Origin of the sequence: Vibrio sp. TRT 17S01 (genome assembly GCF_050113695.1) — a bacterium.
Lineage (GTDB): Bacteria > Pseudomonadota > Gammaproteobacteria > Enterobacterales > Vibrionaceae > Vibrio.
Genome location: NZ_JBNJOG010000014.1, coordinates 57,672 through 104,587 on the forward strand (window position 1 = coordinate 57,672; position 46,916 = coordinate 104,587).

At 45.1% G+C, this 46,916-nt stretch carries 44 protein-coding genes and 2 riboswitches (1 of these 46 only partly in view); of the genes, 10 read left to right on the forward strand and 34 right to left on the reverse strand.

All coding sequences use genetic code 11. The features are described 5' to 3' along the window. Window positions 1–765, forward strand: partial view of an HTH-type transcriptional activator IlvY gene (gene ilvY, locus ACQEXS_RS18125; RefSeq protein ID WP_367987629.1) — the 3' portion only. 126 nt of this gene lie to the left of the window's left edge; 765 of the gene's 891 nt are visible here — the last part of the coding sequence; its start codon lies beyond the left edge, outside the window; the stop codon is at window positions 763–765. A 61-nt stretch (window positions 766–826) separates the two neighbouring features. On the opposite strand, the gene hemN is transcribed toward ilvY, so the two are convergent. The 5 genes from hemN to ACQEXS_RS18150 form a co-directional block, all read right to left on the reverse strand. Beyond that, on the reverse strand, window positions 827–2,215 hold the full coding sequence (gene hemN, locus ACQEXS_RS18130) for an oxygen-independent coproporphyrinogen III oxidase (RefSeq protein WP_367987630.1): 1,389 nt from the start codon (window positions 2,213–2,215) through the stop codon (window positions 827–829). A gap of 161 nt (window positions 2,216–2,376) precedes the next feature. Next, a complete protein-coding gene (locus ACQEXS_RS18135; RefSeq protein WP_367987631.1) occupies window positions 2,377–2,865 on the reverse strand; it encodes a DUF2489 domain-containing protein in 489 nt (162 codons plus the stop codon). A 9-nt stretch (window positions 2,866–2,874) separates the two neighbouring features. Beyond that, on the reverse strand, window positions 2,875–3,429 hold the full coding sequence (gene yihI, locus ACQEXS_RS18140; protein WP_427014757.1) for a Der GTPase-activating protein YihI: 555 nt from the start codon (window positions 3,427–3,429) through the stop codon (window positions 2,875–2,877). Continuing rightward, entirely contained in the window at window positions 3,429–4,067 is a 639-nt protein-coding gene (locus ACQEXS_RS18145; protein ID WP_427014758.1) for a class I SAM-dependent methyltransferase, read from the reverse strand. The genes yihI and ACQEXS_RS18145 overlap by 1 nt, the downstream gene beginning before the upstream one ends. Before the next feature lie 832 nt (window positions 4,068–4,899). Then, window positions 4,900–5,517, reverse strand: a complete 618-nt coding sequence (locus ACQEXS_RS18150) for a c-type cytochrome (RefSeq protein WP_367987634.1) — start codon at window positions 5,515–5,517, stop codon at window positions 4,900–4,902. Between the two features lie 148 nt (window positions 5,518–5,665). Between ACQEXS_RS18150 and yihA the strand changes: the two genes are divergently transcribed. After that, window positions 5,666–6,331 (forward strand): ribosome biogenesis GTP-binding protein YihA/YsxC, encoded by a 666-nt coding sequence (yihA, locus tag ACQEXS_RS18155; protein WP_427014759.1) that lies wholly within the window; start codon window positions 5,666–5,668, stop codon window positions 6,329–6,331. Between the two features lie 721 nt (window positions 6,332–7,052). On the opposite strand, the gene polA is transcribed toward yihA, so the two are convergent. From polA to hemB, 3 genes are all read right to left on the reverse strand, one after another. Then, complete coding sequence (gene polA, locus ACQEXS_RS18160; protein ID WP_427014760.1) at window positions 7,053–9,848, reverse strand: DNA polymerase I; 2,796 nt, start codon at window positions 9,846–9,848, stop codon at window positions 7,053–7,055. Between the two features lie 680 nt (window positions 9,849–10,528). Beyond that, the gene (locus ACQEXS_RS18165; protein WP_367987638.1) at window positions 10,529–10,963 is read right to left on the reverse strand and encodes a GNAT family N-acetyltransferase; all 435 of its coding nucleotides are present in this window, start codon (window positions 10,961–10,963) and stop codon (window positions 10,529–10,531) included. Between the two features lie 62 nt (window positions 10,964–11,025). Then, on the reverse strand, window positions 11,026–12,072 hold the full coding sequence (hemB, locus tag ACQEXS_RS18170) for a porphobilinogen synthase (RefSeq protein ID WP_367987639.1): 1,047 nt from the start codon (window positions 12,070–12,072) through the stop codon (window positions 11,026–11,028). Window positions 12,073–12,221: 149 nt separating this feature from the next. Here hemB and ACQEXS_RS18175 point away from each other — a divergent pair, with 149 nt between their 5' ends. After that, the gene (locus ACQEXS_RS18175; protein WP_427014761.1) at window positions 12,222–12,983 is read left to right on the forward strand and encodes a TatD family hydrolase; all 762 of its coding nucleotides are present in this window, start codon (window positions 12,222–12,224) and stop codon (window positions 12,981–12,983) included. 54 nt (window positions 12,984–13,037) lie between these two features. Here ACQEXS_RS18175 and tatC read toward each other — a convergent pair whose 3' ends face one another. The 7 genes from tatC to rmuC form a co-directional block, all read right to left on the reverse strand. After that, on the reverse strand, window positions 13,038–13,787 hold the full coding sequence (tatC, locus tag ACQEXS_RS18180) for a twin-arginine translocase subunit TatC (RefSeq protein ID WP_367987641.1): 750 nt from the start codon (window positions 13,785–13,787) through the stop codon (window positions 13,038–13,040). 66 nt (window positions 13,788–13,853) lie between these two features. Then, window positions 13,854–14,252, reverse strand: a complete 399-nt coding sequence (gene tatB / locus ACQEXS_RS18185) for a Sec-independent protein translocase protein TatB (RefSeq protein ID WP_367987642.1) — start codon at window positions 14,250–14,252, stop codon at window positions 13,854–13,856. 3 nt (window positions 14,253–14,255) lie between these two features. Beyond that, window positions 14,256–14,501, reverse strand: a complete 246-nt coding sequence (gene tatA, locus ACQEXS_RS18190) for a Sec-independent protein translocase subunit TatA (protein WP_367987643.1) — start codon at window positions 14,499–14,501, stop codon at window positions 14,256–14,258. Between the two features lie 49 nt (window positions 14,502–14,550). After that, a complete protein-coding gene (gene ubiB / locus ACQEXS_RS18195; RefSeq protein ID WP_427014762.1) occupies window positions 14,551–16,188 on the reverse strand; it encodes a ubiquinone biosynthesis regulatory protein kinase UbiB in 1,638 nt (545 codons plus the stop codon). Continuing rightward, the gene (locus ACQEXS_RS18200) at window positions 16,185–16,790 is read right to left on the reverse strand and encodes a ubiquinone biosynthesis accessory factor UbiJ (RefSeq protein ID WP_427014763.1); all 606 of its coding nucleotides are present in this window, start codon (window positions 16,788–16,790) and stop codon (window positions 16,185–16,187) included. The genes ubiB and ACQEXS_RS18200 overlap by 4 nt, the downstream gene beginning before the upstream one ends. 9 nt (window positions 16,791–16,799) lie before the next feature. Beyond that, the gene (ubiE, locus tag ACQEXS_RS18205; protein ID WP_427014764.1) at window positions 16,800–17,582 is read right to left on the reverse strand and encodes a bifunctional demethylmenaquinone methyltransferase/2-methoxy-6-polyprenyl-1,4-benzoquinol methylase UbiE; all 783 of its coding nucleotides are present in this window, start codon (window positions 17,580–17,582) and stop codon (window positions 16,800–16,802) included. 222 nt (window positions 17,583–17,804) lie between these two features. Continuing rightward, a complete protein-coding gene (rmuC, locus tag ACQEXS_RS18210) occupies window positions 17,805–19,319 on the reverse strand; it encodes a DNA recombination protein RmuC (RefSeq protein ID WP_427011929.1) in 1,515 nt (504 codons plus the stop codon). A gap of 176 nt (window positions 19,320–19,495) precedes the next feature. On the opposite strand from rmuC, the gene ACQEXS_RS18215 reads away from it, so the two are divergent. Then, window positions 19,496–20,401, forward strand: coding sequence for a DMT family transporter (locus ACQEXS_RS18215; protein WP_427014765.1), 906 nt, complete (start codon window positions 19,496–19,498; stop codon window positions 20,399–20,401). A gap of 5 nt (window positions 20,402–20,406) precedes the next feature. Here ACQEXS_RS18215 and ACQEXS_RS18220 read toward each other — a convergent pair whose 3' ends face one another. Together ACQEXS_RS18220 and ACQEXS_RS18225 are read right to left on the reverse strand one after the other, a co-directional pair. Continuing rightward, a complete protein-coding gene (locus ACQEXS_RS18220) occupies window positions 20,407–21,231 on the reverse strand; it encodes an HDOD domain-containing protein (RefSeq protein ID WP_367987649.1) in 825 nt (274 codons plus the stop codon). Window positions 21,232–21,318: 87 nt separating this feature from the next. Then, on the reverse strand, window positions 21,319–22,149 hold the full coding sequence (locus ACQEXS_RS18225; protein ID WP_427014766.1) for a cupin domain-containing protein: 831 nt from the start codon (window positions 22,147–22,149) through the stop codon (window positions 21,319–21,321). A gap of 111 nt (window positions 22,150–22,260) precedes the next feature. Between ACQEXS_RS18225 and ACQEXS_RS18230 the strand changes: the two genes are divergently transcribed. Further along, window positions 22,261–22,737, forward strand: a complete 477-nt coding sequence (locus ACQEXS_RS18230; RefSeq protein WP_367987651.1) for a YHS domain-containing (seleno)protein — start codon at window positions 22,261–22,263, stop codon at window positions 22,735–22,737. 55 nt (window positions 22,738–22,792) lie between these two features. Here the strand turns inward: ACQEXS_RS18230 and ACQEXS_RS18235 are convergent, their stop codons facing one another. From ACQEXS_RS18235 to ftnA, 3 genes are all read right to left on the reverse strand, one after another. After that, window positions 22,793–23,986: an NAD(P)/FAD-dependent oxidoreductase gene (locus ACQEXS_RS18235; protein WP_427014767.1), complete on the reverse strand. Its 1,194-nt coding sequence runs from the start codon at window positions 23,984–23,986 to the stop codon at window positions 22,793–22,795. Between the two features lie 105 nt (window positions 23,987–24,091). Beyond that, entirely contained in the window at window positions 24,092–24,415 is a 324-nt protein-coding gene (gene uspB / locus ACQEXS_RS18240; RefSeq protein WP_367987653.1) for a universal stress protein UspB, read from the reverse strand. Between the two features lie 73 nt (window positions 24,416–24,488). Continuing rightward, on the reverse strand, window positions 24,489–25,016 hold the full coding sequence (ftnA, locus tag ACQEXS_RS18245; RefSeq protein ID WP_367987654.1) for a non-heme ferritin: 528 nt from the start codon (window positions 25,014–25,016) through the stop codon (window positions 24,489–24,491). Between the two features lie 156 nt (window positions 25,017–25,172). On the opposite strand from ftnA, the gene ACQEXS_RS18250 reads away from it, so the two are divergent. Next, window positions 25,173–25,598: a universal stress protein gene (locus ACQEXS_RS18250; RefSeq protein ID WP_367987655.1), complete on the forward strand. Its 426-nt coding sequence runs from the start codon at window positions 25,173–25,175 to the stop codon at window positions 25,596–25,598. Window positions 25,599–25,654: 56 nt separating this feature from the next. After that, the gene (locus ACQEXS_RS18255) at window positions 25,655–26,536 is read left to right on the forward strand and encodes a carboxylate/amino acid/amine transporter (protein ID WP_427014768.1); all 882 of its coding nucleotides are present in this window, start codon (window positions 25,655–25,657) and stop codon (window positions 26,534–26,536) included. A gap of 43 nt (window positions 26,537–26,579) precedes the next feature. On the opposite strand, the gene ACQEXS_RS18260 is transcribed toward ACQEXS_RS18255, so the two are convergent. From ACQEXS_RS18260 to ACQEXS_RS18270, 3 genes are all read right to left on the reverse strand, one after another. Then, on the reverse strand, window positions 26,580–27,038 hold the full coding sequence (locus ACQEXS_RS18260; protein WP_427014769.1) for a hypothetical protein: 459 nt from the start codon (window positions 27,036–27,038) through the stop codon (window positions 26,580–26,582). A 213-nt stretch (window positions 27,039–27,251) separates the two neighbouring features. Next, a complete protein-coding gene (locus tag ACQEXS_RS18265) occupies window positions 27,252–28,034 on the reverse strand; it encodes a class I SAM-dependent methyltransferase (RefSeq protein WP_427014770.1) in 783 nt (260 codons plus the stop codon). A gap of 63 nt (window positions 28,035–28,097) precedes the next feature. After that, on the reverse strand, window positions 28,098–31,238 hold the full coding sequence (locus tag ACQEXS_RS18270; RefSeq protein WP_427014771.1) for an EAL domain-containing protein: 3,141 nt from the start codon (window positions 31,236–31,238) through the stop codon (window positions 28,098–28,100). A gap of 100 nt (window positions 31,239–31,338) precedes the next feature. Here ACQEXS_RS18270 and asnC point away from each other — a divergent pair, with 100 nt between their 5' ends. Next, window positions 31,339–31,803, forward strand: a complete 465-nt coding sequence (gene asnC, locus ACQEXS_RS18275; RefSeq protein ID WP_367987660.1) for a transcriptional regulator AsnC — start codon at window positions 31,339–31,341, stop codon at window positions 31,801–31,803. A gap of 44 nt (window positions 31,804–31,847) precedes the next feature. On the opposite strand, the gene ACQEXS_RS18280 is transcribed toward asnC, so the two are convergent. The 4 genes from ACQEXS_RS18280 to ACQEXS_RS18295 form a co-directional block, all read right to left on the reverse strand. Next, window positions 31,848–32,132 (reverse strand): hypothetical protein, encoded by a 285-nt coding sequence (locus ACQEXS_RS18280; RefSeq protein WP_367989225.1) that lies wholly within the window; start codon window positions 32,130–32,132, stop codon window positions 31,848–31,850. Window positions 32,133–32,210: 78 nt separating this feature from the next. Then, a complete protein-coding gene (locus ACQEXS_RS18285) occupies window positions 32,211–33,410 on the reverse strand; it encodes a multidrug effflux MFS transporter (protein WP_427014772.1) in 1,200 nt (399 codons plus the stop codon). A 186-nt stretch (window positions 33,411–33,596) separates the two neighbouring features. Further along, window positions 33,597–34,757, reverse strand: a complete 1,161-nt coding sequence (locus ACQEXS_RS18290) for an iron-containing alcohol dehydrogenase (protein ID WP_427014773.1) — start codon at window positions 34,755–34,757, stop codon at window positions 33,597–33,599. A gap of 66 nt (window positions 34,758–34,823) precedes the next feature. Next, window positions 34,824–35,300, reverse strand: coding sequence for a hypothetical protein (locus ACQEXS_RS18295; protein ID WP_427014774.1), 477 nt, complete (start codon window positions 35,298–35,300; stop codon window positions 34,824–34,826). A 167-nt stretch (window positions 35,301–35,467) separates the two neighbouring features. Between ACQEXS_RS18295 and ACQEXS_RS18300 the strand changes: the two genes are divergently transcribed. Both ACQEXS_RS18300 and ACQEXS_RS18305 read left to right on the forward strand, forming a co-directional pair. Beyond that, the gene (locus ACQEXS_RS18300; RefSeq protein ID WP_427014775.1) at window positions 35,468–36,418 is read left to right on the forward strand and encodes a LysR family transcriptional regulator; all 951 of its coding nucleotides are present in this window, start codon (window positions 35,468–35,470) and stop codon (window positions 36,416–36,418) included. 89 nt (window positions 36,419–36,507) lie between these two features. Beyond that, on the forward strand, window positions 36,508–38,298 hold the full coding sequence (locus ACQEXS_RS18305; RefSeq protein ID WP_427014776.1) for an aminopeptidase P family protein: 1,791 nt from the start codon (window positions 36,508–36,510) through the stop codon (window positions 38,296–38,298). Between the two features lie 163 nt (window positions 38,299–38,461). Here the strand turns inward: ACQEXS_RS18305 and thiH are convergent, their stop codons facing one another. From thiH to ACQEXS_RS18340, 7 genes are all read right to left on the reverse strand, one after another. Next, window positions 38,462–39,589: a 2-iminoacetate synthase ThiH gene (gene thiH / locus ACQEXS_RS18310; RefSeq protein WP_427014777.1), complete on the reverse strand. Its 1,128-nt coding sequence runs from the start codon at window positions 39,587–39,589 to the stop codon at window positions 38,462–38,464. 34 nt (window positions 39,590–39,623) lie between these two features. Next, window positions 39,624–40,391 (reverse strand): thiazole synthase, encoded by a 768-nt coding sequence (locus ACQEXS_RS18315; protein ID WP_255985487.1) that lies wholly within the window; start codon window positions 40,389–40,391, stop codon window positions 39,624–39,626. A gap of 5 nt (window positions 40,392–40,396) precedes the next feature. After that, the gene (gene thiS, locus ACQEXS_RS18320; RefSeq protein ID WP_005378804.1) at window positions 40,397–40,651 is read right to left on the reverse strand and encodes a sulfur carrier protein ThiS; all 255 of its coding nucleotides are present in this window, start codon (window positions 40,649–40,651) and stop codon (window positions 40,397–40,399) included. Window positions 40,652–40,689: 38 nt separating this feature from the next. After that, window positions 40,690–41,463 carry a HesA/MoeB/ThiF family protein gene (locus ACQEXS_RS18325; protein ID WP_427014778.1) on the reverse strand — a complete coding sequence of 258 codons (774 nt, stop codon included), beginning with the start codon at window positions 41,461–41,463 and terminating at the stop codon, window positions 40,690–40,692. Continuing rightward, the gene (locus ACQEXS_RS18330) at window positions 41,450–42,865 is read right to left on the reverse strand and encodes a thiamine phosphate synthase (RefSeq protein ID WP_427014779.1); all 1,416 of its coding nucleotides are present in this window, start codon (window positions 42,863–42,865) and stop codon (window positions 41,450–41,452) included. The genes ACQEXS_RS18325 and ACQEXS_RS18330 overlap by 14 nt, the downstream gene beginning before the upstream one ends. Beyond that, a complete protein-coding gene (thiC, locus tag ACQEXS_RS18335; RefSeq protein WP_427014780.1) occupies window positions 42,865–44,805 on the reverse strand; it encodes a phosphomethylpyrimidine synthase ThiC in 1,941 nt (646 codons plus the stop codon). Before thiC ends, ACQEXS_RS18330 begins: the two co-directional genes overlap by 1 nt. Window positions 44,806–44,937: 132 nt before the next feature. Next, window positions 44,938–45,036, reverse strand: a riboswitch (TPP riboswitch). A gap of 90 nt (window positions 45,037–45,126) precedes the next feature. Beyond that, window positions 45,127–46,497 (reverse strand): voltage-gated chloride channel family protein, encoded by a 1,371-nt coding sequence (locus tag ACQEXS_RS18340; protein ID WP_427014781.1) that lies wholly within the window; start codon window positions 46,495–46,497, stop codon window positions 45,127–45,129. A gap of 83 nt (window positions 46,498–46,580) precedes the next feature. After that, window positions 46,581–46,644: riboswitch (Fluoride riboswitch) on the reverse strand. Window positions 46,645–46,916: the final 272 nt, after the last annotated feature.

Consider the following 46,916-nt stretch of genomic DNA (forward strand, 5'->3'; position numbering starts at 1 on the left):
ACCCATCAGGTTTTATTTTTACGTGATAACCGCAGCGTAGAGCTAACCCCTGCGGCCAAAAAACTGCTGCCAGTGGCGATGAAAATCCTTGGTGAGTGGCAAAACTACAATGCGCTACTTCAAGGTCATGAGCAGGAATTAAAAGGTGAGATCCGATTGTTTTGCTCTGTCACGGCCAGTTATAGCCACCTGCCTGAGCTGCTCTCTGAATTTCGACTTCAGCATCCTTATATTGAGTTTAAGCTGTCAACGGGAGACCCCGCACAAGCCATAGAAAAAGTGCTGTCCGACCAAGCAGACATCGCCATCTCAGCCCTGCCCGATCAGCTGCCCGCTCGAATTGAATTTGAAACCATCAGTGAAATCCCACTTTCGGTCATCGCCCCCAGTGGTATCAGCAACTTTGCCGAACAACTGCATGCAGAGCAACCTAACTGGAGTACCATTCCTTTTATCGTCCCTGAAGCAGGTACGGCAAGAGAACGCGCCAATACCTGGTTTAAAACCATGAAAATCAAACCCAATATATACGCACAAGTCTCTGGTCATGAGGCGATCGTCAGTATGGTAGCTCTTGGCTGCGGAGTCGGTATTGCGCCAGATGTGGTGATCAATAACAGTCCAGTCAGAGATAAAATTGAACGACTCAAAGTTGCCTCCATTGAACCATTTAAGCTGGGGGTATGCTGCAAACGCTCACAACTGGATAACCCACTCATTCGAGCGCTATGGCAAGTTGCCCAAAGTAAGTTTATCGCGCCATAAGTGACCCAAAATATAAAAAAAGCCACGCGATGCGTGGCTTTTTTAAGTTGGAAAATTGGGCCTAAATCACTCGAGAAAATTGTTGCTGGCGTGCTTTGTCTCGCAGGTACTTATCAAAGCACATACAGATATTGCGGATCAGCAAGCGCCCGCGCAGAGTGACACGAATTTCACTCTCATCCACTTCAACCAGTTGGTCATTGATAAAAGTTTGCAGTAATTCCAAGTCTTGCTTGAAGTAGTGGTTAAACTCGACCTTAAATTCGCGTTCAATCTGAGTTTTATCCAGTTTAAAATTACAAATCAACTGCTTGATCACTTCACGTCGAAGTAAGTCATCACTATCGAGTGATACCCCTTTCCATAAAGCGTGACGTTGCTCATTCACCTGAGCATAGTACTTTTTCAACTCTTTTTGGTTTTGTGCATAAGCATCACCAATCATCGAAATCGCCGACACACCGAATCCAACCAAGTCACATTCACCTTGCGTCGTATAACCTTGGAAATTTCGGTGCAAAATGCCACTGCGCTGAGCAATGGCAAGCTCATCATCTGGCTGAGCAAAATGGTCCATACCGATGAACTGGTAGCCCGCATCCGTCAATGTCGCAATGGTGTATTGTAGGATCGCCATTTTCTCTTCAGCGATAGGCAAATCTTCGTCTTTAATCTTACGCTGCGCTGCAAAAAGCTGAGGCATATGCGCGTAGTTAAAGACAGATAAGCGACCCGGTTGCATCTTCAAAACCTGATCTAAGGTTTCAGCAAATGAAGCTTTGGTTTGTTTTGGCAAGCCGTAAATCAAATCAAGGTTAGTCGAGCGGAACCCCAGCTCTTTAGCACGAGCAACCATCGCAATAATGAAATCTTCATCTTGCTCACGGTTGACCAACTGCTGCACTTCTTTATTAAAATCCTGAACACCAATACTCAGACGGTTAAAGCCCTCACCACGCAGGTGATCCAGCATGTCCAGTTCGATTTCACGTGGGTCCACTTCAATGCTGATCTCAGCGGTCTCTTCAAAAAAGAATTCGCCACGCAGTATCGCCATAATGCGGCTGATCTGCTCTTCAGATAAGAAGGTCGGCGTGCCACCACCAAAATGCAGTTGGGTCACACGACGCCCTTGCAGCAAAGCGGCTCGTGTGCGGATTTCTTGTTCCAGAACATCAAGGTACTCGTCGGCTTTATGCGCATGACGGGTAATGACTTTATTACAACCACAGTAGTAACAAAGCTTATGACAGAACGGGATATGAATATAAAGAGACAGTGGGCGCTCTGGATATGACGTACAAGCCATATCGTAATCGGCAACCGTGAACGCTTCATGGAACTCCACCGCTGTCGGGTATGAGGTGTAGCGAGGACCAGAGTAGTTGTACTTATCAAGCATGGCTTGATCCCATACGATTTGCTGACTAGCGACGACTTGCTGCGACATGGTACTTTTCCGTTTACGACTGATTAAGTTCAATACTAATTATGAACGGCTATTTTGCCACACCGTGTCTGTACACGTCGGCATGGAAAAAGCTTTTTAAGTATAAATGTTCAGAACTGATAACTCGATCACTGGCATCAAATACCAATGATCAAGCTGAGTTAAAGCATTTGGATGTTGATCTGATTGTTCAGAGGCTGAACTTGCTGCTTTAATTGCTGAAGTTCTTCAATGATGGCCTCTTGCAGACGAGACTCTGCTTTATGACGAGTTAAGTTTTGTTGCATGCGCTCTTTCTTGGCTAATGCTTGGCGCTCATCGCCTCGCTCCATATCTTTTACGATATGGTACAGCTCAGAAATAGCCGGATATTGCTTATCAAAATCAACGCGCTCTTCACCTTGAACATAATCCATGATGCAGTAAACACGAATGCTGATTTCTGATAAGTCACATTGCCCTTGAATACCGGCCAGACACAACACCTGAACATTCTCAAAAATGTTGGCATTGCGCTTGTCGATTGCCAGCTTTTGGTGCTGCAACTGCAATTCCTTTTGCTTCTTAAGCTGGAGCAGAAGGTAACCTGCATACGATGCCAAGCCAATAATGATGGCTCCACCAGCAATGGCTAATAAGGTTACATTCATAGCGGCTCGTTACCCTTTAAAATCGTTCAGATCGAGATCTTCAAACTGGGAAAGAAGATCATCATCAGAGGCTACTTTTTTGGCCTTAGCTTTTGGCGCCTCAACCACGTCATCCTCTTCCAGTTCTTCTTCTGGCTCTTCATAGATACCCAACTGTTTCATCAACACTTCAATGCGATTGAGTTTCTCATCGACGTATTTTTGTAAGCCAGAACCTAAGCTTTCACCGTTATCTAAGCGATCAAGCAACACGTTCAACTGAGCGTCATTTTCCAGCATTTCCAGCTCTTTCTCAGCCGATACACGGCGCTCAGCTTTGCTTGGTTTTTTCACTGTCTCAACGATCAGTGGAATTTTCTTTTTGCTGCCCAAGCGCGGATCGCGCTTTTGCTTTGCTTGCAATTCTTTTTGCGCTTTAGCTTCCGAGTTACGGGTACCCGTTTTCAAACCTTTACGCTTTTTATCTTTCTTACGTAAACGACCTTCCACATCAGATTGGGTGCGGTTACGTACAACAATCAGGTCACCATTGCCACCTGATCGGTTTTTCTTTGAACGACTCATTACTGGGCCTTCCTCAGTAAAATTACATCTTTACCAATAAATTCAAGCTCGAGCTGATCCCGCTCTGCCAGATATTCAAATGTAGCGCGGCTAAAAAAGACCACGTGAGTTAAGTCATTTTTGTAATGCCAACGAGCAAATGCCTCTACATCTATGACCATTTTGGTCATCAGACCAATCCAGCCACCTGGCTTAACTAAATTTAACCATTGCTGCCACACGATATCAGGTTGATAGAGATGTTCTATCACCTCGGTAGCAGTCATAAAGTCATACGTTGTTTCTAACACACTGGTATCAGGGTGGTAGTAAATATCGTACAACGCGACGTTGTGTCCCTGCTCTTGCAACATCAAAGAGAGTGTTGGCCCAGGACCACAACCAAAATCTAACCCATGAGAGTTGGCTGCAATGCGCTGAATCAGCGGATCAGCAATCCGGGACAGAAAACGGCGATAGCCTTGGTCACTGGGATCATTTTCATGCAGATCATAGTGCGCTTTTTCCGCCTTTGCATCTAACCGTTGATTTGGATTGACGAACACCAGTTCACAACGCTGACACTGAAGATACTCACGATGTTTATCTTCAAAATAGAATTGCGACTCCTGCGCTCGACATAAAGGGCATGTATGCATACAGACATCCTCAAACAGGGATGCGAAACATACCAGAAACTGACCTTAGAGTGGAGCACTATTGTGCAATTAATCATCGATTCATGAAAAAATTCGTAAACCGGAAGGAATTTCGTGGAGAAGATAGCAAGGAGACAGTAATTGATGGCAGCAGAGCACTGGTTCTAGAGGGATGAACCAATAAAAAAAGCGATGGGAAATCCCCATCGCTTTCTAAATGCCTTTATCAGGCGAAACTGTGTTGTACACACATGTGTACCCCAATAATCCTTTTGTTTTTCGAGCTTTCCCTGCCAAAAAGGTGTCGTTTTCCATCGTCCTGATGAATTTTGGCTTTCCTAATGACGTCCTGTTTACTGGGCTAATCCTTAGCCTGCTCCATTACGCTGTCTAAACCATCAGACAATGTGACCATCCGTATCGGGTTCGCATCCTGCTAACCAAACGTCCATGCGTTCCACACTCAAGCATCCTTTGCTTGCATCCTTGGAAGCCACCTTGGCCTGCTATTCCTTGTTCAGCTCCTTGCCGATGTGTTCACTTTACCGCTTCAGCACTGACAAACAACCTATCGAGCAAATAATTTGTGTTTATTTTATCAACAGCAAACGCATTTCCATTCATTTCAAATAGTTACTTCTTTCTGTACGGAAAGTTTATTGCGAACGAATGGGCGATCTCTTACAAAGTGAATAGACAGTTAGACCCATTCAATGAATTTTTAAGTGTGACTTTGACCGCAAAGTACCATTAGGTTTTGCTTAAAAAGAAAAAGCCTCGGTGAAATACCGAGGCTTTTTCAATACAACATTGCTCGAACGAATAAGAAAACTTAGTGCAGGCCACCAACGTATTTCGACAGTGTTTCAATATCGTCGTCGGTCAGTTTCTTCGCGATATCACGCATCATTGCATTCATATCATTGTTACGAGAACCATCACGGAATTTGAGTAGCTGAGCTTTGATGTAGTCAGCATGCTGACCAGAAATTTTCGGGAAACCTGAGAGCTCAGTACCATCACCACGTGGGCCATGACACGCGATACATGCTGTCAGACCACGTTCCATATCACCAGCGCTGTACAGCACTTTACCTCGTTCAACCACATTTTCAGGTGTGGTGTTATGCGCAAGAGGCAAAGATGCGTAATACGCTGCCAGATCCGCCATGTCCTCTTCTGACAGTGGCATAGCCATACCACTCATCACAGGATCATAACGACCTTGTTTACCGCCACTGGTCATCCCTAATTTCAGGTCTTTCAGCTGCTTCTCAATATATTTAGCATGCTGACCAGCTAAACTAGGATACATAGCGAGTTGACTGTTGCCGTCAGCACCATGGCAGGCAACACACGTTTGGGATTTTGCTTTACCAGCTTCAATACTGCCTTGGGCCCATACAGAGCAGCTGGCTAATAGTGTAAAGATTAGCGCTAATTTCTTCATGACATTCCATTATAATTATCAAGCTTCCGGTACCACTCTGCGTTGCCACTCATGGTACAATAGGCGACCTTATGCCGAGCACGGTTATTTTACACAATTTCACAAAAAAGTAATCAATCGACTACACAAAGTCGAGATGGAGTTAACAGTGAGCGTAAAAATTCATTATCAAAACACTCATTTCATCACTAGTGCACCTGACATTCGTCACTTGCCAGAGGATGAAGGTATCGAAGTTGCGTTCGCGGGACGCTCCAATGCGGGTAAGTCTAGCTCTCTTAACCGACTGACGAACCAAAAGAACTTAGCTAAGACATCCAAGACACCCGGCCGAACTCAGCTTATTAACCTGTTTAAAGTGACAGAAGGCTGCCATATCGTCGATCTTCCTGGATATGGCTTCGCGCAAGTACCACTAGAAATGAAGAAAAAGTGGCAAAAATCTCTCGGTGAATACCTGCAAAAGCGCCAATGCCTAAAGGGGTTGGTGGTCCTAATGGATATTCGTCATCCAATGAAGGATCTCGACCAGCAGCTGATTTACTGGGCCGTCGATAGTGGTATTCCCGTTCAGGTCTTGCTCACCAAAGCAGATAAGCTAAAAAGTGGTGCTCGCAAAGCTCAAGTGTTAAAAATTCGTGAATCAGCACTCGCTTTTGGTGGCGATGTTAATGTTGCTGCTTTCTCGTCTTTGAAAGGGCTTGGTGTTGATGTACTGCGCAACAAACTCGACGAATGGTTCGCTCCAGCACTTGCGATGACACTTACGGAAGAAATCGTTGAAGAGCAACACGCTGACGACGAACAAGAGTAAACATCCTGTAATAAATCATCAGCCCTGCCCCAGTGCAGGGCTTTTTTGTCTCTCACATATAAAAATCCCCACCTTTCTAGGCGGGGAAACGGGAGAGAAATAGGAGGTAATTATTATTATGTCGATAAGCATTCACCAATGCGCTTTTGTTTGCAACCAGAGCCACACCATAATACAACCTATCAAGCAGATATAGATAACCTTAAATTTCAATAACTTAAATTACATCAATGGATAAATTCGTCGTTACTTCACTTCTTGAAATAACAAAAGTGTGAATGATAGAGAATTACAAAATTGGTTTTGCTTACAATTAGATATCGCTAGCTAAAAGCGGTCACCGTGATGGAATAAGCGTGAAGAAATAGTGAAAACAGATAAACAAAAGAAGCAGTGAAAAAGTTAGGCAATACATAAAGTTAAACTTTTCTTTCGCCCAATAAAAAACGCCCCAGTCAAATACTGACTGGGGCGGCTGAATCAGCCTAATCCAATAACGTGAAACAAAAGGTCTGAAAGATAGAACATCTTACCTCTGTACCCTACGTCGATTAATGTACAACAATTGGTCAGAAATGGAAACTGTTTTTGTAATTTTTTTTCAGGTATGTTTCATTAAGCTACATAAAATATTTGTTTTCGCTATCTTTTTTAAGAACAAAAAAAAGCCAGCGTTTGTGCGCTGGCTCATGAAAATCAGTCATTATTGAGTAAAAAGTGTCTAATGAGCCTGATCCCAGTTTTCTCCATGCCCTGCTTCAGCGATCAAAGGCACATCTAACTGCGCTGCAGACTCCATCAATTCTTGTACTTTTGTTTCAATTTCGGCTAAAGCTGACTCTTGAACTTCAAATACCAGTTCATCGTGTACTTGCATCAGTAATTTAACGCGGCCGTCGCCTTCTTTTTGAATCCATTCATCAACAAGCAACATCGCTTTCTTAATAATGTCGGCCGCCGTTCCCTGCATGGGTGCGTTGATAGCCGCACGCTCTGCCGCTTTACGACGCATGCCATTACGTGATTTGATTTCAGGAAGGTGTAAACGACGACCAAAAATCGTTTCAACGTACCCTTGCTCAGCTGCCGCACTGCGGGTGTCTTCCATGTACTGCATGACACCAGGATAACGTTCAAAGTACTTGTTCATGTAGTCTTGTGCTTCACCACGTGGAATGCCCAATTGTTTGGCTAAGCCAAACGCACTCATGCCGTAAATCAGACCAAAGTTCACCGCTTTCGCACGACGTCGCTGCTCAGCACTCACCTGTTCGATGCTAACACCCATGATTTCAGCCGCTGTTGCAGCATGGATATCTTTACCTTGTTGGAAAGCTTCTAATAGCGCTTTATCCCCAGACAAGTGCGCCATAATACGCAGTTCAATCTGAGAGTAATCGACAGCCATAATTTTATAGCCATGCGGAGCAATAAATGCCTGACGAATACGGCGGCCTTCTTCATTACGAATTGGAATATTTTGTAAGTTTGGATCAGTAGAAGACAAACGACCTGTTGCAGTGACTGCTTGGTGGTAAGAGGTATGTACTCGACCCGTTTCTGGGTTGATCATTTTAGGCAGCTTATCAGTATAGGTTGATTTCAGCTTTGCCAAGCCACGGTATTCCAGAATGCGTTTCGGTAGCGGGTAATCCAATGCCAGCTCTTGCAGCACTTCTTCATTGGTCGAAGGAGTACCTGAAGGGGTTTTCTTGATCACTGGCAGTCCCATTTTTTCAAATAGGAGCGCTTGCAGCTGCTTTGGTGAATTCATATTGAACTCTTGCTCAGCGATCTCAAACGCTTCTTTCTCGAGCTCATCGAGTCGTTGGGCGATCTCTTGCGACTGCGCCGCCAGCTTCATGTCATCAATCAACACCCCAGTACGCTCAATGCGTGACAGCACTGGCACTAATGGAACTTCGATATCTTGATAGATCGCCTTAAGCTTTTCATCTTGTTCTAAGTTAGCAAACAAACGGTGATGCAGGCGCAATGTCACATCGGCATCTTCCGCCGCATATGGCGATGCTTCATCCAGCTCAATTTGGTTAAAGATCAGTTGGTTCTTACCTTTACCGGCGATCTGCTCAAAAGAGATGCAGCTGTGTTGCAAGAAACGCAGTGCCAAGCTGTCCATGTCGTGCTTGCCACCAACACTGTTATAGACGTAAGAAGCCAGCATGGTGTCATGCTTAATACCCTTCATTTCAATGCCGTAACGCGCTAACACACTGGCATCGTATTTGAGGTTTTGACCGACTTTAGCCTGAGCATCATCTTCAAGAATCGGCTTGAGTTGCTCAAGCACCCAGTCACGGTCAAGTTGTTCTGGAGCATCTAAGTAGTCGTGCGCCACTGGCACATAAGCTGCCACACCTTCTTCTGTTGCAAATGACAAGCCCACTAAATTGGCAACCATATAATCAAGACTGTCAGTTTCTGTATCAAAGGCGAAGACTTCTGCGGTTTTTAGCTTCTCTAGCCACGCGTTAAAGCTCGCTTCATCCAGAATAGTTTCATACTTACTGCGATCGATAGTCACTGCTGAAGTGTCCATATCTGCGCCACTTGATGCTTTCGCAGCACCCGTTGCAGCGCCCGATTTTTCATCCGCCTCTACTACGCCGTTACCGCCATCTAATAGCTCATTGAGCCATGACTTGAACACTAACTGACCGTAAAGTTTAATCAGTTCGTCTTTGTTTGGTTCCGCTTTTAGTAGGGATTCTGGTGTTTCTTCGAGTTCAACATCAAGCTTAATGGTCGCCAGTTCATAGGACAGCTGTGCATTTTCTTTATGTTCGATCAGCTTCTTCGCCATGGTTTTCGAACCACGGAAACCAAGCGGTGCAATATCATCGAGGTTGTCATACAGCTTATCCAGACCACCAATCCCTTGTAATAAAGCGGTTGCGGTCTTGTCACCAACGCCAGGGACACCAGGGATGTTATCCACTTTATCGCCCATCAGTGCCAAGTAATCGATGATCAGTTCTGGTGGGATACCAAACTTTTCAATCACCCCTTCACGATCCAACACCACATTGGTCATGGTGTTGATCAGTGTGACATTTTCGTCCACCAGCTGAGCCATATCTTTATCACCCGTACTGATAAGAACAGGTATGCCTGCTTGTGACGCTTGATGTGCAAGTGTCCCGATCACATCATCGGCTTCAACGCCTGCAATGGAAATCAAAGGTAGCCCCATTGCACGGATAACGTTGTGTAATGGTTCAATCTGGCAACGCAGATCGTCTGGCATCGGTGGACGATTGGCTTTGTATTCCGGATACATATCATCACGGAACGTCTTTCCTTTGGCATCAAACACGACAGCAATACGGTCAGACGAAAACTGACGCATCATGCTACGCAGCATGTTTACCACACCATAGACAGCGTTGGTCGGAATGTCGCCGTTACTCATGGTGCCTGGGTAAGCGTGAAATGCACGATAAAGGTAAGACGATCCATCAATCAGGATCAGAGGATTATCTGGAATGCGAGCCATAGTCTTTCATTGTCCAAAGCAAATGCAAAAATAGGTGCTTAGCATGCCACGTCTAGCAAAGTGATGCCATGTTAATGCGTGAATACACCCACACAGTTGCAATATCGTGTCTATACTATTTAAGTTTTGACTCATTCCTCCTGATTCATATGCCTTCCACAGCCGCCTAGTCGTCTGTGGATAACTCTGTTTATAGTTTTTATCCACTGGTTATACAAAAGGTAGAAAACCATTAAATATTGGACATAAGCACTTGATTAAAAAGAGGATAAACAAAGATCGATCATTGATGGCGAGATCTTTTAACGATCTTCTATTGTGGAAAAGACTATTGGTGTCCTTTTGTGCAACCGGGTGTTTGCGCAAACGATCAGGCATAAAAAAAGCGACATCGAATGATGTCGCCTAGCAAAAAGGGGTCAAAGCTAATTCTGGTGAATATTCTGCTTTGCCATAAAGCTATAAATTACACTGGAAGCAATGTGAGCAATGTCGTGTCAAAAAGAATTCGTGCAAGTTCTTCGAGTAATGTTTCATGACCTGTCAACACTGAAGTTAAGCGGTTAATCAACGTCCCTGTGAACTTTACTCATTCCCTAAGACGAGATTAATAGTAATCATTCTCATTTAGCTCGTCAACACCTAAATGAGAAAAAATCTCATTTATTTTTTTCATCAGCTTAAAGTTGCTTCACAAAATGAATGCGAGATTCTAGCAATGGTTCCTTTTCTTCAAATTTTTCAATAAGATAAGAGTTTCTCAACAATAATCTAAGCATTGCTGGAAATTGATTGCGCGATTTCACTTTTACGGCTTGATAGCCTTGCTTACGCAAGCTACTTTCTTGTTCATCCAGCAGCAACTGCGCAATGCCTTTATTTCTTGCAGCCGGAGCAACGCCACCAAACCAGCTGTAGAACGTCTCTTCATCCAATTGGTAGCCGATCTTAAAACCCAGTAGCTGCCCCTGCTCTTCTGCTACCAAAACAAGGTGTGTCTTGCCATCAAGACGCGCTTGCAAGCTTGCTACGGTTTCTTTCCTTACAAACTCATCCACTTGTTCAACTACAGCAACACACTCTTCCAGCGTACCGATACGACAGGTAATACTCATCACTCTCTACCTCAAATAAAAAGGCCAGCGCGATGCTAGCCTTTATACGTAGTCTTTACACTTTAAGCATCATCATTTAAGAATTGAGCTGCTTGCGCATTTTCTTCTGCTAACCACTCAGCCACATCTTTAGCAAAGTAGGTCAGAATGCCATCTGCCCCTGCGCGTTTGAAACACAGTAAGGACTCCAACACCGTTGCACGCTCTTGTAACCAGCCATTCGCAAAGGCAGCCTTATGCATCGCATATTCACCTGACACCTGATAAGCAAAAGTTGGTACTTGAAGTTCAGATTTTACACGGCGAACGACGTCAAGGTATGGCATGCCCGGTTTGACCATCACCATATCTGCGCCTTCATTCACGTCCATTGCCACTTCATGTATGGCTTCATCGCTATTGGCCGGATCCATCTGATAGTTCTTTTTGTTGCCGCCTTTTAGGTTTGAAGCAGATCCGACAGCATCACGGAATGGGCCGTAGTAGCATGAAGCATACTTGGCTGAATACGCCATGATTTGTGTATTAATGTGCCCTGCTTCTTCCAGCGCTTGGCGAATGGCACCAATTCGGCCATCCATCATGTCGGATGGTGCCACTACATCTGCGCCCGCTTCAGCATGAGAAAGCGCCTGTTTGATCAACACTTCAGTGGTTTCATCATTCAGTACGTAACCTTCGTCATCGATGATGCCGTCTTGGCCATGTGTGGTAAACGGGTCAAGAGCAACATCGGTGATCACACCCATTTGTGGCACATGCTCTTTCAATGCTCGAACGGCACGTTGCACCAAACCTTCTGGGTTATACGCTTCTGCAGCACAAAGGCTTTTTGCGTCTTGGTTCACCACAGGGAACAGAGCAATCGCAGGCACACCTAAGTTGGCTAGGTACTGCGCTTCTTCCAACATCAGATCAATAGACAGACGTTCAATACCCGGCATTGACTCCACCTGCTCACGACGGTCCTTACCCATTAAAATAAACATCGGGTAAATCAAGTCATTCACTGAAAGCTGGTTTTCTGCCATCAGACGGCGACTAAAATCATGTTTGCGCAGACGACGCATACGGCGACCTGGGAATTGGCCTTGAATGGAAACTGACACTCTATTCTCCTTCATCTGGTGAAAGTGCTGGCGAAATCATATCACTCTCGTTTCGAGACGCTAGCGGCAATCGAACAAAATCCAAAAAATGACCTCATGCTCACACTGCCGTATACTCATGTTCCAACACACGTTAGCAAGGAACCACCATGATCGATACCCACGCCCATATATACGCCACAGAGTTTGATAACGATCGCGACGACGTCGTGCAACGTGCGCTAGAACAAGGTGTGGATACCATTCTGTTACCAAACATCGATCTGGACTCCATTGAACCTATGCTCACGACTGAGGCGCGTTATCCAACAATATGCCGCTCTATGATGGGCTTGCACCCTTGCTACGTCGATGCCAACGTAAAACAAACCTTAGCGACTATTCATAGCTGGTTTGAGAAACACAATTTCATCGCAGTCGGAGAAATTGGCATTGATTTGTATTGGGATAAGACATTTCGCGCTGAACAGGAGATGGCGTTTGTCACTCAGCTTAATTGGGCAAAAGAAATGAAGCTCCCTGTGGTGATCCACACGCGGGATTCAATTAAAGAAACCCTGGCTTTACTCAAGCAAGAGCAGGACGGTTCACTCGCCGGGGTATTTCACTGCTTCGGCGGCAGCATTGAAGAAGCAAAAGCAATTAATGACTTAGGTTTTCACTTAGGGCTTGGCGGAGTGTCCACTTTTAAAAATGGCGGTATGGACAAAGTGATCCCACACCTGGATATGGACTATGTCATCTTAGAAACGGATTGCCCTTATCTTGCGCCAGTGCCCCATCGAGGCAAACGCAACGAGCCAGCTTACACCCAATTAGTGGCACAGCGCGTTGCTGAACTGCGTGATCTCACAACGTCAGAAGTGGATAACCTCACGACCAATAACGCGAAACGCTTATTCCAGCTCTAACTAACAGACACAAAAAAAGGTTGGCTCAAGCCAACCTTTTTTAATCCATTTTTATTACTCTTCCGCTTCGGTTTCTTCTTCCTCTTTGCGAACATAGAAACGCGCAAAGAACAGACCAACCTCAAACAGCAAACACATTGGTATGGCGAGTAAGGTTTGGGAAATCATATCCGGAGGCGTGAGTAACATGCCGACAATAAACGCAATCACCACAATATAAGGGCGCTTTTCTCGCAGGCTTTGCGGATCTGTTGCTCCTGTCCAACACAACAAAATGATCGCCACCGGCACTTCAAATGCGATACCAAATGCAAGGAACAGAGCCAACACAAAATCGAGATAGCTCGAAATGTCCGTTGCGAATTCCACACCACCTAGTGAAATCGCGGTAAAGAAACCAAATACCAGCGGAAACACCACGAAATAAGCAAAGGCGACACCACAGTAAAACAGCAGCGAACTGGAAAACATCAATGGCATGATCAGCTTGCGCTCGTGCTTATACAGCCCCGGAGCCACAAATGCCCACACCTGATATAGGATCATCGGAACGGCGACAAACACCGACGCAATCAGAGTTAGTTTTAACGGGGTAAAGAAAGGCGATGCGACATCTGTCGCGATCATGGTTGCCCCTTCTGGCAACCTCTCTACTAGTGGTTTCGAGACAAACTCATAGATGTCGTTGGAAAAATAAATCAAACCAACAAACACCACAAGCACCGCTAGTAGCGCTTTTAACAGTCGATTACGTAATTCTAATAAATGACTGATTAAAGGTTGTGTCTGCTCTACAGAAGACATATCAAACCTCGTAATGCATAGATCAACAGGAGCCGCATGTTAATGCAGCTCCTATACAGGGAGAGACTATTCGGCTTTCTTATCTGCCACAGACTCAGAAGGTTGCGCTGTCGAGATAGACTCAACGTTATCTTGCTTTGGCTCAACCGGCTTAGGCGTCTCTTCAGGCTTACTTTCGTAAGGACGCTGTACATCCTGAGCTGCCTGCTTAAGCTGTTCAACGGAAGACTTCAACTCTGGAGACAGATCTTCCATCCCCATTTTTTCCGCCTTGCGCAGATTTTCCTGTAGTTCCTGAACCTTAAGCTCATGTGAAATTTCATCTTTCACATTATTTGCCATGCTTTTAGCTGCACTGACAAATCGAGACACGCTGCGAATTGCATGAGGCAAACGCTCCGGCCCAAGAACCACCAGCCCAACGACAGATATTAATACCAGTTCCCAAAAACCGATATCAAACACGTGTTACGCCTGCTCTTTGTCTTTCTTAGTTTCAGCAGTCGCTTCTGTTTTCTGCTGCTCTAGATTTTTTGGTTCGAAATCTGCATCTTTTTCATCTTTCTTTGACGCATCTTCATCGTTCATCGCTTTCTTGAAGCCTTTGACTGCACTACCTAGATCGCCACCAATGTTGCGAAGTTTCTTTGTACCAAACAGCAGAACGACAATGACAGCAATGATCAAAAGTTGCCAAATACTAATACCACCCATTCTTTTTACCTCGGGTCTTATTAAACAAATTATCTAAAGAGTTTAACGTCTAACGACGATAAGCTCGCCAACTAAACAGCCAAAATGTGACACCACCTGCGGCACTCAACAATGACAGCTGCTCATAAGCGTTATTCACCAGTATGGCCGAGCATACGACCAATGTGGCGCCAACGCCAAATAAAAATCTTCCGGTCGCCTGCTGACGCTTGCTAGCACGGTAACCTTGATAAAGCTGATCAATACGTTGATTCATCGCTTTACCCTGCCTTAAGCTGTCATAAAGCAGCTCCGGTAGTTCTGGCAATTTTTCAGCCCAGAATGGCGCACGGTCTTTCACCGCATTAATCACCGCCTGCGGCCCGACCTGATTCATCATCCACGTTTCTAGGAATGGTTTCGCCGTTGCCCATAAGTCCAATTGTGGGTAAAGCTGACGCCCTAAACCTTCCACGTACAACAAGGTTTTTTGCAACAAGACCAGCTGAGGTTGCACTTCCATATGGAAACGTCTTGCGGTGTTGAACAAGTTCAGTAATACATGACCAAACGAAATTTCACACAGCGGTTTGGCGAATATTGGTTCACACACAATACGAATGGCGAATTCAAATTCATCAATATTGGTTTCACGTGGAACCCAACCAGATTCAACATGCAATTCTGCCACACGACGATAATCACGATTGAAAAAAGCAAGAAAGTTTTCCGCTAAATAACGCTTGTCTTCGTTGTTCAACGTACCAACAATGCCACAATCGAGACCAATCCACTGAGGGTTCTCTGGATGCTCAGGCTTTACAAACACATTCCCCGGATGCATGTCCGCATGGAAAAAACTGTCACGGAACACCTGAGTAAAGAACACGCTAACACCACGTTCAGCAAGAAGCTTCATGTTGGTGCCGTTGGCCTTTAGGCCTTCAATGTCCGATACCTGGATACCGTATATTCGCTCAGAAACCATGACAGTTTCATTACTGAAGTCAGTAATAACTTCAGGAACGTACAATTCTTCACTGCCTTCAAAGTTGCGGCGCAGCTGAATTGCATTGGCAGCCTCACGACGTAAATCCAGTTCATCTAGCAGTGTTTTTTCGTATTCACGCACCACTTCAACGGGTTTTAAACGACGTGCTTCAGGCAACGCTTTGGCGACTATACGCGCCATGCGATACATCAGTTTTAGATCTGCATCAATGACCGGGCGAATATCTGGCCGAATGACCTTTAATACCACTTCTTGGTTAGTCTCTTTCAGCCTTGCCGTATGCACCTGCGCAATGGAAGCCGAGGCGAGTGGTACACTATCGAAATCCACAAACCACTGGTCTAAATTGCCACCTAATGCGATTTCTATTTGCTCACGAGCCAGTTCACCGTCAAAAGAAGAGACTTGATCTTGCAGCATTGCCAATGGGTCAGCGATATGCGGAGGAAATAAATCACGGCGCGTCGACATCATCTGACCAAACTTAATCCACACCGGGCCTAACTCTTGTAAAGCCAGACGTAGACGCTCACCCAGTGGTTTCTCTGGATGCTTATTCTTAATCCAGAATAGTGACTTACGAGCCAGCAATGGCGCTTTAGTCAATTGATGCTCACTCGGCAACAACTCATCCAGCCCATATTCAAGCTGAACTTTGATAATGTGATAGAGACGCTTTAACTCAGTTGGGGTCATGCTTTCTCCAGCAGGCGTTGCAACTGTGCTTCAATGCGTGCCGCCTGGCTTTTCACTTCATCCACTTGATCACAGAAGTACGCGACTTCAAGTGGTGCTGGTGCCAGTTTCCACTCTTCAGTGATCACTTGTGCTAAGTGGTTCTGGTGTTTGATAAAACGTGATTTAGCGAACTGCCCCACATTGTTAACACCTTGGACCAAGGTATGTGCGACGACATCACCCGTTAGACGCGATAACCACTCTTCAATATCGGGCTTGCAATCGGTCATGAGTTGCGAGAATTTTTGCGCCAGTTGAATATCGCCTTCCAGCACCACTTTGTCTTGTTTGATCAGTTTGGTGATGTTGGATTGATCACGTAACTCTGGCAACACAGACAAGTTCAGTGACAAATAGCAGTCAGGCTCACCTTCATAATTCGCCAGCACATCAATTTGCTGACTGAAGATAAAGGTCAGAGTTTTATCCACTTCTTTGAGATGAATTTGGATCACCTGACCTTTTAGGCGAGACAAACGACGACCCAATTCAGGGTCGTCTTTGATCAAGGTATTCAATGTTGTTTCAATAACCGCGGTGACAAGAGGTTCAAAAGGCATGACGTTTCCTTAGAATTTGTAACCACGGTGCAATGCAACAATGCCACCTGTTAGGTTGTAGTAGCTGGTCTGTTCAAAGCCAGCTTCATCCATCATCCCTTTCAAGGTTTCTTGATCCGGGTGCATACGGATAGATTCAGCAAGGTAACGGTAACTTTCCGCATCATTTGCCACCAACTCACCCATTTTTGGCAATAGGTGGAATGAGTACGCGTCATATACTTTGGACAGAGGATCTAGAATCGGCTTGGAGAATTCAAGTACCAACAGGCGACCGCCTGGCTTGAGTACGCGATACATCGAACGCAGCGCTTTGTCTTTGTCGGTCACGTTACGAAGACAAAAACTGATAGTAATCGCATCAAAGTAATCATCCGGGAAAGGCAGCTCTTCAGCGTTCGCCTGCACATAATGGACGTTACCGACAATCCCCGTATCGCGCAGCTTATCTCGACCAACGTTTAGCATCGAATTATTGATATCAGCCAAAATGACATGGCCTTTATCACCGACGATACGAGAGAACTTTGCTGTCAAATCACCAGTACCGCCACCTAAGTCTAAAATGCGCTGTCCCGGACGTGCACCACTGCAATCAATGGTAAAACGCTTCCAAAGTCGATGAATACCGCCAGACATTAGGTCATTCATAATGTCGTATTTCGCAGCGACTGAGTGAAATACCTCAGCAACTTTTGCGACTTTTTCGTCTTTCGCTACGGTTGTAAAACCAAAATGTGTCGTTTCGTTATGCTCTGCTGCGTTGATTGATTGCACGCTTGTTTCCGTCATGTTGATTCCTCTTCGAGCAGTATGGTCACTAAATTCGATATACAATGATACGACCCAGATACTGCGGGCGATTAGTTTACTTTATCCGCAGAGCGATGTCTTTCTCAAGCTCTTAATTATCCATCAAACTTCGTTACGATTGTGCAACCAAATGGTGCAGATAAAAAAACGTTACCCAAACACAGTTGGATAACGTTTTTATTCGTCAATTAAAGAACGATGTTATACGTCTGACTCTAACATTGTCTGCGTTGCTTCAGCGTCACCGCTTTGCGCCAATTCAGCCAAATTGGTCGAGATTGGGCGCTTCACTTCTACACCAAGTTGCTTAAAACTTTCCGCTTGGCGGATAACATTGCCTCGGCCTGTTGCCAGTTTATTCATCGCACCCTGATAGTTTTGATTGGCACGATCAAGTGCTCCACCCAAGCTTTCCATATCATCCACAAACAAACGTAACTTGTCATACAGTTTACTTGCACGCTCAGCGATGATCTGCGCATTCTGGTTTTGTCGCTCATTGCGCCATAAATTGTCGATGGTACGCAGCGCCACCAGTAATGTCGTCGGGCTGACTAAAATGATGTTTTGCTCCATTGCCTCTTTCACTAGACTTGGATCTGCTTGAATCGCCACCTGAAATGCAGGCTCTACCGGAATAAACATCAAGACATAATCGAGACTCTGAATGCCTTTAAGTTGGTGGTAATCTTTTTGACTTAATCCTTTAATATGTGCCCTTAACGCAAGTAAGTGCTCACTTAATGCTTGCTCTCGTTCTCTGTCATTTTCAGCATTAAAGTAGCGCTCATAAGCAACGAGCGCCATTTTTGAGTCCACCACCACCTGTTTGTTTTGCGGTAGATGTACGATCACATCTGGCTGATATCGTTTACCGGCTTCATTTTGCAAACTCACTTGGGTTTGATATTCATGCCCTTCACGCAACCCTGATTCCGCAAGCACACGGGCCAGAACCACTTCGCCCCAGTTGCCTTGCTGTTTGTTATCCCCTTTGAGCGCCAGAGTCAGATTTACCGCTTCTTGTGTCATCTGCTCATTCAGCCGTTGCAGGTTTTTCAGCTCATGAACTAAGGTGTGGCGCTCTTTAGCTTCCTGACTGAAGCTGTCGTTTACTTGTTTTTTAAACCCTTCCAACTGCATTTTTAGCGGCCCAAGTAACCCTTCTAAACTTTGGCGGTTTTGTTGATCCACTTTGGCGGTTTTGGTTTCAAATAACTGGTTAGCAAGATGTTCAAATTGCTGTTTGAGTCGCACCTCTGCATGTTCCAACAATTGCAGCTTTTCTTCACTCGATTGAAGCTGCTGCTCATGACGTGCTTCTTGTTCGCGCAGCTGTGCTTCTAACTGAGATTTCTGCTCACGCACCCGCTCTAAGTCTTGAGCATATTGTTGTCGCTCCTGTTTCACGGCTTCGAAATAACGCAGTTTTTCCATAACAGCCATTAACTTACCGTGCGATTGTTTAAGCTCATAGGCGGCTTTATCACGTTCGCTATCGAGCTCATCCAGTTCTTGCTGCGCATCATTGAGTTCACGTTGCAGTTGATCTGTCTGTGTTTGATGCAGTTGTTGTTCAGCGTGTATTTGCTGCTCAAGTAACTGACTTTGTAGCAGCATTTTCTGCTTCATCCACCAGCTTGCACCGATGGCACTCACAATCGCCCCACTTAACGCAGAAAAAATGATGCCCTGATGCTCGATAATCCATTGCATGATAACGGTTTAACCTGTTTTTAAGACTTACATTTAATGGTATTTCGATACTGGATAAATGTCCAGTTTGTCGCACATTTGATCAACAGATAGACTAAGCGCTGCACACCTATTTGTTATTACATACAGCCACTTTAGCCATTCTGCGCAACTCAGTGCTGTCACAAGGAAATATCATGAATGAGCGCCGTGCTTTAGGATTCGGCCTAGCCGCAGTCCTGCTTTGGTCAACCGTCGCGACCGCTTTTAAACTCACATTGGCAGAATTCACGCCAATTCAAATGCTCACTGTCGCCAGTTTGGTTTCTGCACTGGTTTTGAGTCTGATATGTGGCGTACAAGGTAAGCTGTCGCAGCTTGCTAGCACATTTCTTTCCAACCCTTGGTATTACCTATTACTTGGTTTAATCAACCCGCTTGCTTACTACCTTATTTTGTTCAAGGCCTACGATCTCTTGCCGGCTTCCCAAGCACAAGCGATTAACTACAGTTGGGCAATTACCCTGACGCTGATGGCTGCTGTATTTCTTGGTCAAAAGATCCGTAAACAAGATTGGGTGGCTTGCTCATTAAGTTATTTTGGCGTGGTGGTGATCGCGACCAAAGGCGACATTCTTGGCCTGCAATTTGATAGCCCTACCGGTGTCGCTCTTGCTCTCTTGTCTACCCTGCTTTGGGCCGGCTATTGGATTCTTAACACCAAAAACAAAGCCGATCCCATTGTCGGTGTGTTATTAGGTTTTCTGGTTGCGCTGCCTTTTGCATTTGGCCTCGCACTGTATGAGGGAGCTCCTTGGCAACAGATCACCAACAAAGGCTGGCTAGCCGTTACTTATGTTGGCTTATTTGAGATGGGCGTAACCTTTGTATTGTGGCTATCGGCACTCAAAGCGACTCAAAATACGGCACGTATCAGTAACTTAATCTTCGCCTCGCCATTTATTTCACTCATCTTGCTGGCCACCATTATTGGTGAGAAAATCCACCCTACAACTTTAGTTGGCCTAGTTTTAATCATTGCAGGCCTTGTGATCCAGCAGATCAAATTTGGCAAAAAAGATCTTAATAAACAAAGCGTTTAACATATTCAGAACAATTGATAAGCCAGCTCACTGCCTTGTCCCCGAACTTCATCAATGATGCTGTCCAGTTCAGGGGCGAGTTGCAGTGCTTTGGCTGCAGGCTGTTCTTTGAGGTAACGCTGCTTTTCTTCACTGCTTAACATATAGTCCCAGCGCCGATGGATATCTCGCGCTAAATACAGCACACAAGCTAACCGTTTTGAGTCCACGGCCTTTCCCGGATGATTGATATTGGCAATCGCATCCACCATCTCCGCAGGAAATTTCCAAGTTTCAGCCAATACCGCCCCGAGTTGCTGCGCATCGGTAGCCAGTAATTCGCGCTGCACTTTCGTTGGGTCTTCTCCTGCCTCAATCCGATCAGTCATTTCCTGCGCTTTATCAGGCACTAAAGAATGGATCATCAACTCACCAATGTTGTGCAGCACCCCTGTGGTAAAGGTTTCATTCGGATCAAGTTTTACGTGTTTGGCAATCACACTGGCAATGGTGGCAATTTCGAAAGTATTGGCCCAGTAATCTTTTACATTTAAGGTTTCCAGCTTAGGAAAAGTGGTGGCTAAAATGGATGAGGAAACCAAGGTACGGATCGCCCCTGCACCCACTCGTACAATCGCATCATTGATGTTGGATACGCCTTTTACCCCGCCAAATTGTGCGGAATTTGCCATCCTTAACACCCGTGCTGACAACACTTGATCCATCGACATTTTGCGTGCTAACTCACCGAAATCAATGGTTTCTCGGTTCACCATTTCTAACAGCTCTTGTAATACGCTTTCTATTCTTGGTAGCTCATTAATCCGTGAAATCAGCACTTCATAGCTCATACAGCACTCCTAAAACTCAATCCGTCCACCTTTAATATAGGACAGAAATTCACCGAAAGAGCGACTGAACTGGCGCCATTTTTATCCCTAGGAGAGATGCTTTTGCTTTAACCATTTTCGCGGTGCAATCCCCGTAACCTTGCGAAATGCCCGAGAAAAACCCGAATAACTGTCGTATCCCACTTCATCTGCGACCCAATTTAATGGTTTTTTCTGCATCAACATGGATTGGGCAACAGTGATACGCCATTTCTGGCTGTAGTCTCCGGGAGTTTCTCCAACCGTCAGTTTAAAGCTGTCCATGAAATGGGTACGAGACATCAATGCTATCTCGGCTAGCTCCTCAATCGTATGTGCTTGCGGGGGCAACTGATGGATAGCGGCCATCACGTTTGCGAGCCTTGGATGGGCAAGCCCAGCAAACAATCCATTTGAGATCTGTTGTTGTTCGATCAGGTAGCGAAAGATCAATGCCATCATGGCATCACTTAACTTATCCATCAAAAATTGGCTCCCTGCCGCCTGTTCTCCTGACTCATAAAACAGCACATCTATCACAGGCAAAAAGCTTGGTGCGGCGCTTAACGGGATCACAATGACGGATGGCAGCGCTGACAACAATGGATTCACTTGCCCGGTACGATATTCAACCGTAGCACACACCAGTTGAGCTCCTTTACCTAGCCCTTCAATCACATGTGGATTCGCTTTGGGTAAATAGATCACACATGGCTTATCGATAGTCAGCTGTTTGGAGTGAGCATCGCGCAAAGTTAGTTGGCCGGATTTTAGAATATGAAGGTGCCCTTTTTTGGTGACCTTATCTTCCTTTATCGATGACACCCCACAAAGGTGACCGGAGTAAAACACACCAGCCCGGATTGAGAAGTGCTCAATCAGTTGTGACAGCAAGTCCATGTTTGATCCTCGTACTATTGGCACAGTTTAGTGTTTTTTTGTCTCTCTACAGACCGGAGCAACGGCCTAAAGTACTTCACACAACGCGATAAACACCAACAAGGAGTTCCCATGACAAGCGTAAAATCGACAACAAAAAAACTCACTCTGATGGCTGCGGTACTGGGTGCCTCGTTTTCAGCAATGGCCGCCGATATTGATATGAGTGTTGACCAAAATGACTTAGCGATTCAAGGCTATGATCCAGTGGCGTACTTCACTGAGCAAGGTGCCGTCAAAGGTAATCCTGAGTTTTCGGCCACCTATAAGAATGCCATCTACCACTTCACCAGCAGCAAAAACCGTGATGATTTTCGTGCTAATCCTGAAGCATTTGCGCCTCAATACGGGGGGTACTGCGCATTCGGTGTTGCCATGGGTAAGAAGTTTGCAACCGATCCAGAAGCATGGAAGGTTGAAGATGGCAAACTCTATCTGAATTTGGATAAATCGGTGCAGCAGCGCTGGTTAGAAAACACCAACGGCTTTATTCAAGATGCTGACGGTAATTGGCCACAAATCAAGACGGTTGCAGCCGATAAACTGTAATGATGTTTCGCATCCTCTTGTTCTCCCTTCTTAAGGGGATGCGACTTTTTACTGCCTAAACCCACTGGCCGGCAACAAAGCCCGAACTCCAGCACCATTGGAAGTTATATCCTCCGAGCCAGCCAGTGACATCCATCACCTCACCAATAAAGTACAGGCCTTTGATGTTTTTGCATTCCATGGTTTTGGACGATAAGTGATCGGTATCCACACCACCAAGTGTTACCTCTGCGGTGCGATAGCCTTCTGTACCATTTGGAGCAATGGCCCACTGCTCTAATCGCTCAACAATTGCGGCTAATTCTTTGACATTGAACTGTTTTAACGGCTTATCTACGAGCTCTTTACGCTCAATCAGCACTTCAACCAAGCGCTTTGGTAGCACCTTAGCTAAGGTATTTTTAAGTGATTGATTAGGATGTTTTTCGCGGTTACGCTCTAATAGTTCGGCAATATCATCATTCGGTACCAAGTTAATCGTCACCTTCTGACCCGCTTTCCAGAACGAAGAAATTTGTAAAACAGAAGGACCGGATAAACCTCGGTGAGTAAACAGCAACGCTTCTTTGAATAATGTGCCATCTTGCGCGGTAATTTCGGCCGGAATCGCGATACCAGAAAGCTCGGAAAAGGCTTCTTTATCTTCTTTATGCAGTGTAAAAGGCACCAATCCAGCCGTCGTTGGCACCACAGGAATACCAAACTGCTCAGCGACTTTATAGCCAAATGGTGTAGCGCCTAGCTTAGGCATCGACAAGCCGCCCGTCGCCACAACCAAAGCATCACAAGAGATCTGTTTCGCGTTAACCTGCAGTAAAAAACCGGTTTCTGTTTGGCTGATTTGTTCTACATCTTGCTGATAACGCAGCGCTACATTTGGCACCGCGCACTCTGCCAGTAGCATTTTAACGATGTCTTTCGCCGTGTGGTCCGCAACGCAAAAGAGCTGACCATGATCGCGCTCTTCAAACTCGATTCCGTGCTTACTTACCATCGAGATAAAATCCCAGTTGGTGTACTGAGACAAAGCGGATTTCACAAAGTGAGGGTTACGGCATAAATAATTGTTAGCCGAGACATCATAATTGGTGAAGTTACATCGCCCGCCACCTGAGATAAGAATTTTGCGCCCCGGCTTTTTGGCATGATCCAGCACCAATACACGGCGACCACGCTTACCAGCTTCAGCTGCACACATCAGTCCTGCCGCACCTGCACCGATAATGATGACATCAAACTTCTCACTCATGATTTTCACTTTTTACTCTGGCAATAAAAAAGGATGTGCGATGGCACATCCTTGCAAAACGAGGCGCTATTTTAACGATCTTTTTATTGCTTGCCAATTCACCAGCTAGAGAAGAATGGCGGCAAACAGCGTGACAGCAATCAGCGCTGTACTCAGAATAAAGAGTTCACGGACCCTATCGCACTTCCCAGTAAACACCGGATCATGGTGATGATGGTATTCTTTGCTTTTTAGGTAGTGGTAAAGCCGAACTTGTTTGGTGACGTTACCATGCGTGGTGAAAAAACCGCGTCCATCCACTTGCTGATAAAGCAAAGGATGTGCTTCACGCATTATATAGATAAGAGAACGAAGTGCTGTGAGATACCTTGCCATGTTAACGGCCGTCACAAACATTAGCGCAAATAGAATGATGTCTGCATTGATCATCTTTTCCTCCCTACATCTTCTCAAATGCCCAGAGAAAAAGACGATCTATAAGAGATGTCTTTCGCTGAATGGATTATTCAGCGGGGGCATCCATGATAGAAGATGAACCTTCTTTTGCCAGTGCAGCTAGGTCTTTATCAATAAAGAATAGCGCTTTGCCATCTTCACCAACCAAGTCTAGCTTGTCTAAAATCCCTTTAAACAACTTCTCTTCTTCGTGCTGCTCAGCAACGTACCACTGCAAGAAGTTGAACGTTGAGTAGTCTTGAGATGTGAATGCAACGTGAGCAAGTTTGTTGATCTTGTCCGTGATCATCTGCTCATGTTCATACGTCTCTCTGAAAACTTCGCCCAGACTTTCGAATTCATGCTTCGGCGCATCAATTGCACCCAGAATTGGCATTGCACCGGTTTCACTGACATAAGTGAATAGTCGCTGCATGTGTTCCATTTCTTCCACTGCATGAGCACGTAAAAACTGTGCGGCTCCTTCAAAGCCTTTGTCTTCACACCAAGCACTCATTTGTAAGTATAGATTGGATGAGAAAAATTCGAGATTAATTTGCTCATTCAATTGTTCAACCATAGCTTGAGACAGCATGTACCACTCCTGATAAGTCCATGTATTTGTTTTCAATATATCACGAAGACAACCATAACACTTTGCGCTCTGAATGTGGATATGAGATCGCTGCGACAAAAAATTGTTCAGGCTGGTGCTAATCTTTAACTAAGCAAGTTAAACGGAGATAGCACAATGAGTTATCAACATATTTTGGTCGCGGTAGACCTCTCTGAAGACAGCAAATACCTCGTCGATAAAGCCGTAACGTTGGCGAAAGCAGTGAGCGCTGATGTTTCCTTCATTCATATCGATGTGAACTACGCAGAGCTCTATACGGGGTTGATTGATATCAACTTGGCCGAGACACAACATCAAGCTATTGAAGCCTCGCAAAAACAATTGCAAAACTTTGCAGACCACGCCAATTACCCGATCAAACATACCTTGGTTGGTGCTGGCGATTTGGGCAACGAGCTGTGCGATAGCATCCAAGAATTCAATATTGATTTGGTTGTTTGTGGCCACCACCAAGACTTCTGGAGTAAGTTACTCTCGTCCACACGTCAATTGATCAATTGCTCTCCAGTCGATTTGTTGGTTGTACCACTCAAAGACTGACGAAAAGAACAAAAGCCGTTAGACTGCAGGTCTCTTATTGATAATGACTATTAGTTATGGGCTATCTATCTGCAGTCACCCTACTTTGGGCTTTCTCATTTAGCCTGATCGGCGTTTACCTTGCTGGTCAGGTTGATTCTTGGTTTTCGGTATTTATGCGTGTGGCGCTCGCCAGCATATTGTTCCTCCCTTTCTTAAAATTCCGTGGTATCCGCAAAGCGCTGATCGGCAAACTGATGTTGGTCGGTGGATTTCAACTCGGGCTCATGTACTGCTTCTACTACCAGTCTTTCTTATTACTATCGGTACCCGAAGTCTTACTGTTTACCGTGTTTACCCCTATCTACGTCACTTTGATTTATGATTTATTGAAAGGTCGTTTTTCACTCTGGTACCTCCTCACTGCCGCCATCGCGGTTTTAGGGGCTTGGTTCATTAAGTTTGCGCAAATTAACGAAAACTTTGTCCTCGGTTTCTTTGTGGTTCAAGGGGCAAACTTATGCTTTGCTATCGGTCAGGTCGGTTACAAGTACATCATGGAAAAAGAGCCACTTGAACTGCCTCAACACACGGTTTTTGGTTACTTTTACCTTGGTGCATTGTGTGTGGCGACCGTCGCTTTCGCTTTAATGGGGAACATGGAGAAGCTACCCACAACTTCAACTCAATGGTGGATTTTAATCTACCTTGGTCTCATTGCTTCTGGTGTCGGTTATTTTGCTTGGAACAAAGGGGCGACCTTGGTGAATGCAGGTGCACTTGCTGTCATGAATAACGCATTGGTGCCTGCAGGGCTTATCGTCAACATCCTAATTTGGAATCGTGATGTCGACCTTACCCGCTTGGTGATTGGCGGTACCATTATCATGGCTTCATTATGGATTAATGAAACCTGGGTGAAACGTAAGGTTGAACAACAATACGCGCAACGCTGTTAAATTCACAAATGAAAAAGCTCGCATCATCGCGGGCTTTTTCATCTTAGTGCATATGGTTTTGACTGGCTCCAGCGGCTTCATCATACTGACTCAGCTGGGCATTTACCTTGCCAAACTGCATTTCGAGCTTCTGATGTTTTTTCAGCAACTTTTGCTGCTTCTTCAACACCTTTTCCAGTTTCTTGTGATATTTATTCTGCTGCTTTGCTCGTTTTTTCGCTTGTTTGAACGCTTTCTTTGCCGCTTTGTCAGACAACGGCTCAATCACTTGGGTAGTATTACTCAGCGCTTCAGCGAGTAAGCCACATGATTGTTGCTCTTCCAATGGCTTGGCTTGGCATTCTTTAGGTGGAATCGCTGCTGGCTTACACAATGCTTCTTTATCAGCAGAAGAACGCGCACAAGAGCGGCACAGGTATTTAGGCTCTGTCACTAGACTGTAGATGTCACCTAAGCTTGCTGCAATATCACGCCGATCTAACTTACACAAACGTCTCGCCATGCAACCACTCCAATAGCTAAGAATACGAATAATTATTAGTAAGATATACCTTCATCATTCTAGATAAGCAAGCGCTAATTTTGGGTAAAGTTCATTGATATCGGTCAGTGCTCAGTAATCGAAACCACTAACAATTTGAAGTTAATGAATTCGATGACAATTCTTGCCTGCTCAAGTCAGCAGACAAGAATTAGGAGGAATGTAATTTTGTGATCACGATGTCATGCCCGCATTGACGTAAACATCAAAGCGGTTCTTTTTCGTTTCAATCGCCATGGTGGGTTTTTGTTGCGCGAGCCAATCAGCATAATCAGGTCTTTTTACCACCACCCTTTTAACAGCAAGGGCTAAGGCGGGTTCTAACAACGCATCCGCATCGGTGTCTGCACCGACTAACGATTGAAAGACACGCATCTCTTTTTTGACCAACGCCGATTTTTTCTTGTTTTCCGGATGCGGATACATCGGATCAAGGTAGACCACATCAGGCTTTATAAAGTTAGGATCAGAGACCAAGGAGTGCAGAGCATCATGACTGGAAGCATGCAGCAAACTCATACGTTCAGAAACCCATTGACCAATCTCACTGTCTTGCTTGGCTCGGGTTAAACCATCGTCCAATAACGCAGCGACCACTGGGTGACGTTCAACCATTTGTACCTTACAGCCTAAAGACGCCAATACAAAAGCATCACGACCTAATCCCGCGGTGCCATCTAGGATGGTTGGCGTGGCGCCTTTATTCATTCCTGCCGCCTTAGCAATGGCTTGGCCCTTACCCCCACCAAACTTACGTCGATGCGCAACCGCACCACCAGCCAGATCGACATAAATCGCCCCCAGCTTGGGTTCATCAAGTTTACGCAGCTCAAGGCGCTCTGTGGTCAATACCAAAGCAAAGACGCTGTTGCTATCGTGGGTTAGGTTCCAACGCTGAGATAACGCATCCAGATGCGTTTGCTGTTGTGGATCTTCACAAATCAATTGTAGCTGCACAAAAAGCTCCAGAAATGCAGGACGATGACTGCCGAGGAGTGTAACGGAATTTACCGATTGTGACTAAACCTTCTGCTCTTCATGTAAGTTTCGCACCAGATCACCCAACGGCTTTGGTTTACCTATGATATACCCCTGCGCATAATCCACGCCAAGCTCAAGTAGCAGATCAATGATTTTGGTGTTTTCGACAAATTCCGCCACCGTTTTTTTGCCAAGCTGTTTGGCCAAATCATTGATTGATCTCACCATCACACGATCCATTTCGTTCACGTCCATATCACGCACAAACAAACCATCGATTTTCACGATATCCACAGGAAGTTGTTTCAGGTAACCAAATGACGACAAGCCTGAGCCAAAATCATCCAACGCGATCACACACCCAAGTGCTTTTAATTGGCTAAACAGTGTGATGGCTTGCTTGATGTTGCTCATCGCAGCTGTCTCGGTGATTTCTAGGCAAATCTTGTGGCACGGTACCGAACTACTATCGAGAGTCTCTAGCAGAAACACAATAAACTCCTGATTACCCATTGAGTGCCCTGAAAGGTTAATCGAGCACATTTCAAGTTGTTCAACCGCCTGAGGGTGGGATTCAAGCCACTGCAACGTCTTAGTCACGACTTGCGTATCGATAAGATGGGCAATGTTGTAGCGCTCAGAAGCTGGCATAAAGATCGCTGGAGAAATGTATTCACCATCGGCTTTTTTAAGCCTGACCAAAATTTCAAAATGATTTTTAGAGCGATCTTGGTTGAGGTTGATGATGCGCTGAGCAAATAGCTCCAAGCGATCGTTCGCCAAGGCGTGGTGTACTAAGTTGACACTTTCCATCTCTAGCTGACGCTGGCGTAAGTCTTCGTCATCTTGGCAATAGAGATTAAAACGGTTGCGCCCTTCTTCCTTGGCTGCATGACAGGCTGTATCTGCCTGCGCATGCACCATCTGGGGTGAAATTGCAGTATGGTCAATCAGACGAATACCAATCGAGCACGTTAGGTTAAGGCGGATTTCATCCCATACAAAAGGCTGTTCGCTCAGCGTGGTAATGATCATACGTGCCACTTCCTTTGCATCCCGTTCGGTGCAGTCTCTCAACAAAATGGCAAACTCATCACCGCCCATGCGCGCCAATATCGCATTGTACGGCAATACATCTTCCAGCATGCTGGCACAAAATTGGATGGCAGTATCTCCCGCTTCATGGCCAGCGGTATCGTTAAGGACTTTCAGTTGATCAAGATCGAGAAATAACATGGCATGTGTACGGGTATAACCTTCCACCTCTTTCAGTGCCTTATGTAGCTCGATCTCGAAATAGTTGCGGTTATAGGTATCCGTCAATAAGTCATGGCCTGCTTGGTAAGTAAGCTGCTGAGCAAGCAACTTCATTTCCGTGATGTCTTCACCAACAATCAATAAATGGCCGGTTTCGGCAAGCGGTCGGATATTTTCCCGTATCCATAACGTCTCCCCATTGGCATGTTGATATTCAGTTTCACGACGCCATACCCCTTTCAGTGCCTGCTTTGGCTGTAGCAATACCTGCCTAGGTAATAAGGTGTCTTGATGGGCATAAAATTCATTTAACTTGTGCCCTAGAATGTCACTGGGTACATAGCCAAGCAGTTGTTCAGCAAAATGGTTCACCTGCTGGATCCGGTTTTGTCCATCTAGCGTCACCATCATTACTGGTTGCTTATCATAGTAATGGCTTAAGTTCGCCTCACGTTGATACAACTTCTCTTCCGTGACTTTTCGGCTGGTGATATCACGGGCTTCAAATAGGTACTGCGCTTGATTGTCAGCAAGCTCTGGCAAAAGTTTAAGCGTGACTTCCAGTACCATCGCCCCTTCATCAGCGTGCCATATCTCCGCCTCAAATTGCGTCGTTTGCGTACATTCAGGTGAATCAAAGAAACGCTGCACGGCTTGTGCCGCATTCTCTTCCCAGTGGCGATGCTGCCAAATGGGTTTATCTTGTCGAAAATCTTGATGATAGAACAACCACTGCAGTTTGCTGTTACTCGAAATCACCCGACCGTGGGCATCCAAAATTCCGATAAAGTGATAGCTTTGATCAAACACCATCTCAAGCAATAACTGGCTCTGCTTGGCCACTAACTCACTTTTCTTGAGGCGACTCAGGTAGTACACCAAAGCCATGATGACAATCAGCATTAGTAATACAAGCGCCCCAGCCACTCGTAACTCTTGCTGATATTTCGCAGTAAAAGACGATGGCTTGTTCAGGAAACTGGACACCGCTTCGCCTTCAATGCCTAAATTCCATTTACGCACTGCCGCATAGTCAAATTTGATTTCAGGGATCCCCACTTCCACTTTCGGCATCGGTTGTTCAGGATGATCCAATACGCCCATCAACTTATTCGCCACTTGTTGCCCTTGCATAAGGCCACTTTGCATCATGCCCCCAACGGCGCCAGCCCCCATGCCGATGTCATGCACTAAATAAATCGGGGCTTTAGACTGCTGATTGATGGCTTGCCAGTCCTCTTCAGACACTAACGACCCTTGATCGTCGCGAAAATAGACCCAGTAAAGCACGGCTTGGTTCTTATCCATGCTTGAAACCTTTGCTATAAGTTCTTCGGGGTTATTGGGGGTTAAAAAGTGAATCAGTTTACGATAACTTGGATTGAGTTTAATAAAACGGCTCACGTGCTCACGCACGGCCTCTCCGGTTTTGGAATAATCACTAACAATCCATAATCGTTTGAGTTGCGGCTGTACCCGTTGGATTAACGAGAGCGTACTGAGTATATCGGTATCTTCAATCACACCGGTTGCATTGAGCCCTTGATGCAAAACAGGGCTGTAGTTGTTAATCCCACCAAATAACACCGGGATATCACCTAACTGGGGAGCTAAGCGTTTCATCAATGCCAATGCATTGTTGTCACTCACGACAATGGCTTTGAATTTTTCTGAACGTAGTTTGGTATAAAACAACTGGTAGAGATCATCAAAATACTCCTCAGTTTGTAGTCGTTTGCTATCAAGGTAGAATACCCGAGTTGAAACCTGTTCTTTGCTAAGAACCGAATCTAGGCCAGCTTGAAACGAATCTGTCCAATAGAAACCTTGATGATAGGAGTGAACCACAAGAACATCGTCCTCCTGCGCATAGGCAATGCAACTCCATATCAAGCTAAGCAAAGAAAGAATAATACGCTTCAAAACAACTCTCGGGTTCAAGTGATATATCCGTTTATATTATCATTAGTGCTGATTTATTATACTTTGTCCGCCAACATTACACACTTAGGGTGATTATTTTATGCAAGCGACCAGCGCAAAATTAGACGATTTAGACCGTGCTATCCTAAAAACGCTGATGGAAGATGCCCGTACACCCTATGCGGAAATGGCGAAAATGTTTGATGTTAGTCCAGCGACTATTCATGTTCGGATTGAAAAGATGAAAGCTGCCGACATCATTCAAGGAACTGAAGTGATCGTCGATACAAAAAAACTGGGGTATGACGTTTGCTGCTTTATTGGCATCAATTTGAATGCAGCACGTGACTATCATTCAGCACTTGAGAAGCTGAATGCCTTAGAAGAGGTGGTTGAAGCTTACTACACGACTGGCGCTTACAATATTTTTGTAAAACTCATGTGCAAGTCGATAGAAGAACTTCAGTACGTATTGATCGATAAGTTGCAAGCGATTGATGAAGTGCAATCAACCGAAACGTTGATCTCTTTACAAAACCCAATTAATCGCAATGTGAACCCATAAAAAAACTCACCTTAAGGTGAGTTTTTTAATTCTTGGATCTTCGCTTAACGTGATTGCAGGTAAGCTTTCAAGTCATCAACTGAAATACCCTGATCAGCAATCTCTTTTGCCAAGATTTCTACTTGTTCATCTTTACGTGCTTCAATGACCTGCTGAAATTGGTAAACGATGTCTCTCAACATGGGTAGCGGAACCTGTTTTGCTGCACTACGAATACGTTCACCACTTTGGTTACCTAGCTCGTTAAGCAACTTACCGAACATAATTTTTTCCGGAGAGTCTTCAAGTTGCTCCAACACGCGAGCCATTTCGTAAGTTGTCATCGACATTGTTGTTTTTTGTTCCACCACGAAGTCATTTAGAAGGCTCAAATATACACCGATTTTACTATTTGGCAAACACCGTAATCAGTAAGACACCTTCACTTCATGCCACGCTCGCCCTGCCTTTGTGGCAAGAATTATCAAGCCGGGAGCAACCATAAACATCTGTAATGAGATCATAAGTTGAGGCTCAAAGCCAAAACGTTGCATTGTTCCCACAACAAGGCCTGCACCACTCATTTGAAATAATCCCAACAAAGCTGCTGCAGTCCCTGCTTTGTCACCAAATGGCGCTAATGCTTTCCCTGCTGCCGCTCCCATTATCCAAGCAAAACCAATTGAAGAGATAAAGATCGGTGCCATAAACGCCCAAGCAGCTTGAACCTGTGCCAGTGTGAGCATAGTCGCCCCCGCCATTAGCAACATGCAAAGCCCAACACGCAACGTTAAGTGAGTACCAAAGCGATCCATGAATTTTGGTGCACTCATGCATGCCACAATATTTATCGCAGCATTAATACCAAACCAAAACGTAAATTGGTTCATCGTTAAGCCTAGATTTTCCATTAGTACAACGGGTGCAGACGTAACGTACGCCAATATAACTGCCATGCCTAACATGCACAGCGTGGCATGAAAGATAAACGTTGGTGTTTTCAGAACATCAAGGTAGCGCTCAAGTTTAAATACGGGGGTTTTTGCTTTTTCAGGGTTGGTATCTTTAAACCCTACCAGCATCAACGTACCAACAAGAATGGCAAAACCAGCCATAAAGCTGAAATTCGATCGCCAGCCAAATTGCTGAGTTAACCAACTACCTAAAATTGGAGCCAGCGCAGGAATAAAACAAATAGCGCCATTTAGGTAGCTGATCATTTTGCCGCTTTTTTCTGGTCCGTAAATATCGCGAACTGTTGCAAAGGCCGCTACAGATGTTGCGCATGCACCTAAGCCTTGTAGCAAGCGAGCCATTAACATCCACTCAATGTTTTGAGCACTCCACGCCAATAAAGCACTCAAACCGTAGATACCAATACCTGTCAATGCAACAGTTCGACGTCCGTATTTATCTGCAAGGGGACCAGCAAACAACTGACCGATACCCATTGCAAATAAAAACCATGTGATGGTGTCCTGAGCAAGTGCATGTTCCACGTGAAACTCTCCCGAGATCAGCGGTAGCGCAGGCAAATAAATATCGATCGCCAGCGGGCTGAATAACACCAACATCGTAATAAGAGAAAGAGAGAAAAAACTGACTGAAGTGGTAGACTTAACTTCCATAACAACACCGAATTACATAACTTGCCGCTATCTTAACGTCAGTGTTGGATGATACCTAATGACATCATTTCATTTCATGATATTCCAAATTAAGAAATGATAAATGTAGGTTTGGATAGAGGGCTATTTAAACCTTCTTGAATAGTTTGAAGGTTTAAATAGCAAAGAACTTAATTGCCGATCACGCTAGAGTGCTGAGGTTAAGATTTTTTTAACGTCTTCCAACGTTAAGGTTCCAGTTTCAGACAGTTGTGTCGCACCGATTTTCTCAAGGTTTGAGGTGACTTTTTCAATAACACTCGCATCAATGTCGTAATAAGACAATTGAGTTTGTATCCCTAGCGAATTGAAAAAGTCCTCGGTCTTATCTATCGCTAAGTCAATGCGCGCATCTTCGCTTCCTTCATATAAGCCCCAGACGCGTTCCGCATATTGAATGAGTTTTTCACGTTTGTGTTCCTTTCTCACCCGAAGTAAGTGAGGAAGTACTATCGCCAAAGTCCTACCATGCGCGATGCCATGTAAACATGTCAGTTCATGGCCAATCATATGTGTCGACCAGTCTTGAGGCACACCAACACCGATTAAACCATTTAGCGCATTGGTTGCGGCCCAAACGAAATTCTTTCTTGCTTCGATGTTTGTATTATCGTGGACAGTGATGGCACCAATATCAATCAAGTTAAGTAGTAATCCTTCCGCCATTCTGTCCTGAACGGCAGCACCGCATGGATACGTCAGGTATTGCTCTATCACGTGAACAAAAGCATCAGCAACACCATCAGCCACTTGTTGTGTACTTAGCGTCAACGTCAATGTGGGATCCAAAAAGGAAAATGCCGGAAAAACCAGTGGTGACATAAAGACATATTTCTGCGCTTGGTAGGTTATAACCCCAGCAGGATTAGCCTCTGAACCTGTCGCGGGTAGTGTAACGACACAGCCAACCTTTGTCGCTTGCTCGACCGGAGCGGGTGTAAACCCGTTAAACAACAGCGCTTGATAGTCATCGCCTTCATGGTTCATAGCCAGCGCAATAAACTTGGTCCCATCCATAACAGAGCCGCCACCAACAGCGAGTAAAAAGCCCACACCTTCTTGTTTAGCGAGTTGCACTCCCTGCTCTAGTGTTTCATACGCCGGATTTGCACCAATACCACCAAATTCAATGATGTTTCTTTTTCCAAGGGCCGCTTTTACTTTGTCGATGGTTCCAAATTTAACGGCGCTTTGACCACCATAGGTGATCATTACCTTTGCATCTTGCGGTACTAACGTATTGAGTTCGTCTAATCGACCCTCTCCAAATATAATCCGTGTTGGGTTATAGAAATCAAAGTTTTCCATTGCTGTTCCTCAAATAGTGAAATCTACTGCGACTATGTATTTATTCTTAACTGCCGTGAGACCGCTTTACGGCTTTCTTAGATCTTGCAGAGGTGATTGAAATTTTAAGCGTTGATAGTCATTGATACATAGCTGCTCAAATGCAAGAGCAACCCAACCACTGACCAGCATGTCGTACCATGGTTCAACACCACTTGCCGCGACAACGGTATTGCCATGTACAAACGAGCCATAAAACAACATATCATCGTCATCTAACGCCGACGGATGCATTTGCTGAAAAGAGATGTCGGATACCGAGTTACGCCAAGCTAATTTGGCCTTCTTTCGCGCAAATTGGTCAAAAGGCGCCTTCCATTCAGCAGGAGTACCTATAGACTCCTGATACAGTATTGCATCTTCAAAATCAGCCTCCCAAGGCTTGACTCTTGGATCCATTACCACAATATGCAACTGAGGTTGAAATGTTCTTCGAAAAAGCCTATCTATTGATGGTTTAACTAACTCAATTGCATCTTTCACAACTTCAATATTGTCTCTCACGTTAAGTCCTTTTAATCTAGTCAATGTGTTGGTTCAATAATTACCACCTTCACCTTTAATGACCGTGGTAAGTCGTCTTCATAGTCATCACATCTAAACCTTGCAGGATATTTATAAAATTACTAATGACGTATAGTCATTTTTGATATTCGATTTTGGAAATTCGTATGAGCATAGAAAAGCTAGCAAGAATGGATTTGAACCTAATGGTCTGCCTTAAGGTGCTTATTGAAGAAAAAAGTGTTACGAAAACAGCGTCGAAACTATGTTTAAGCCAGTCAGCAGTCAGTAAAGCTCTCTCAAAACTTCGTATTCAGTTTGATGACCCTCTTTTTATTCGCAACGCTCATGGCATTACGCCGACGCCAAAAGCTTTGTTTCTTAAACCCAAACTTGATGCACTAATAAAACAGCTAGAACTATTAACGCACCCTGAACAGTTTTCGCCAGCCACGAGCGACTATCGGTTCCAAATTGCAGCAGTTGAAAGTGTTTACCCTTTAATCATGCCGCATTTCTTACCCGAGGTATTTAAACAAGCACCGGGGGTCACCATCAGTACTCACGCTTGGTCTGATCAAACATTTAAGCAGATTCAACGTGGTGAAATCGATTTTGGTATTACCGGGAAGGATATCGATATCAATGATGCCAAGCTCACCATGTTGCCACCAAATAATGTCTGTGAGCAGGAAATCTATCGAGATAGTCCTATGTGTTTACTACGCAAAGATCACCCTGTACTTTCTAAATCATGGGACTTAGACAAGTACCTTGAGCAAAGGCATGTTCAGGTACGTTGTGATGGGAACGATCGTTGGCTATTGGATTATCGCCTCGCTGATATTGGCAAAGAACGTGATATCGCAATTACGGTTCCTGACTTTAACAGCGCAGCAAGTTTGTGCTCCTACACCGATTTTATTTTTACAGCCCCAAGCCATTTCGTTAACCTCACATCGAAACAGCTCAATCTGGCAGTATTGCCATTGCCACTAGAGTTTCCACCAATGGCCTACACCCTATTTTGGCATCAAGAACGTGAAAATGACCCGGCTCTGGTTTGGATTCGCCAGATCATTCACGATTACATCAATCATAAAATCAAACCTACGTGAGATCGTTTGCAGCCACAAAGCAAAAAGAGTAGCTTATTGCCATTGTCCGCCAAATGAACGGACACTTGATAACATTGAAGGATGAACAGATGCCAACCGTAACAGAACAACGATTGTTAGATATTCGCCAATGGCTTGCACAGCATGATATCGATGCCCTGCTTGTCCCTCATGAAGACGAATATTTGGGTGAATATGTACCTGCGCATAACGAGCGTTTACATTGGCTAACTGGGTTTACCGGTTCTGCTGGTGCTACAGTGATCACCAAAGACAAAGCCGCTATCTTTGTTGATGGTCGCTACACGGTACAAGTAACTAAGCAGGTTCCTGCAGATCTATTCGAATACCGTCACCTGATTGAAGAGCCTGTACTAGATTGGATTAAAGACCATCTTGCAAATGGTGCGTCTGTAGCAATCGACCCACGCATGCACAACTCTGCTTGGCTAGACATGGCACAAGCAAAACTTGCTGGCGCACTTGAGCTTAAGATTCTCAACAGCAATCCAATTGATGAGCTTTGGCATGATCGCCCAGCACCAATCGTTTCTGATGTTTTCCTTATGCAAACTGAGGCTGCAGGTCAATCAAGCGAAAGCAAACGCCAAGAAATCGCAGAGCTCGTGAAAAAAGCCGGCGCAGACAGCGCAGTGATCACAGCACTTGATTCTATCTGTTGGTTGCTCAACGTTCGTGGTCTTGATGTATCTCGCCTACCGGTTTTGCTTTCTCACGCGATTCTGCACTCAGATTCAAGCGTGGAATACTTCCTAGATCCAGCTCGCCTACCTGCAGAGTTTGACGCTCACGTTGGTGCGGGCGTAACGGTTCATCTCCCAGAAGCACTGCAAGCGCGACTAGAAACCCTAACTGGCAAGAATGTACTGGTTGACCCTGCGACAAGTAACGCATGGTTTAAGTTAGTTCTACAAAATGCCGGCGCATCAGTGGTGAGTAAAGCCGATCCATGCTTGATGCCAAAAGCAGCGAAGAACGCAATTGAAATCGCAGGCATGAAAGCATGTCATATCCGTGATGGTGTGGCGATGAGCAAGTTCCTATCTTGGCTAGATACTGAGGTCGCAGCAGGTAATCTGTATGATGAAGCGACCCTTGCTGATAAGCTAGAGGTGTTTCGCCGTGAAGATCCAACCTTGAAAGATCTAAGCTTCGATACCATTTCAGCAGCTGGCGAAAATGCGGCGATGTGTCACTACAACCATGAAAACCAACCTGAACCTGGCAAGCTAGAACTGAACACACTTTACCTAGTAGATTCAGGCGGTCAGTACCTAGATGGTACTACAGACATCACACGTACTATTGCGATCGGTCAGCCTTCACAAGAGATGATTAAACAATTCACTCTTGCGCTAAAAGGTCACATCGGTGTTGCTCGTGCACGTTTCCCGAAAGGCACACGTGGTTACCAAATCGATACGCTAGCTCGTCAGCATCTATGGGCGGAAGGCTACGATTACGATCACGGTACTGGTCACGGTGTTGGTCACTTCCTAAGTGTGCATGAAGGTCCAGCGAGCATTTCGAAGAAGCAAATCGACGTACCTCTAACAGAAGGTATGGTGCTATCCAACGAGCCAGGTTACTACCGTGCAGATGCGTTTGGTATCCGTATCGAGAACCTAGAGCTTGTTGTTGAAACCCCGACTAACGGTGACTTCCCTGTTCTATCATTTGAGTCGCTAACACGATGCCCAATCGACAAGCGCAACATCAACGTTGATATGCTAACTCGTCCAGAACTTGCTTGGCTGAATGATTACCATCAGAAAGTATGGGATGAGATCAGCCCGCTAGTTGAAGGTGATGTGAAAGAGTGGCTTCGTCAAGCAACACTACCTGTAGCACACAGCTAGAAGCTAGAAGCTAGAAGCTAGAAGCTAGAAGCTAGAAGCTAGAAGCTAGAAGCTAGAAGCTAGAAGCTAGAAAAAAGTAGAGGGTTGATGTTTTGCATCAACCCTCTTTTTTTGCCTATGTTTCACGTGAAACATAACGATGATCAGTGGCTTTCTTTGCTACTTAACCAGAATACGCCGAGTGCCAATCTCGCCATACAGGGTCAAAGCCTTTGGCTCGAATCATATCTTCCACAGAACCAGCACTTCGCTCATCGCTGATCTCAAACTGCTCGAGTTCAACATCATCCATCGCATACCCGCCCGGCTGAGTTTTCGATGCAGCAGACATACTGGTGATACCTAACGGTAATGCATTGTCTCTGAACTTCGGTGATTCACGAGTCGATAATGACAACTCCACTTCTGGATTCAACAAGCGATAAGCGCAAATCAACTGCACAAGCTGCTTATCCGTCATGACTGATTTTGGCTGCGTTCCGTTTAAAGAACTGGCCCCCTTACAAGGACGTAAACGTGGGAAAGAAATTGAGTAACGAGTCTGCCAATACGTGCGCTCTAGATAGTCCAAGTGCGCTGCCACATAAAAACAATCTGTTCGCCACTCTTCCAACCCTATCAATGCGCCAATACCGATCTTATCGATGCCCGCCTTTGCAAGACGGTCTGGTGTATCCAATCGGTATTCGAAATCCATTTTATTGCCACGCAAATGGTGCTCAGCATAAGTCGATGGATGATACGTTTCTTGATAGACCATCACCGCATCCAAACCCAATGTCTTGAGCTCTGCGTATTCGTCTTGATCTAGCGGCTGCACTTCCATCGCTAAATAGTTAAAGCGTTGCTTAATTATCGGCACCATTTCGCGAAAGTATTTCATGCCTACTTTAGTTTCGTGTTCGCCAGTCACCAGCAATACGCTATCGAACTTCATGCGTTTAATGGCTTCAACTTCTGCAGCCACTTCGTCCCTATTCAAAGTACGACGCTTGATTCTATTCTCCATTGAGAAGCCACAATAAGTACAAGCGTTGGCGCACAAGTTAGAAAGGTACAATGGAATATAAAGCGACATGGTATTACCAAAACGCTTGCGCGTTGCCGAGTATGACAACTGCGCCATTTGCTCTAAGTATGCTTCAGCCGCTGGTGAAATTAGCGCTTTAAAATCTTCCAAATCACGCTTGGGTTTATTCAATGCTCGCTCAACATCTTGTGCCGTTTTCGCGTAGATCGACATCGAAATGTCATCCCAATTCAGCTGCTTAAATTGTTCAACGAAGCTCATGTTTTCCTCGCTTAATAGCTAAACCAATCTAGGACTAAAGCTCATCTAGGAATGACGTCAGTGGACTCGACGCAACCGCATGAGAAACCTTACCAGCAAGTCCGGCTTCATAAGCCATACGTCCCGACTCTACCGCCAACTTAAATGCCTTCGCCATCGCAACGGGATCGCTCGAAGCTGCAATCGCGGTATTAACAAGCACGGCATCCGCGCCCATTTCCATAGCACGCGCGGCATGTGAAGGTGCGCCGATACCCGCATCAACAACCACAGGAACATTTGCTTGGTCGATGATGATCTCTAAGAAGTCGTGAGAAACTATCCCTTTGTTAGAACCGATCGGCGCACCTAATGGCATGACTGCAGCACAACCCACTTCTTCCAATCGTTTACATAGAACCGGGTCAGCATGACAGTAAGGAAGAACAATGAAGCCTTCACGAACCAGTTGTTCAGCGGCTGCTAGTGTCTCAATTGGATCAGGCATCAAGTACTTCGGGTCTGGATGAATTTCCAGTTTTAGCCAGTTAGTGCCCAACGCTTCTCGCGCCAGTCGTGCAGCAAACACAGCATCTTTAGCATTCTTTGCACCCGAGGTGTTCGGCAATAAGTTCACCCCCGCTTGTACTAACGGCAGCAAAATATCGTCTTGTTGGTCGTTCACATCCACACGCTTCAACGCCATGGTCGCAAGTTGAGAACCCGATACTTGAATCGCTTCTGCCATTAATCGGCTGTTGGCAAACTTCCCTGTTCCCGTGAACAGTCTTGATTCGAATTGTTTATCACCAATTTTAAGCATCGACGTTAACCCCCTGCGATCGCTTGAAACAAAGAGATGCTATCTCCCTGTGAAAGAACTGTGCTAGCCCACTCACTGCGCGGCACAACATTGTTATTAATTGCAAAAACACAGCCCATTTCAGGCAGCGCAAATTGACTAATGATTTGCTGTAGATTTGACTCACTGGCAACTTGATGTGACTGGTCATTAATGACAATAGTGATCACATCTAAGTCAGCAGCTGTCATTTGTGTTGTTTGTTGTTCTGATAACGTCATTGCTTCCAACTCTCTTAATTCTGCCCATTACTCGTAAACTAAATCTGAGCACACACTTGGCACTGTTTGTCTTTGCTTATCGCCATGGTTTGCCATTGCAGCTTCAATCCATCGAACAGGTGTAACTTGGCCGTCTCGACATGAAACTTTCCCGTCGCCAGTTTTTGAATTGCCGCAATCGCTTGGTAGTTGCCAAGTGTGCCCACCACCGGACCGACGACACCGCTCTCACTGCACTTTTGCGTTTGGGGTAATTCGTCAAACGGATACAAACAGCGGTAACAGGCTTTACTCTGCGCTTCTTGTTCACTTGGTGTTTGGTAATCAAAGACAGCGAATTGCCCTTGCCAACCAATTGCTGCCGCCGAGATGAGCGGCGTATTTTGCTCGAAACAAACTTGGTTAATTAGTTGGCGCGTTGGCATGTTATCGGTGCAGTCGAGCACCACATCCGCTAGCATCACCTCAAGCTGAAGCTGTGCTTTGTCCAATCGCTTATTGAGAGCACGAATTTGAACCATAGAATTAAGGTCAGTCAGTTGCTTTACAGCCGCTTTTGTTTTCGCAACTTGGAGGTCTTGTTCGCGATAAATGATCTGGCGTTGCAGGTTACTGCTATCAACTTCATCGTCATCGACCACAACCAATTTACCAACACCCGCTGATGCCAAGTACAAACTCGCTGCGCTCCCTAACCCACCACAACCGATGATCAGCACATGAGATTTGCTCAAACGTTCTTGCCCAATTTCGGCAATTTCAGGCAGAGCGACTTGGCGCTGATAGCGAAGAAACTGCTTATCCGTGAGCATGCTCGCCTCTCTTGTTATGCGCCAATTCACTATTCTGATCAGTAAACGTTAGCTGTCTTTCCTTCATCAGTTTTGCGAAGAACTCGATGACGGACTGAGGTGATTCTGCCAACGTAATAGCTCGCACAACTGCCAAACTAGAAACACCTGTTTGCCAAACTTGGTCTGCATTAGATTGGTCAATGCCACCAATCGCGACCGTCGGAAAGCCTCGTACATAACCACTAACTTCTTTGTCTTTTGAAGGACGGAAAGCAGCCTCTGTATTTGTATAAGGAATGCTATCAATCAGCTTTTGATACAGAGCCAAGCGCACCAAACCTTGTGGTTTCGATGGCATCTGTTTTGTGGTGGTTGGGAAAATATGCCCTAGTGCGATGTAGCTAGGATGAATTTGTACGATGCGCAGTAGCTCATAGTAACCATGAGTAGAAAGACCAAGACGAATACCCGCTTTAGTTAGCTGAGCTAAATTCGATTCTTCTATGTCTTCTTGTCCTAGGTGAACACCATAAGCGCCATGCTTGATTGCCAACTGCCAATAGTCATTGATGAACACTTGTGCTTGATACTGACGACCTAGCTCAATTGCTCGAATGATCTGTTGTTCTAAATCGGCTTGTTGTGGGTTCTTGATTCGCAGTTGAATAGTGTTGATGCCTAGTGACAGTAAACGCTCAATCCAAGCAACATCATCAACGACTGGGTAGAGCCCAAGACTTTGCTTGGTTAGAGTTGGAAAGCTAACGCACTCCCCTTGTGCAGACCAACCAACTTGAATATCGAGTCGGTTATCCTCCAGTACAGGTGTGGGGAAATCATCAAATTGGTCAGCCCACTGAGTAGATCTTCCCTCGTCAAGGTTGTCATTCAACAGTGTTTCACGTGAAACATTCGCTTGTTGAGTTAGCATTCCTCGAGCAAGTGTTAACGCATCTTCGATAGGAAGATCGAGGACTGTCAGCGTTACAATCCAAGCAAGGTGATGTTCGGGGTCGAACATTGCGTTGCATTTGGACTTAACGGAAAGCGCTCTCACTTCGTTGTTAATGGGGTGACGCCAGATATCAAACTGAAGCACTTTATCTTTTTCATCGGATACCTGCGTATCAGCAATGCCAATATAAATCGCTTTCGACGGTTGCTTAGCACACGCTTCTACCGATAAAGCAGAGCGGTAGTAGAGCACAAATGAACTCTCATGCTCGGAGTCATAACCATCAATAAGATCTGTCGTTATGCGTGTGGTCTGTTGGTTGCGAACAAGCTGAATAGATTGAGTTGGGCTCACACCCAACTCAACGTCTTCGATGCTAAAACCCTGTTCTTTCGCCAACAACAAACATTGTTGAACTAAACCTGTTAGTTCAATCAATGATGACGGAATAAGGATTTTGCTCATCAGTCACTCACCTCGGCATGTGCTGCTGGGTGGTATAGCTCAGAACCTGTGTCTCTAAATTCTTGCGATTTCTGACGCATCCCCTCAAGAGGATCATCTAGCATTTTGATTGAGATAGCTTGGTCCGCAGCAACTTGCTTAGTGTCTTTCGCATATTCTCGGACTTCTTGCGAAATCTTCATGGAGCAGAACTTTGGTCCGCACATCGAACAGAAGTGAGCAACTTTTCCAGACTCTTGAGGCAAGGTTTCATCATGGAAGGCACGAGCGGTATCGGGGTCGAGCGACAAGTTAAATTGGTCTTCCCAGCGGAACTCGAAGCGAGCCTTAGAAAGCGCGTTATCACGAACTTGTGCACCAGGGTGTCCTTTCGCCAAATCAGCGGCGTGCGCAGCAAGCTTGTAAGTGATCATACCTACCTTTACATCTTCTTTGTTTGGTAAGCCAAGATGCTCTTTAGGAGTTACGTAGCAAAGCATTGCACAGCCATACCAACCAATCATGGCAGCGCCAATGCCTGACGTAATATGGTCATAACCAGGAGCGACGTCTGTCGTCAGTGGACCAAGGGTGTAGAAAGGAGCTTCATGGCAGTGCTCTAACTGCTCTTCCATGTTCTCTTTGATCATATGCATTGGAACATGACCAGGACCTTCGATAATCACCTGTACGTCGTATTCCCACGCAATCTTGGTTAACTCACCAAGGGTACGAAGCTCTGCAAATTGCGCTTCATCGTTAGCATCTGCAACCGAACCAGGACGCAGACCATCGCCGAGAGATAGTGCGACATCGTACTTAGCACAGATTTCACAGATCTCTCGGAAGTGGGTATATAAGAAGCTTTCTTGGTGATGCGCTAAACACCATTTCGCGATGATAGAACCACCACGAGAAACAATGCCAGTAACGCGTTTTGCTGTCATCGGTACATAGCGCAGTAGTAAACCGGCATGGATGGTGAAGTAATCAACACCCTGCTCTGCTTGCTCGATCAGAGTATCGCGCATCACTTCCCAGTTAAGGTTTTCCGCCACACCATTCACTTTCTCAAGCGCTTGATACATTGGTACGGTACCGATCGGAACTGGACTGTTACGTAGAATCCACTCGCGAGTTTCGTGAATATTACGTCCAGTAGAGAGATCCATAACGGTATCTCCACCCCAGCGCGTTGCCCACACTAGTTTCTCTACTTCTTCTTCAATCGAAGAAGTGACCGATGAGTTACCGATGTTGGCGTTCACTTTGACCAAAAAGTTACGTCCAATGATCATTGGTTCGGATTCTGGGTGGTTGATATTGGAAGGGATAATCGCGCGACCTTCGGCGACTTCTTTACGCACAAACTCGGCGGTAATGTCTTTTGGAAGATTCGCTCCGAAGCTTTGACCCGGATGCTGTTGATTCAGCACTTCATCGCGGTATTGAGCACGCCCCATATTTTCACGCAGGGCGATGTATTCCATTTCTGGGGTGATTATACCTTTGCGAGCATAGTGCAATTGAGTCACGCACTGCCCATCTTTAGCACGTCGAATACGTGGTAGATTGCCATAACGAAGCTCATCTAGCGTTTCGTCTTCTAAGCGCTCTTTGGTGTACACCGAGCTTACCTCATCGAGTAGTTCAGTATCGGCACGCTCGTCAATCCACCCTTCTCTCAGTTTAGGTAAGCCACTGTAAAGGTCTATGGTGTGATTTGGGTCTGTGTATACACCCGAGGTATCGTAAACGCGTACTGGCTCATTAGGCTCGAAAATAGGCGCTTCTTTTGTACCTCCAATAAGGCTATCAGCGAGTGATATTTCACGCATTGGCACACGAATATCGGGACGTGAACCCTCGACGTAGACTTTGCTTGAATTTGGGTACGGTTGTACCGAGAGTGTATCAATGAACTGTTTTGCTTCCAGTCTCGCTTGCTTGCGACTCGACATAGCATTTTTCCTAATTTATGTATTTATGGATAAAAATGCTTGGCGGATAGATGCGACAAGAGGTATCAAAAATAGCTTTAGTTAACTAAACCAAACTGTTTTGATCATAGATAGAACACAGGTAGATGAGCAGTGTTCCCTTCTCTTGTTCCCTTCGCAGATATTAATCTGATCAGGTTCAACGGATCCCGAATTAACGGTCTCAGCCTTATGGCACTCCGACAAGTTAGTTTGAAAGTATAGAGGTGTTGCAGCTCTACAACAAGTACTTAACAAAATAATTAAGTCTCATAAAAAAAGCCGCTCCATAGCGGCTTCTTTTTACTTTGAAAACTTCTTCACCATTGCTTTTAATAACGAAGAGTGTGTTTCTCTAAGCTCCCCAAGCTTCCCTGAATGATGAGGTTGGCCACCTAAATCAAACAACTTGGGAACTGCAATACGTTGTGAAGAGTAAATTCCTGTATGGCCGCTAAAGTAATAAGCGGTATAACAAGCAATTGCAAAATACAACATATGATCAGCTCCAAATAATTCAATACCCATAATCGTGCAAGCTAAAGGAGTATTAGTGGCAGCAGCAAATACAGCAAGAAAACCTAACGCAGCAAACAAATCAATAGGAGCACCCATAACCCAAGCGAGAGTATTCCCCAATGTTGCTCCAACAAAAAATAGAGGTGTTACTTCACCACCTTTAAATCCAGCAGATAACGTAATAGCTGTCAGTAATAATTTTGCAAGCCAGCTATACCACTCTGCGCCACCTTCTTGGAAAGCACTTAATATGCTAACTCCCCCTTCCTGATTAGAGTAAACACCAAGCCCAATGTAATCGTAATTACCAGTGATCTTAACGATAGCAACAACTATTAAGCCTCCGGTAACAACAATTAAGTATGGGTTCTTTAGTGTTGCTTTAAAGATATCTTTGAACGCATGAGTCAGTTCACCAAATAGATAGCCAGCTAAACCAAAAGCAATTGAAGCGAGTAGGATTTTTGCACAAAGCCATAGATCTACCTTAACCGCATGCTGCAACACCGTTATATTCTCAAGAAAGTCGATACGATAATGAGTGTGATGTGCACCCAATGATGAACAAACAAAATCCGCAAGTATCGCAGCGAAAAGTGCAGGAACAATAGCGTCATAACGAAGGCGACCAATCGCTATAACTTCTAAGGCAAAGATGGCTCCAGTTAAAGGGGTACCAAATACCGCTCCAAAACCAGCAGCAACACCTGCAATCAAAATAAGACGGGTATCTGCCTCATTTAACTTAAAGAAGCGCGCTAAAGCGTGCGTAGCGGCTCCCCCAATTTGTACTGCTGTCCCTTCTCGACCAGCTGAACCACCAAACAAATGAGTAATCACAGTAGTTAGCAGAACTAATGGCCCCATACGGGTAGGAATACCAGCACCTGGCTCGTGAATTTCATCCATAATGAGATTATTGCCACCCTCGGAATTCTTACCGAGGTTTCGATAACAATAAACAATAACCACACCGGCTAATGGTAAGAAGTAGATCAACCACATATTGCCGTTACGAACATCTGTCGCATAACTTAATAGCCAGAGAAAAAAGGCATTGAGAGCCCCAACAATGATTGCAACGGGAGTGATTAATGCAGTCCAACGTAGGATCTGGAGAAAAATTTTGGGATTAGCACTTAATGGATGAGACATACTCAACTATCTTAATTTAAGGGGAAAAATCAGGATAGTCACAATGATAGACAATTTCTCCCCACCATAGATAGATCTACCCTACTACAGCAGGAGTCATTATCTCTTCCGAGCGGTTAAAGGTGGAACTCCATCACCCACTAACATCAAGTTAGTGTGGCCATGCTACTCTTGTTAGAAAAATATCTCAATAATTGTTTTGAAAACCTTAAGAGTAATGCCGTTATAACTATACATTTTTGCAAAAGTTACATCTGTCACTTTTGTGTATTTTCAAGGTTATTCTGAAGTCTTTATTATTCAAAAAGAAAAAGGCGCTAGTCTTTCGACTAGCGCCTTAAGATGGCAGGGGTGGAGAGATTCGAACTCCCAACACGCGGATTTGGAATCCGCTGCTCTGCCAATTGGAGCTACACCCC

Excerpts from the sequence above, each read along its gene's own strand:
- hemN (WP_367987630.1), bottom strand. The coding sequence starts at position 2,215 with ATGTCGCAGCAAGTCGTCGCTAGTCAGCAAATCGTATGGGATCAAGCC.
- ACQEXS_RS18135 (WP_367987631.1), bottom strand. The coding sequence starts at position 2,865 with ATGAATGTAACCTTATTAGCCATTGCTGGTGGAGCCATCATTATTGGC.
- yihI (WP_427014757.1), bottom strand. The coding sequence starts at position 3,429 with ATGAGTCGTTCAAAGAAAAACCGATCAGGTGGCAATGGTGACCTGATT.
- ACQEXS_RS18145 (WP_427014758.1), bottom strand. The coding sequence starts at position 4,067 with ATGCATACATGCCCTTTATGTCGAGCGCAGGAGTCGCAATTCTATTTT.
- ACQEXS_RS18150 (WP_367987634.1), bottom strand. The coding sequence starts at position 5,517 with ATGAAGAAATTAGCGCTAATCTTTACACTATTAGCCAGCTGCTCTGTA.
- polA (WP_427014760.1), bottom strand. The coding sequence starts at position 9,848 with ATGGCTCGCATTCCAGATAATCCTCTGATCCTGATTGATGGATCGTCT.
- ACQEXS_RS18165 (WP_367987638.1), bottom strand. The coding sequence starts at position 10,963 with ATGAGTATTACCTGTCGTATCGGTACGCTGGAAGAGTGTGTTGCTGTA.
- ACQEXS_RS18175 (WP_427014761.1), top strand. The coding sequence starts at position 12,222 with ATGATCGATACCCACGCCCATATATACGCCACAGAGTTTGATAACGAT.
- tatC (WP_367987641.1), bottom strand. The coding sequence starts at position 13,787 with ATGTCTTCTGTAGAGCAGACACAACCTTTAATCAGTCATTTATTAGAA.
- tatA (WP_367987643.1), bottom strand. The coding sequence starts at position 14,501 with ATGGGTGGTATTAGTATTTGGCAACTTTTGATCATTGCTGTCATTGTC.
- ubiB (WP_427014762.1), bottom strand. The coding sequence starts at position 16,188 with ATGACCCCAACTGAGTTAAAGCGTCTCTATCACATTATCAAAGTTCAG.
- ACQEXS_RS18200 (WP_427014763.1), bottom strand. The coding sequence starts at position 16,790 with ATGCCTTTTGAACCTCTTGTCACCGCGGTTATTGAAACAACATTGAAT.
- ubiE (WP_427014764.1), bottom strand. The coding sequence starts at position 17,582 with ATGACGGAAACAAGCGTGCAATCAATCAACGCAGCAGAGCATAACGAA.
- rmuC (WP_427011929.1), bottom strand. The coding sequence starts at position 19,319 with ATGCAATGGATTATCGAGCATCAGGGCATCATTTTTTCTGCGTTAAGT.
- ACQEXS_RS18215 (WP_427014765.1), top strand. The coding sequence starts at position 19,496 with ATGAATGAGCGCCGTGCTTTAGGATTCGGCCTAGCCGCAGTCCTGCTT.
- ACQEXS_RS18220 (WP_367987649.1), bottom strand. The coding sequence starts at position 21,231 with ATGAGCTATGAAGTGCTGATTTCACGGATTAATGAGCTACCAAGAATA.
- ACQEXS_RS18225 (WP_427014766.1), bottom strand. The coding sequence starts at position 22,149 with ATGGACTTGCTGTCACAACTGATTGAGCACTTCTCAATCCGGGCTGGT.
- ACQEXS_RS18230 (WP_367987651.1), top strand. The coding sequence starts at position 22,261 with ATGACAAGCGTAAAATCGACAACAAAAAAACTCACTCTGATGGCTGCG.
- ACQEXS_RS18235 (WP_427014767.1), bottom strand. The coding sequence starts at position 23,986 with ATGAGTGAGAAGTTTGATGTCATCATTATCGGTGCAGGTGCGGCAGGA.
- uspB (WP_367987653.1), bottom strand. The coding sequence starts at position 24,415 with ATGATCAATGCAGACATCATTCTATTTGCGCTAATGTTTGTGACGGCC.
- ftnA (WP_367987654.1), bottom strand. The coding sequence starts at position 25,016 with ATGCTGTCTCAAGCTATGGTTGAACAATTGAATGAGCAAATTAATCTC.
- ACQEXS_RS18250 (WP_367987655.1), top strand. The coding sequence starts at position 25,173 with ATGAGTTATCAACATATTTTGGTCGCGGTAGACCTCTCTGAAGACAGC.
- ACQEXS_RS18255 (WP_427014768.1), top strand. The coding sequence starts at position 25,655 with ATGGGCTATCTATCTGCAGTCACCCTACTTTGGGCTTTCTCATTTAGC.
- ACQEXS_RS18260 (WP_427014769.1), bottom strand. The coding sequence starts at position 27,038 with ATGGCGAGACGTTTGTGTAAGTTAGATCGGCGTGATATTGCAGCAAGC.
- asnC (WP_367987660.1), top strand. The coding sequence starts at position 31,339 with ATGCAAGCGACCAGCGCAAAATTAGACGATTTAGACCGTGCTATCCTA.
- ACQEXS_RS18280 (WP_367989225.1), bottom strand. The coding sequence starts at position 32,132 with ATGTCGATGACAACTTACGAAATGGCTCGCGTGTTGGAGCAACTTGAA.
- ACQEXS_RS18285 (WP_427014772.1), bottom strand. The coding sequence starts at position 33,410 with ATGGAAGTTAAGTCTACCACTTCAGTCAGTTTTTTCTCTCTTTCTCTT.
- ACQEXS_RS18290 (WP_427014773.1), bottom strand. The coding sequence starts at position 34,757 with ATGGAAAACTTTGATTTCTATAACCCAACACGGATTATATTTGGAGAG.
- ACQEXS_RS18300 (WP_427014775.1), top strand. The coding sequence starts at position 35,468 with ATGAGCATAGAAAAGCTAGCAAGAATGGATTTGAACCTAATGGTCTGC.
- ACQEXS_RS18305 (WP_427014776.1), top strand. The coding sequence starts at position 36,508 with ATGCCAACCGTAACAGAACAACGATTGTTAGATATTCGCCAATGGCTT.
- thiH (WP_427014777.1), bottom strand. The coding sequence starts at position 39,589 with ATGAGCTTCGTTGAACAATTTAAGCAGCTGAATTGGGATGACATTTCG.
- ACQEXS_RS18315 (WP_255985487.1), bottom strand. The coding sequence starts at position 40,391 with ATGCTTAAAATTGGTGATAAACAATTCGAATCAAGACTGTTCACGGGA.
- thiS (WP_005378804.1), bottom strand. The coding sequence starts at position 40,651 with ATGACGTTATCAGAACAACAAACAACACAAATGACAGCTGCTGACTTA.
- ACQEXS_RS18325 (WP_427014778.1), bottom strand. The coding sequence starts at position 41,463 with ATGCTCACGGATAAGCAGTTTCTTCGCTATCAGCGCCAAGTCGCTCTG.
- ACQEXS_RS18330 (WP_427014779.1), bottom strand. The coding sequence starts at position 42,865 with ATGAGCAAAATCCTTATTCCGTCATCATTGATTGAACTAACAGGTTTA.
- thiC (WP_427014780.1), bottom strand. The coding sequence starts at position 44,805 with ATGTCGAGTCGCAAGCAAGCGAGACTGGAAGCAAAACAGTTCATTGAT.
- ACQEXS_RS18340 (WP_427014781.1), bottom strand. The coding sequence starts at position 46,497 with ATGTCTCATCCATTAAGTGCTAATCCCAAAATTTTTCTCCAGATCCTA.